The organism is Amycolatopsis sp. NBC_00438, from assembly GCF_036026695.1.
GTDB lineage: Bacteria > Actinomycetota > Actinomycetes > Mycobacteriales > Pseudonocardiaceae > Amycolatopsis.
Window position 1 is genome coordinate 8,711,156 of record NZ_CP107923.1, and the last position, 57,671, is coordinate 8,768,826.

Sequence of the window (57,671 nt, forward strand, 5' to 3'; positions counted from 1 at the left end):
GCGCTCGCGCTGGGCGTCACCCCAGCTTCGCGGACCACTTCTCCTCGATCCGCCCGAACCGCCACACCGCCAGTGCGATCACCCAGGTGAGCACGAACAACCCGACGATCCCGAACCCGACGTAGTCCAGGTCGACCGACGCGATCGCGGCCAGCGGCCCGGACGTGATGTCGAGCTTCTCGGCGAGGATCGACACCAGCTCGATCGTGCCGATCAGCAGCGCGACGGCGACCGACAGGGCCGTCACCGTGAGGTTGTAGAAGATCTTGCGCACCGGCTTCGCGAACGCCCAGCCGTAGGCGAAGTTCATGAAACAGCCGTCCACGGTGTCGAACAGGCTCATCCCGGCCGCGAACAGGATCGGCAGCACGAGGATCGCGTACCAGGGCAGGGCGAACGTCGCGGCGCCCGCGGCCAGCACCAGCAGGCCGATCTCCGTCGCGGTGTCGAAGCCCAGCCCGAACAGCAGGCCGACGGGGTAGATGTGCCACGGCTTGCGCACGGCTTTCGTCGCCCCGCGCAGCAGCCGGTTCATCAGGCCCCGGTTGTCCAGCTGGTGCTCCAGCGCGGCCTCGTCGAACTCGCCGCGGCGCATCCGCTTGAAGACCCGCAGGATGCCGACGAGCACCACGAGGTTGAGGATCGCGATCACATACAGGAACACGCCGGACACCGACGTCCCGATGAGGCCGGTGGTCTTGTGCAGCGCCGACCCGTCGTCCTCGACCTGCCCGGCCAGCGCCCGGACGCCGAGGGAGAGCAGCAGGCACAGCACGAAGACGATCGTCGAGTGCCCGAGGGAGAACCAGAAGCCGACCGACAGCGGCCGCTGGCCGTCGGCCATCAGCTTGCGGGTCGTGTTGTCGATCGCGGCGATGTGATCGGCGTCGAAGGCGTGCCGCATGCCGAGCGTGAACGCCGTGACGCCCAGCCCGATCCCGAACACGCCGGACGTCCCCAACGCGTAGTGCTGGGGTGCGACGAAAGCCGTCAGCACCACCCAGCCCACGACGTTCAGCAGCAGGATGAACCCGGCCATCCCGCCCACGGAGACCCATTCACGGCGTGAGAGCCGTGAACCGGTCGCTTCAAGCGTGCCCATCTTCGCCACCCGCCTTCTCTCATCTGAGAGGTTAGACAGGTGAACAGATGAACGGCAATCAGTCTGTGACAGCCGAGGCTTCGCCTCTGGCCGGGGGCTCCGCCACCCGGAACCCCCTAACCGCGTGCTAGCTGGCGCGCGCCCTCACCAAGTCAAGAGCCTTGCGGACGTGCCCGCCGGACGTGTGGAGCGCCTTCGCCGCGCTCGTGACGTCCACCCCGGACAGCAGGTGCACCAGCGCCACCTTGAGGTCGCCCCCGGCCTCGGTGAGCGCGTCGGAGCAGTCCGCCATCGTCATGCCGGTGGCTTCCTGCAGGATGCGGATGGTCCGGCCGCGCAGCTTCGCGTTGGTGGCCCGCATGCTGACCATCAGGTTGGAGTAGGTCCGGCCGAGCTTGATCATCGTCGCCGTCGAGAACGACGTGAGGATCATCTTCTGCGCCGTGCCCGCCTTCATCCGGGTCGAGCCGGCGATCGCCTCCGGCCCGGTGTCGACGGCGATGAGCACGTCGACGCCCGGCGGCTTGGCGGCCTTCGCGTTGCCCGACACGAGACCGGTGTGGGCGCCCTGGCGCTGGGCGGCGAGTAGCGCGCCCAAGACGTACGGCGTCCTGCCCGACGCTGTCAGCCCCAGCACGAAGTCACCCGGCTGGACCATGGCGGCCATCTCGGCCGCGCCGGCCCCGTCGTCGTCCTCCGCGTTTTCGACGGCTTGGCGCAGAGCGCGCTCGCCGCCGGCGTGATGCGCGATGAACCAGTCACCCGGCACGTTGAACGTCGGCACCAGTTCGGCCGCGTCCAGCGTGGCGAGACGACCCGACGTCCCCGCGCCGACGTAGTGCACCCGGCCACCGGCCCGCAGTGCCTCCACCGCGTAGTCGACCGCCCGTGCCACCTGCGGCAGCACAGCGGCGACCGCGCCGGCGACGGTGCGGTCCTCGGCGTTGATCGCGCCCAGGATCCCCGAGGTGGACATCAGGTCGATGTCCGTGGTGCGGGGATTGCGGGTCTCGGTCGGCGAATCGACGTGCACCGCCTGCGTGGGGACGGTCATCATGCGCCTCACATTTTCTCCGGTCATTACTTGCCGGTTTCCCGAGGACGGCGGCGACCGTCCGGCCTGACTCCCAGGCGGTGCGAGCCGACCGCGTCCCTGGTGGCGTCCAGGGCGTTGACCGACGCGTCCATGTGCCGCTGCGCGACGCCGATGAACAGGCAGTCGATGACGGTGAGCTGGGCGATGCGGCTCGCCGTGGCCCCCGAACGGAAGGTGGTTTCCCGGGCGGCCGTCGTCAAAACGTAGTCGGCGACCTCCGTGATGGGGGAGCGCGGGAAGTTCGTCACGGCGATGGTGATCGCGCCGTGCTCCCGGGCCACCCGCAGCGCCTCGACGGTGTCGGTGGTCGCGCCGGTGTGCGAGACGCCGATCGCGACGTCACCGGGGCTCAGCACCGCGGCCGAGGTGAGCATGATGTGCGTGTCCGACCACGAGAAGCACACGCGGCCGATGCGGTGCAGCTTCTGCTGCAGGTCCGCGGCGACGAACGCGCTGGCGCCCACGCCGTAGACGTCGGAGCGGCCGGCGTTGGCGACGACCTCGATGACGCGCTGCATCGTGGCGACGTCGAGCTGCTCGGCCGTCTCTTCGACGGCGCGCGCGTCGGCGAAGCTGACCTTGCTGATCACGGCGGCCAGGTCGTCGTCCGGGCCGATCTCGCCGCCGAGGTTGCGCGAGCTGCGCGCCTCGGTGCGGGCGGTGTCCGCGGCCAGCGCGATGCGCAGCTGCGGGTAGCCGCCGACGCCGACGGCCTTGCAGAACCGCGTCACCGTCGTCTCGCTCGTGTTGGCGGCCAGCGCCACCTCGGTGATGCTGCGTCTCGCGACGTGCGCGGGATCCTCCAGCACCACCTTGGCCACGCGCTGCTCGGCGCGGGCCAGTCCGGGGAGCAGCGACCGGATCCGGACCAGCGGGCTGGCGTCGGCGTCCCGTACGGCCGACTGGACCGGCACGGCTTCGGACGGTGCCGTTCCGACTACGGATTCGGTATCAGTCACCGTCGGAAAGTTACTAACCGTTGGCATTTGCGACAAGGTTACCCACACCCTTCGGTACGATCGCAACCCGTCCGTGTCTGCGGATCTCGATTTGCGATTAATCGTTGACCAGAAAGTCGCCAACAGGGTCGACCTTGTTAACGAGGTCAAGCTAACGACTTGGCAACTTAGTGTCGCGACGCAAACGGCTTGGTACCGCTCAGCGGTACCCGGATGTCGGCGTTCGGCGACCGAACGGTCACCGTGCGCTCAACTGGAAACCTTCAGCGGTGAAAGCAGACGATTCCCGCTCACCGTCGAGGAGTGATCGGCCGCGTTCGGTGACTTTCACACCGTCGACCGAAACTCCGCGGCCGGTGTAGTTCGGATCGGTGCCGTAACGCCACCTGAGGCTGACCGCGGCGGCCTGGGGCAGCGTGGCCGTCACCTTCCACCAGGCACGGTGCCCGTGTCCGGAGAGCGACGTCACATCTCCGGACGGTGCACCCGGCCCGGATACCGATAGGACGATCGGTTGCCAGTTCACCCCGTCGGTGCTGGTCTGCAGCTGTAGTGGATCGGTGCTTCCCTCGGTGTCCACGAAGGCGTAGAAGGACACGCGTGCTTGATCACTTTGCGTAGTAATGGGCCGCGTACTCAGCGTGGCGACCGCATTGTTACCCAGCGTGCTCGTCCAGGCGTCCTTCCCGGCGGCCGGCTTCACGGCCATCGCCCGTGCCAGCGACGTCGCCCACACCTGGCGGGCGGTGTTGATCGAGCCCCAGTTGCGGCTCGGGTGCACGCGGTTCGTCAGCAAGATCGCGAACGAGCGCGACTCCGGGTCGATGACCAGCGTCGTTCCGGTGAAACCGGTGTGCCCGGCGGTGACCGGCGAGGCCAGCGCGCCCATGTACCAAGGCTGGTCGAGCTCGAAGCCGAGGCCGTGCGAGTCGTCCGGGAACTGCTGGTTGTAGTTGGTGAGCATCAGACGCACGGTGTCCGGGCTCAGCACCCGGTGCCCGCGGTAACTGCCGCCGTTGAGGATCGTCTGGGCCAGCACGGCCATGTCACCCGCCGTGCTGAACACCCCGGCGTGCCCGGCGACACCGCCGAGCGACCACGCGTTCTCGTCGTGCACGCTGCCGCGCACCATCCCGCGCGGCGGGTTCGCCTCGAACTCCGTCGCGGCGATCCGGTTCAGCTTCGACGCGGGCGGGTTGTACCCGGTGTCGGTCATGCCCAGCGGCGCGGTGATGCGGTCGTGCACGACCTTGTCGAGCGTCTGCCCGGTCAGCTTCTCGACGATGAAGCCGAGGGTGAGCAGGTTGATGTCGGAGTAGAGGTACGTCGTGCCCGGCTTGTTCTTTAGCGGGCTGTCGAGCACGGCCTGCCGGCGCGACGGGATGTCCGGGTAGCCGGCCCACAGCGACGGGATCGGGTCGGCGTCGAACCCGGAGACGTGCGTGAGCAGCATCTTGATCGTGATGGCGGCCTTGTCGCCGGTCGCGAACTCCGGGAAGAAGCGGCTCACCGGGGTGTCGACGGTGAGCTGCCCGCGTTCGATGAGCTGCAGCACGGCGATCGAGGTGAACAGCTTGGAGATCGACGCCATGTCGAAGATGGTGTCGTTCCGCATCGGGACCTGCTGGTCGGCGGGCAGTTCGGTGCCCGCGGCGTCGGCGTACCGCAGCGCGCCCCCGACCGCGTACCGGTCGACGACGACGCCGTCGTGCGCGAGCAGCCCGACCGCGCCGGAGAAGTGCGGGTGCCCGGTGGCGTCCGGCTTCGTCCAGCTCGCCAGGAAGTCCTCGGCCGACTTGATCGGCGCCGGGTCGAGGTTGACGTCCTTCGGCGGCCCGTCGCGCAAGGTCGTCCACGACGGCGCGAAGCCCTGCTGCGGCCGGTCGAACCGGCCGGCGTCATCGTGGCGTCCGGCGGGGGTGGCGATGGCACTGGCTCCCGAGGTCAACGTGGTCAGCGCGACCAGCACTCCGGTGGCCGCGGCGAGGACCTTCCTAGCACGCACGACTCTTCCTCTCAGCGGTAGAGCAGGTGACGACGACGTCTGCGGTCGAACTCGGCCAGCTCGGCCCGCCAGGCGCCGGTGACCTCGTCGACGCCGGCACCGGCGTCGACCATCGTCCGGAGCCGGTCGGACCCGGAGAGCTTGTCGATGTAGTTGTCGGGACGCCAAGCGAACTTGTCCGGGTGCAGCGCCTTGGCCGTGACGAGCATGGCGACCGCCGTCCGGATCGCGTCGAACGCCCGCGGATCGCTGACGCTCACCTGGACGCCGCCGCAGGTCTCGTTGACGAACTTGCCGAACGTCGGCACGAAGTAGATCTCCCGGAACTTCGCACCGGGCAAGTGGAGCTCTTCGAGCTTCTCGCGCCAGCGCCAGTCGAGCCCGGGCGCGCCGATGATCTCGAACGGCCGGGTCGTCCCGCGGCCCTCGGAGAACACCGTGCCTTCGAACATGCCGGTGCCGGGGTAGACGAGCGCGCTGTCCGGCGTCGGCATGTTCGGGCTCGGCAGCACCCAGTTCAGCCCGGTCTGCGCGAACTGGACGTCACGCTGCCAGCCGCGTACCTGGACGACGTCGAGCTTCGCGAGCTGGACGCCTTCACCCGGCAGGAACTCCGCGGCGAAGTAGCGCGCGAGTTCGCCGACGGTCATGCCGTGCTGCTGGGCGATCGGCTTCTTCCCGATCCCGGAGGCGAACTTCGGGTCGAGCACCGGCCCGGCGAGCCGGCCGCCGATCGGGTTCGGGCGGTCCAGGACGACGACGGCGACGCCGGTCTTGGCCGCGGCCACCATCGCCGTGTAGAGCGACCAGATGTAGGTGTAGAAGCGCGCGCCGACATCCGCGATGTCGAACACGAGGGTGTCGATGGCCGCCTTGGTGAACAGCGAAGCGAGCTTCGCCGCGTCGGCGCCGTACGCGTCGTACACGGGCACGCCGGTGCGTGGGTCCGTGTAGTCGCCCTCGGAACCGCCGGCCTGCGCGCTGCCGCGGAAGCCGTGTTCGGGCCCGAAGGCCGCGACCGGCTTGACGCCGGCCGCGACCATCGAGTCGACGATGTGGTCCCCGTTCAGCAGCACGCCGGTCGGGTTCGACAGCACGCCGAGCTTGCGGCCCTTGAAGGCCTGCCAGCCCTGTGCGGCCAGTTGCTCCGCGCCGGTCAGCAGCCGGCCGTGGCTCTGCGCCTCGGCCGGCTCCGGCTGCGCCCCGGCCGCTGGGGAACCGCCCCCGAGCGCCGGGATCGCGAGGGCGCTCGCACTCGCGCCGAGGAAGTGGCGCCGGTTCAGGTTCACCAGGTGAGCCCGTGGCCGAACGGGTACTTGACGGTCTGCAGGTCGGCGCCCGCCGGGATGTCGACCGGCAGCTTCCCGACCGGCTTCGCCTCGCCGAGGATGACCTTGGTCAGCGCCTCCAGCGTCGGGTTGATGTAGCCGTAGGTCGCCAGCCAGGTCGGCACGGCGTTCGCGTAGCCCGCGTCGTACGGGATCTGGGCGGCGACGGCGACGACCGGCTTGCCGGTGGCCTGCAGGGCCTGGAGCAGCTTGGTCTGCAGGGGGAAGCCGCCGATGTTGTTGGTCAGCACGACCACGAGGTCGACGTTCTTGGCGTTCGCCGCGGCCTGCGCGATCTGGGCGTCGGTCGGGGCCTGCCCGGTCTGGTACGCGGTCGCCGCCGTGCCGTGAGCGGTGAGCTTCTGGGCGAGCGTCGCCGTCGTGGAGACGCCCCAGCCGGTCACGAGCGCCGTCGTGGGCTTCTGCTTGAGCGGCAGGACGCCGGCGTCGTTGGCGATGGCTGTGATACCGCGGTCGGCGATGTCCTGCGCGGTCTTGAGGTTGGCCGGCGTGCCGACGGTCTTCATCACCCGGTTCGCGTCGACGAACGGCGAGAACAGGATGCCGCGCTTGAACTTCAGCTTCAGCACGCGCAGCACGCTCTGGTCGATCCGCTGCATCGACAGGTCGCCGGTCTTCACGGCGTTGAGCACCGCGTTGATCGCGACGTCCAGGTGCACCGGCATGAGCAGCTGGTCGATCCCCGCCTTCAGCGCGAGCACCGGGATCTCGGCGTCGCTGTGCATTTCCCGCACACCCTGCATTTCCAGTGAGTCGGTGATGACGACGCCGTTGTAACCGAGTTCCTTGCGCAGTTTGCCGGTGATGATCGGCTGCGACAGCGTCGCCGGCTCGAGCGACGGGTCGAGGCTCGGGAACTGGATGTGCGCGCTCATGATCGAGTCGATGCCCGCCGCGATCGCGGCCTTGAACGGCGGCACGTCGATGTCACGCCACTGCTGCTCGGTCCGGTCGATCCGGGGCAGGCCGGTGTGGCTGTCGGTGGCCGCGTCACCGTGGCCGGGGAAGTGCTTGGCCGTCGCCGCGACGGTCTTCGTCGGGAAGTCCGAGTTCTGGTAGCCCTTCACCTCGGCCGTGACGAACTGGCTCGCCAGCCCGGGCTGCCCGGCGAAGGAGCGGACGCCGATGACCGGGTTCGCCGGGTTCGAGTTGACGTCCGAATCGGGCGCGAAGTCCTGGTTGATGCCGACCGCGCGCAGCTCGTGCCCGAGGATCGTCGCGGCCTTCGTCGCCCGGCTCGTGTCGCGGCCGGCCGAGATGGCCATCGAGTTCGGGAACTCCGTGGCGGGCGCGCCCATCCGGGTGACCGTGCCACCCTCCTGGTCGGCGCCGACCTGCAGCGGGATGTGCGCCCCGCTCGAGACGGCGGCCTTCTGGAGGCCGTTGGACAGCTTCGCGACCTGGACGGGGTCGTCGAAGTTGTCGCGGCTGTCGTTGTTGAAGTAGATGACGCCGCCCAGGTGGTACTTCTGGATCACTTGCGCCGGGGTGTCGACACCGAAGTCGGTCTGGTTCTTCGGGTTGACCTCGTCCGCGGACTTGCCGTTCACCCAGGTGACGAACAGCTGCCCGACCTTCTGCTCGAGCGTCAGGCCACGCAGCGCCTGCGTCGCCGCGGCGTCCGCCTGCGCGTCCGCGCTCACCGCCGGTGCGCTCGCCGCGGTCGCGACACCCACACCGGTGAGGGCGAGCAACCCCGCGACGGGCAGCGCGAGCGCATGGAACCTCCGATTTCGGGTCGTCACGACCAGCCTCCCAGAAAGTTGCGGGCGCCCGGTGCGACGTGAGAAGTCCACTCAGAGGCGCCAATATCGGGAAGCTACTCACCGAATCCTTCGATGTCCATCGACCGACCGCAGCAACGGTCGAGTTAGTACCCGGATCGGTAGGAAATTCGCCGCTCGCAAGATGCAGCTCACCCGAACGGACCGGTGGGAGGGGAGACCCGAACGGCCCAGCCTGCTCGCGGCGGCTCCGGACCGGGGTACCCACATGACGAGGCGGCGCCCGTGGCCAAAGGCCAACGGGCGCCGCCTGCAAAGCGCGAACATCTCGGGCGACCAAGCGTGCAACTCTGGTCGTACCTACATGGACTCGGCGTGTGGCGTCCCACTACGCAGTCCCTAGACGACGAGCCTCCCGCGGCGCGCTGCGCGTGGGTACCCGGAGTCCGCGCACGGAGATTCGCCGGGGTGGAACAGGCTTCTCTTCTACCTGTTCCCTGGCCGACCGAACGTCCGCACCTTCTTTCTACGCCGTGAGCCCGGTCACTTCAAGTGCGCGGATGGGTGCACCGGTACAGAGGCTGGATCGGGTGACACGGGCACCCTCAGCGACGGACAATTCGGGGCTGGGCCAAGCAAAGCGGACGCCGTACGGCCGTGTGGGTGGTGGAGGTGCGCTCAGCGGGACCGACGGCGACGGCTGAGGCCGTACCAGGTCGCCCCGGCGGCCATCGCGCCGACACCCAGGGCCACCATGCCGGCCGACCGGGTCGGGATCCGGCTGCGCAGCGACATGGGCCGGTCGAAGGCCAGGATCGGCCAGCCGCGGTCGAGCGCCTCCCGCCGCAGCAGCTTGTCCGGGTTGACCGCGTGCGGGTGCCCGACGACCTCGAGGAGCGGGATGTCGGTGCTCGAGTCGGTGTAGGCGAAACACTCGGCGAGGTCGTAGCCGTGGGTCGCGGCGAGCTGTTTCGCGGCGACGGCTTTGTTGGCGCCGTAGCAATAGAAGTCGACTTCGCCGGAATAGCGGCCGTCGACTATCTGCATCCGCGTCGCCACGCTCCGGGTCGCCCCGAGCATTTCCGCCACGGGTGCGACGACCTCTTCGCCGGTCGCCGAGAGCACGATGACGTCGTGGCCGTCTTCGCGGTGCTGCGCGATCAGCTCGGTCGCCTCCGCGTACACGAGCGGGTCGACGACGTCGTGCAGGGTTTCCCGCACGATCGCTGAAACCTGCGCGACGTCCCAGCCGGTGCACAGCGCGGAGACCTCCGCGCGCATCCGCTCGGTCTTGTTCTCGTCGGCGCCCGCGAGCGAGAACACCAGCTGCGCGTAGGCACTGCGCAACGCGGCGCGACGGTTGATCAGTCCCTCCTTCAGCAATGGTTTGCTGAACGCCAGTGCGCTCGACGAAGCGATGATCGTCTTGTCCAGGTCGAAGAACGCGGCCACCGCGTGCTCCGGGCCCGGGTTCCGGATGCGCGTCGGCGCGCTGATCGGTTCGGCCACGTGTCCAGGATAAGAGCTTGATCGCGACGCGTCCCGTTGATCCACCACACGTGCGTCGTGTCGCCGGAAAATCCATGACAGGAAGGGACTTTCGACGCGCGATGCCGTTACCGAACTGTGCGCATCGCCCGGCGGGCGATCCGGCGTCCGGCGGAGTTACAGTGAGGGAGCCCGGTGTCCAACCGGGCCGGTTCAGTCCGACCCCCCGGGGCTGAACCCTTGGCGGCCCCCGTCCCTCCCCCCTGGCGGGGGCCGCCTTCTTAACCTTCCGCTTGCCTTGCGCGAGCCCGGGTTCCGAATCGCCGGACAGTTCTGTCGCGCCTCGCGCCGGTCCGGAAATCTCCGCACGCGTGCGCCGCGATCTTGTCACGCCCCACCGACAGAATCGGCGCGCGAGCCGTTTCCCCGCGGCAGTTGTCCACATCACCCCGGTTGTCCACAGGCCGCGTCTCGCCCCGTTGTGCCCCCGCACCCTCCGCCGCGACGGTGGAACCCGGGCCATCCGAGGCCCGCACCGACGACGGGGGAGGAACACATGGCGGGGGAACGACCGCTCGTGGTCGCCACGGACGAAACCGTGCTCGACGAGATTCTGCGCGTGGCCGCGGTGGCGGGCTGCGAGCTCGACCGAGCCCCGGACCTGACCGCGGCCGGCGGGCAGTGGGCCCGGGCGCCGCTGGTGGTCCTCGACGAGGAAACGGCACTGCTGCCACCCTCGCTGCCTCGGCGCGCCGGGATCCTCCTGGTCTGCAAGGGCGCCCCGGAACCGAGGACGTGGGAGCACGCGTTCCGCGTCGGCGTCGAGCGCGTGATCTCGTTGCCGGAGGAGGAGACCGAGCTCGCGGGGGCGTTCGCGGACGTCGTCGAGACGCCGGCCGACGAAGCCGGGCTGGTGCTCGGCGTGGTCGGCGGCCGCGGCGGCGCGGGCGCGTCCGTCTTCGCCGCGACGCTCGCGCTGGCGGCCGACCGCGATCCCGGTGGCGCTCTGCTCGTGGACTGCGACCCGCTGGGCGGCGGACTGGATCTGTTGCTCGGCTTGGAGAAGACGCCCGGCCCGCGCTGGTCCGAAGTCCGGTTGAGCGGCCGGGTGTCGGTACCGGCGCTGGCCGCAGCGCTGCCCCAGCGACGTCACCGCGGCGGCAGCCTGCCGGTGCTGGCGTGCGGTCGCGAAGGCGAGGGCCCGGCGGTGGAGTCCCTGTCGGCGGTCCTCTCCGCGGGCCGCCGCGCGGGCCGCACGGTGGTCTGCGACCTCCCGCGCACCCTCGGCGACGCGGCAGCGGAAGCGGCCACGGTGGCCGACCTCGTGGTGCTCCTGGTCCCCGTGGAGTTCCGCGCGTGCATGGCGGCGAAGCAGGTGCTGCGCCGGCTGTCGGAGCTGACGGCCCGTGTCGGCGTGGTCGCGTGTGGACGGTCCCGCTCCGGGGTCTCACCCGACCGGACGGCAGGCTTGCTCGGCCCGCCCCTGCTGGCGTCGATGCCCCCGGAGCGAGGCTTGCCGGCCGCCGTGGAGCGTGGCGAGTTCCCGGCCAAACAGGCCGGGCCCTTGTCCGCCGCGGCAGCGGACGTCCTGTCGGTGGCCCGCCGCGAAGTCCGGGCGGCGACCCGGTGACGCCGCACCCGCCGACGCCCCCGATCCGGGTAGGCGAACTGCTGCTCCCCACGATCCTCACCCTGGCCGGCCGCAACACGGCGAGCGCCAGGCAGTTCCTGGAGCTGTTCCCGCCCGGGCCGCGCTCGCCGTCGAGCACCCGGCCACTCATTTCTTCCCAGCCCAAGGCGGCGAACCCATGACGACGGCCCTCGCGGACCGGCCCCGCGCTCCGTTTCCCCAACGCCGACGGTGTTCACCGACGGCAGTCCGTCTCCGAGCAAAGCGGTGAACCCATGACGACCGACTTCGTGGACCGCGTCCGCAACCGCCTCGCCGGCGATCGCCGCCAGGCCGATCCGGTCGCCGTCGCCACCGCCGTCCGAGCCGAGGCGGGCGGCGCCCTCGGCCACGACGCGGTGCTCGACGCCGCCCGCCAGGCCCGCGACGAGTTCGTCGGCGCCGGCCCGCTGGCCCCGCTCCTCGACGACCCGTCGACCACCGATGTGCTCGTCACCGGCCCCGACGAGGTCTGGACGGACGGCCCGCACGGCCTCACCCGCGCCGAAATCCGCTTCGAAGGCGAAGAATCCGTCCGCCGCCTGGCCCAGCGCCTCGCCCTGGCGGCCGGCCGGCGCCTCGACGACGCGCAGCCCTATGTGGACGGCTGGCTCCCCGGATCCGGCCCGCACGGCCGCATCCGCGTGCACGCCGTCCTCCCGCCGGTCGCCGCGAACGGCACCTGCCTGTCGCTGCGCGTCCTCCGTCCGGCAACGCACGACCTCGCAGCCCTGCAAGAGCTCGGCGCGTTCGACGCGAGCGGCGCGAAACTGCTGCAGCAGGTCGTCGCGCGGCGGATGGCCTTCCTCGTCACCGGGGGCACCGGCGCGGGCAAGACCACCCTGCTGGCCGCGCTGCTCGGCGCGGTCGACCCGGGCGAGCGGATCGTCTGCGTCGAGGACGCCGGCGAGCTGCAGCCCGCGCACCCGCAGTTCGTCGGCCTCGTCGCCCGACCGGCCAATGTGGAGGGTGTGGGTGCGGTCGGCCTGCCCGAGCTGGTGCGGGAGGCGCTGCGCATGCGTCCTGACCGGCTGGTCCTCGGCGAGGTCCGCGGCGCCGAGGTCGGCGCCCTGCTCACGGCGTTGAACACCGGCCACGACGGCGGCGCCTGCACCCTTCACGCCAACTCCCCGGCCGAAGTGCCCGCGCGCATCGAGGCGCTGGCCGCGCTCGGCGGCGTGGGCCGCGACGCCGTGCACAGCCAGCTCGTCGCGGCGATCCGCGTCGTGCTCCACATGCGACGCGAACCAGGCGGCCAACGCCGTCTCGCCGAGGTCGGCGTGCTCCGCGGCGAGCGCGGACGCGCGCGAGTGGTGCCGGTGTGGCGCGCGGGCCGCTGGACGGTCGACCGCCACCTCTTCGTGACGTCGGGAGCGCTCGGGTGCTGATTCTCTTTGCTGGACAACGTTTTCCGCGCGGCCGAAGGAGTGTGCGATGATCACCGCGTGGTTCCCGCTGTGCGTCGGTGCGGCTCTGGCGTGCTGGCCCGCGGCGCCCGACCGGCTGCAAACCGTGGTGGAACACGCTGCGACACAGTCCCGCGTCCGGCCGCCCGAGTTGTGGCGGATCGTGCGCTGGCTGCTCCCCGCCGCGCTCGCCGGGCTGCTCGCGGGAGTCGGCGGCGCCGTCGCCGCCGGTGTGCTGACGCTGGCGTGGCGCCAGGAATGGCAAGCCCACCGCCGCGCGAACCGGGACCTCGCGATGGCCTCGCACACGGCGACCGCGTTGCGGACGATGGTCGCCGAGTTGCGCGCCGGAGCCCACCCGATGACCGCGGCGGAGGCGGCCGCCGACGTCGTCCCCGCGGTTTCGGCGGACTTGCGCGCCTTGGCCGCCGCGGCCCGCCTGGACGGCGAGCTACAAGCGCCGGCGGTCCCGGAACTGGCCACGGCGTGGACCTTGGGCAGGCGCTACGGCCTGCCGATGGCCGACGTCCTGGACGCCGCCCGCCGCGACGCCGAAGCCGGCTTGGCGTACGCCCGCCGGATGCGCGCGAAACTGGCCGGGCCGCGCTCGAGTGCCGCGGTGCTCACCGGCCTCCCGGTGCTGTGCGTGCTCCTCGGGCAGACGATGGGCGCGTCACCGCTGTCGGTGTTGGTCGAAAGCACACCGGGGCAGCTTTTACTGGTCGTCGGCAGTGTCCTGCTCTGGGTGGGAACGGCTTGGTGCCGCGCCCTGACCGGCCGAGTGCGGCTCCGATGAACGCGGCGGCTCTACTGCTCTTCGCCGGCGCGGTCGTCATCTGGCCGGGCGACGCCGCCGTGGCCCGGCGGTTCGCCTGGCTGACGGCCGGCCGGACCCCCGAGCCCGCGCGCAAGTGGCCCGGCGCGGTCCCGCACATCGCGACGACGCTGGGCGGCGTCTCGCTGGCGGTGCTCATCGGCGGTCTGGCCGGGATCGTCATAGGTGCGATCGTGACCGCGGCCGGCTGGTGGGCGATCCGCCGTTCCCGGCGACCAGCCGCGCCCACGGCCGACATCGCCACCAGACTCCGGCTGGCGGGCACACTCGATCTCCTGGCCGCCTGCCTGAGGGCGGGCCTCCCGGTGCCGACGGCGCTCGACGCGGTGTCCGGCGCCGCACCCGCCGAGACAGCCGCGGCCCTGCGATCGACCGCGGCCCTGCTCGCTCTCGGCTCGGAGGCCGGCGAGGCCTGGGCGTCGGTGCAGGCGGTCCCCGGCCTCAACGAACTGGCGGTCGCGGCGATCCGCACGTCCCGTTCGGGCGCCGCGTTCGCCACGGCCGCCGGCGACCTCGCCGAGCGGTTCCGCGAGGAGCTGGCCACCGAGGCCGAGGAACGCGCCGAACGGGCCGGAGTAGCGCTCGCCCTGCCGGTGGGTCTGTGTTTCCTGCCCGCCTTCTTCTGCCTCGGCGTGCTGCCGGTCGTCCTCAGCCTGGCCGCCCGTCTCGGCCCCCTCTTCTGACCACGACCACCGAAAGGAACCCCCCTCATGAGCACACCCCATCGACGTCCTGCCGCCGACGACGGCTCCACGACGGTCGAATACGCCATCGTCACGGTCGCCGTAGCGGCTTTCGCGGCTGTCCTCTACACCCTGCTCACCGGCGACTCGGTCGTCTCCTGGCTGACGAGCCTGGTCATGAAGGCCTTGTCGGTCCCGTCATGACCCGCCGCGACGACGGCTCGGTCACGGTCGAAGCGGCGCTCGGCTTGGCCGGCCTCACGGTGGTGACGGTGTTGCTGCTGGGCGCCCTGACGCTCTTGACGGCCCAGCTGAGCTGCACAGACGCCGCCCGTGAGGCAGCGCGCCTCCTGGCCCGGGGCCAACCCGCCCAGGCCGAGGAGGCGGTCCACCAGATCGCCCCGGCAGGAGCGACCCTCGACGTCCAGCACACGGGCGAAGAGATCACGGTCAGAGTGGCAGCCCGCCCAGCCGGCGGCCTCCTCCCGGCGATCGACCTGAAGGCCACGGCCTACGCCCTGGCCGAGCCAGGCACCGATGCAGCCCGCTGACCAGCGCCGCCCCCGGACGCCAGGCAAACGAGCAGATGCGCCATCCACCGGACGAACGCTCGTCGGCAGCCAGCCGACGGCCTCCTGGATGCGGCAGACCGGTCCAGCCACGGAAGCGGACAGTGGGGTGGCCACCATCTGGACGGCCATGGCAGTCGCGGCCGTGACAGGAGTGGCCGTGCTCAGCTTCTGGCTGGGCACGGTGGTCATCGCCCGGCACCACGTGGAATCGGCCGCCGACCTGGGCGCCCTCGCCGCGGCATCACACGCGTCGGAGGGCCCGGACCGGGCCTGCGACAGCGCCCGGTGGGTCACCGACCGCATGGGAGTCACGCTCCTGACCTGCCGCTGGCAACGCCTGGACGCCCTGATAGAGGTCGAAGCCCCAAGTTCGACGTTCCCCGGCCTACCCGGCCCGTCCGCCCACGCCCGAGCAGGCCCCACCGGCCAACCACGGTGACCACCGGCGAACCGGCGGGCCCATGAGCGGAAACGAGCCGAAAGGCGGCGGATCGCGGTGGCGAGCACTTGACCGCGAGGTCTGGCCTAGCCAGCCTGCCACGAATACTGCGGCGGCTGGCAGCGATCAGGCTCGGTCGAGAGGCTTCGCCCTGTCTCTCGACCGCGATCAACTGCGGCGGCTGGCAGCGGTTGGGCTCGGTCGAGCCGCGAGGCCTTGCGGCTCTGCCACGGATATCTGCGGTGGCTGACGGTTGTCGAGCAAGATCGAGAGCCTTCGCCTTGCCTCTCCGCCGCGATTAACTGCGGCGGTTGGCGGCGGTCGGGCTCGGTAGAGAGGCCTGGCCTGGCCTTGCCTCTCTGCTGCGGGTAGCTGCGGCGGCTGGCGGTTATCGGGCTCCGTCGAGAGGCTGGGGCCTTGCCGCTCTGCCGTGGAAACCTGCAAAAACGGGCGGCGGTCGGGCTCGATCGAGAAGCCTGGCTCTGCCTCTACGGTGATTAGCTGTGGCGGCTGGCCGCGGTCTAGCTGCTCCACCGAGAGAGCCGGACAAACCCTCTGCCACGAGCTGCTGCGTGGGCCGGTCTCCGCTGGGCCTCCGAACGTGAGGCGCCCTCCGAGCTCCACCTGCCGTGAACGGTGCCTGGACACCGCCCGGGCCGCTGGATCCAGAGGCCGAGCCCAGGTCACTCGCGGTGGCCAAGAACAACGCCCGGCTACCGCTCAGTGGTCTGAGCGAATGGCCGTTCACCAAGGCGTCGACCGCCGAGGCCTGCCGTGCCCGCAACTTGCCAGCCGGAATCACAGCTCGCCGTCCAGCGGCCTGACCCGCCGGTGCGGTCGACCGGCGGACGCCGACCGGTCGGTATGCGGGGGTGACCGGCTCCTCCGCCGGGCCGCGCGATGAGCGGCGGTTGGTCACGCGCAGCGGTCATCAGCGCACGGCGAGCGGTCAAAACCCCCGTCCACCTGGGCCGATGATGGTGACTCTCGGCCCCTGCGGGCCCCCTGGCGGGCGTCGATCCTGGGGTTCTTCGCGACGAGCGGTCCTTGTTTGCCTGCCGTTCACCGTCGAACGCCTGCTTGTCCGTTCGGTCCGGCGGTAGGGACTACCGGGCGCTCATCGCCCCGTAACCACCGGTTGTCGCGTGGGGGTTCCGGGCAATGTGCAACTTGCCGTTAAGTGAGACGTGCGACACCACGGCAGGGTCTCGGGGGGTCGCGACGAACCAGACCTCACAGGCAGGAAAGACATGTTGGACGCGAATTGGCCGGACAGCTGGCGCGGCGCCTTCCGCATCGAACTGCGGGCGGAGGCGATCGGTCTCGCTTGGCGTGGCTGGCCGGTGCTGCCGGGCGCCAACCCCGCGCCGCTCACCGACGGTGACGACCTGACCTGGCGCCGTCCCGTCCCGGCCAGCGACAACTGGCGCGAGCAGATCGGCACCCACGCCCACGAGGTCGCCACCTGGTTCTCGGACCGCACCCACAGCCTGCTCGTCGCGACCGGCACCGTGCTCGACGCCATCGAGGTCGACGACGAACTCGGCAAGCGTGCCTGCCGCCTCCTCCGCGCCCTCGGCCACCCCGCGCCGATCATCGCGCTGCCGAACGGCCGCTGGCTGTTCCTCACCACCGTCGCCGACCACGTCCCAGCCGAGCTCGCCTCCCGTGCCACGATCCAGTGGCACGGCAAGGACAGCTGGATCCCGTTGCCTCCCTCGCCGTTCCAGCACGGTGTTGTGCACTGGCGCGTCAAGCCCGAGGTGTGTGGCTGGCAGCTGCCGGACGCCACCGAGGTGCACGACGTTCTCGTCCGTGCCCTGGCCGGCGCCGACGCGGCGCTGCTGGTTCAGACCACCGCGGCCTGAGTCACCCCGAACCACCGCCCCTGGCCGGTCCCAGCCCGGCCGAGGCGGAGCAGGACACAACTCCATGGACCACTGTGTGGCTGTTCTAGGCGCTGTGTTGACGCAATGCCCCGAGCACGGTTCCCAGAACCGCCACCGCCCCCGCCTTGTCCAGCGGTTCGTTGCCGTTCCCGCACTTCGGCGACTGAACGCAGGACGGGCATCCCGTCGGGCACTCGCAGGAGACGATCGCCTCCCGCGTTGCGACCAGCCACGGGACAATCGCGGCATAACCGCGCTCGGCAAATCCCGCACCCCCGGGATGGCCGTCGTGCACGAACACCGTTGCCTCCCCGGTGTCTTCGTGCCACGCGGTACTCACCCCGCCGATGTCCCATCGGTCGCACGTAGCAAAAAGCGGTAGCAGGCCGATCGCCGCGTGCTCGGCGGCATGCAGGGCACCGGGGACCCGTGCCGGAATCAATCCGGCACCCCCCGGTGTCCTGCCACCCTCGTGAACGGGCCCCCGACCGTTCGCCAGGGTCTCCTCCCCGGTCCCCACCGTCCCCGCAGATTCGGTCCCCACCCGATGGCCCCCGGTCCCCGCCTCGCCATCGGCCCCAGATCCGCGGACGCCCCCAGCCGACCCGGCCACCACCGGCCGGCCGTCGGCGACGGTCTCGCGATTGACCGAATCCCGGCCCCCCGAGCCTTGGTCGGTCACGACGCTGCCAGTCGAGTCTCGCCCGCCCGAGTCGCGATGGCTCGAATCCCGATCGGCTACGCCACGTTCGCTCGGGTCCTGCCCGGCCACGTTCCGGATGCCGGAGTCCAAGCCGCCGACGATGGTCTCGCGATTGACCGCATGGTGGTCGGCCAAGTTCCGCCCACTCGGGCTTCGAACGGCTGCCGCCCGGTCGCCCGAATCCCGAGCGATCGCGCCACTGTCAGCCGATTCCCGACCGGCCGTTGCATGGTCGCCTGAGTCCAGGTCGGCTGCGCCACCGCCAACCGAATTCCGCCCGACCGGCCCGAGGTCACCCGAGTCGCGATCGGCTGGTGCGTGGTCGCTCGAATCCCGCCCAGCCGGCCTGCGGCCACCCGAATCCCGCCCGCCCGCGCGCGGTGGCTCGGCAGGGCCGAGCAGGTGCGACGAGATCGTGTACCAGACCGCCCGCGTGTGGAGGCTCTGCTCCGGCAGGTCCAACGGCGTCGAGTCCAGCACCTCGCCCGATGGGCGTCGTCGCAGGTAGCCCACCACCTGGGATGTCACCGCCACCTCGCCCAGGCACACGCTCACTCCGCCGAAGTCCTGCTTCTCCTGGGTGCTCAGCACCGAGATGTCCACGATCTCGCGCGGGGTCGTCGTCCAGTCCGGGTTCTCCGCGTGCACCAGCGCCAGGCCTTGATCCAAGTCCAGCTCATCCACGACGTACGACGAACCCTGGTGCAGATAAACGGCGCCGGGGTGCACCGCGAAGCACGCCGAGCCCGGGTCGACCGTGCCCAGCATGCGGCCGGAGTCCGACTCGACCACCGCGATCTGCTCGCCGCCCGTGCCGCGGATGCCGACGTCGGCGTGCGGGCGATCCCGGGACGTCCAGTACCAGCCACTCGATCGGCGTCGCAGCAGTTTCTGCTCCGCCAGTTCGGCCAGCACCTCCTGGGCTGCCGCGCCGCCGAACATCTCCAGTTCGGGCACCGTCAACGGCAGTTCGGCGACCGCGCACGCCAGCTGCGGTGCCAGCACATACGGGTTCGACGGGTCGAGCACCGCCGACTCCACCGGCCTGTCGAGCAACGCCGCCGGGTGGTGCACCAGGTACGTGTCCAGCGGGTCGTCGCGCGCGACGAACACCACCAGCGCCGAGTCGCCCGAACGGCCCGCCCGGCCGGCCTGCTGCCAGAACGATGCGAGGGTGCCCGGGTAGCCGGCCAGCACCACCGCGTCCAGCCCCGCGATGTCGACGCCCAGCTCCAGCGCGTTGGTCGTCGCGACGCCCAGCAACCGGCCCGACAGCAACGCCGCCTCCAGGGCCCGGCGCTCCTCCGGCAAGTAACCAGACCTATACGCCGCAACGGTTACCGCCAAGCGCGGGTCCACTTCGGACAGTATGCGACGCGCACCCAGCGCGGCCAGTTCCGCGCCCCGGCGCGAGCGGATGAAGGCCAGCGATCGCGCGCCTTCGACGACCAGGTCGGCGAGGATCCGGGACGCCTCCGCGCCGGCCGACCGCCGGACCGGCGCGCCGTTTTCCCCGGTCAATTCCTCCAGCAGCGGTGGCTCCCACAACGCCACCGTCCTTGCGCCGCGCGGTGAAGCGTCATCGGTGACGGCGACGCACGGAACACCGGTGAGCCGCGAGGCGAACGAAGCCGGCGAAGCCGTTGTCGCGGACGCGAGTACGAACACCGGCGAAGCACCGTAGTGCTCCGCCACCCGCCGGAGCCGGCGCAGCAACAGGGCCACGTGCGAGCCGAAGACGCCGCGGTAGCTGTGGCACTCGTCGACGACCACGCAGCCGAGCCGCCGGAAGAACGGCGCCCACCGGCCGTGCGCCGAGAGGATTCCCCGGTGCAGCATGTCCGGGTTGGTGAACACCCAGTTCGCGTGCGCGCGCACCCAGTCACGCTCGACCATCGGCGTGTCCCCGTCGAACGCCGCCGCGCGGACGCCGGGCACGTCCAAAGAGGACACCGACCGCAGCTGGTCCGCGCCCAGCGCCTTGGTCGGCGACAGGTACAGCGCCGTCGTCTTCTCGCCCGCGGCGAGCCGGGACAGCACCGGCAGCTGGTAGGCGAGCGACTTGCCGGACGCCGTGCCGGTCGAAATCACGACATGACGACCTTCGTACGCGTGCGACGCCGCCTCCGCCTGGTGCGCCCACGGCGACGGGACGCCGCAGTCACGCAGCGCGTTCACGACCGCCGGAACCGCCCATGACGGCCACGCCGAGAAGCGCGCCGCCCGGCCCGGCAGGTCCGCGACGTGCGTGATCGGGTCTTCGCGCGCCGGGATGCCCGCGGTCACCCGCCCCAGCAGCCGCCGCCCACGTGATTCGTCCACTCGCCGAGCTTGGCACAGGGGTCCGACAGTTCCGGCGCATCCCAGCAGGGCCAACGGATCGGCGGCAGAGTGATCGATCAAGTGAGGAGGCTCACAAGGTAACGGATTGTACCGTCCCCGGGACGGCTTGTCGGGCCTGGTTGCAGTACCAATACACTCCCGCAATCCACACCCTCTGTGGTGAGCGTCATGTGAGACGTGCGTTGCTGCCCGGCTAGCGTGTCGCTCGGTACAGGGTCCAAGCCAGCGTCGGCCGTGTCGAACCTCGGCCTGCCGTCGACGCTGGCGCATGTCGACGTCTCCTGGAGGACGAATGGCACGGCAGTTCCTCGCGGAGGGCGGCAACATCACGCTCTCCGGAGGTGGCTACACGATCGTCGGTGTAGTCGCCGTGGTCGCGCTTGCCGCACTCGTCATCGGCTACGTCTTGCTCAAGGAGGTGCTGGCCGCGGGCCAGGGCACCGCCAAGATGCAGGACATCGCCAAGGCGGTGCAGGAAGGCGCGGCCGCTTACCTCAAGCGGCAGCGGAACACTCTCGCCATTTTCGGCGCGATCGTGTTCCTCCTGCTCTTCGCACTTCCCGCCGACGACTGGAACGAGAAGATCGGCCGCTCGCTCTTCTTCCTGGTCGGCGCCGGCTTCTCGTTCGCGATCGGTTACCTCGGCATGTGGCTGGCGACGCAGGCGAACCTGCGCGTGGCCGCCGCGTCGCGGGAGGAAGGCGGCCGCGAGACCGCTATGCGCGTGGCCTTCCGCACCGGTGGTGTGGTCGGCATGATCACCGTCGGCCTCGGCCTGTTCGGTGCCGCGGTCGTCGTGCTGGTGTACACCGGCCAGGCGCCCAAGGTCCTCGAAGGCTTCGGTTTCGGCGCCGCCCTGATCGCCATGTTCATGCGTGTCGGCGGCGGCATCTTCACCAAGGCCGCCGACGTCGGCGCGGACCTGGTCGGCAAGGTCGAGCAGGGCATCCCGGAGGACGACCCCCGCAACGCCGCGACCATCGCGGACAACGTCGGTGACAACGTGGGTGACTGCGCCGGCATGGCGGCGGACCTCTTCGAGTCCTACGCCGTCATGCTCGTCGCCGCCCTGATCCTGGGCAGCACCGCCTTCGGCGTGCACGGCCTGATCTTCCCGCTGATCGTGCCGGCCATCGGCGTGATCACCGCGGTGATCGGGGTCTACATCACGAAGGCGCGCGTCGGCGAGCCCGGTCTCGTCACGATCAACCGCTCCTTCTACATCTCCGCGGTCATTTCCGCGGTGCTGTCGGCGATCGCGGCGTTCGTGTACCTGCCGAGCAGCTTCTCCGACTTCGGTGCGGGCTTCGAAAACGCGGGCAACCCGGCGGTCATCGCGACCATCGCGGTGATCATCGGCATCGTGCTCGCCGCGGTCATCCTGAAGCTGACCGGGTACTACACCGGCACCGAGTACAAGCCGGTGAAGGACGTCGCGCAGACGTCGGAGACCGGCGGCGCGACCGTCATCCTCTCCGGCATCTCGGTCGGTTTCGAGTCCGCGGTGTACACCGCGCTGGTGATCGGCGCGGCCGTGTTCGGCGCGTACCTGCTCGGCGGCGGCGTCGCGCTGTTCGCCGTGGCGCTCGCCGGTACCGGCCTGCTGACCACCGTCGGCGTCATCGTCGCGATGGACACCTTCGGCCCGGTTTCGGACAACGCGCAGGGCATCGCCGAGATGTCGGGCGACGTCGACGAGAAGGCCGCGCAGATCCTCACGGAGCTGGACGCGGTCGGCAACACCACCAAGGCGATCACCAAGGGCATCGCGATCGCCACGGCGGTGCTCGCGGCGACGGCGCTGTTCGGCTCCTACTCGGATGCGATCGCGAAGACGCTGGCCGGCATGGGCGCCGGTGTCGCCGACGGGATCTCCGGGGCGAACTCGTTCGTCAACACGATCGTCAGCCCGAACACCCTCGTCGGCGTCATCGTCGGCGCGGCCGTGGTGTTCATGTTCTCCGGTCTCGCCGTCAACGCGGTCTCCCGCGCCGCCGGCGCGGTGGTCTACGAGGTCCGTCGCCAGTTCCGCGACATCCCCGGGATCATGGAGGGCACCACCCGTCCCGAGTACGGCCGGGTCGTCGACATCGTCACGCGCGACTCGCTGCGTGAGCTGACGACGCCGGGTCTGCTGGCGGTCTTCGCCCCGATCGCGGTCGGCTTCGGCCTGGGCACCGGCGCACTCGCCGGCTACCTGGCCGGCGCGATCGCGTGCGGCACCCTGATGGCGATCTTCCTCGCCAACTCCGGTGGCGCGTGGGACAACGCGAAGAAGCTGGTCGAGGACGGCAACCACGGCGGCAAGGGCTCGTCCGCGCACGAGGCCACCATCATCGGTGACACCGTGGGTGACCCGTTCAAGGACACCGCCGGCCCGGCGATCAACCCGCTGATCAAGGTGATGAACCTGGTCTCCGTGCTGATCGCGCCCGCCATCGTGCAGTTCTCGATCGGCCCGGACCAGAACACGGCCGTGCGCATCATCATCTCGCTGGTCGCGGTCGCCGTGATCGTCGCGGCGATCGTGGTCTCGAAGCGCCGTGGGACGGTCCTCACGGACACGCCGACGGAGATCAAGGCCTGACCCTCGCAGTACCCGTTCCCGGGCCCGGCACGCAGCGTCGCGTGCCGGGCCCGGGGCGTGTCGGGACATCCCACACCGGGCCGGCGACTTGCGAAGCGGCACCGAGTCGGTACCGTCGGGCTCTCCGGGACGTCGTCTAGCGGGAGGTGTTCAGGTGCGGCCGCGGTCAACCGTCTTCGCCGCCCTAACCACGACGATCACCATCGGCCTCGCCGGCTGCGGGCAGCAAGCCGCCACGCAGTCGCCGGCGCGGGACCAGGGTCTGTCGGTGACGACCGTGGTGCCGCAGGCCGATCCCGCGGCGAGATGGGCGGACGCCTACTGCGGCGCGGTGAGCGGCCTGGTCCGCACGCTGGCCGCGCTCCCGGCCGTCGATCCGAGCACCCCGCAGCAGGCGTCCCGGACCGCCGGTGACCTGCTGTCGTCGGTGGTCGGCGGGCTCGACCGGAGCCTCGCCGGGCTGACCGCGCTCGGCGCGCCGCCGGTGCCCGCCGCGGACGGCGGCCGTGAGGACGTCATCGGGCAGTTCACCGAGATCCGCACGCAGGCCGAGAACGCGCGCCGGCGCGTCGACGCGGTCCACGCCGACGCGTCGGCGACCAAGGAGGCCCTCGGCGAGGCCAGGGCCACGCTGGACCGCATCGACGCGCTCGACTACCTCAGGGGCCTCAAGGACGTCCCGGCCCTGGAGGCGGCCCAGGAGCGGGCACCCAGCTGCCGTCAGCTGGACCAACCGCCAGGCTGAAAGATCCCGTGACCCTCGCCACGAATCGAACTTGTGTTCTAATATGGCGCGGTGGATCGGACGATCTCGCTCTTCTCCGCGGAGGCCAGCGGGCCCGGCCTGGGCGACCTGGCCGGTCTTTTGTGCTGCCACGGCCAGATCACCGGTTTCGGGCGCACCGCCGCGCGGCTTTCGGTGGTCGTCGAGGAGCCGTGGCGGGCGCACATCCTCGCGCGTGAGCTCCGGCAGCGCGGCGCGGACGCCCAGGTCTCCAAGGCCGACTGCGGCAACCCGCAGGTCCGCACGTCGTTCCGGGTGGACCTGCTCCCGATGGCGCTCAGATGGCTGCGTGAGGGCTGCGCGGGGCCGGTGGAGGACGACTCGGGCAAGGCGGTGCCGGACGGCTTCCGGCTGAGCGGCGCGATGCTGCGGATGTGGGCGCTGGCCGGCGGGCGGCCCGGCACCCAGGGCTATCTGCTGGCCGTCGACCCGCTGGCGCCCGGGATGCACGAGCGGCTGGTCGAGGCGCTGACACCGCTGGGCGTCCTGGCGCGGCTGACCGGCCCGAAGGCCGAGGTCCCGGCCGTGAAGGTCACCGGGAAACGCCGGTTGGAGGCGTTGCTGGAGCTCATCGGCGAACCACCGCCGGGTGCTGAAGCGGCGTGGCCCGGGGCGGCGGTGCCGGAGGCGAACCCGCACCCGGAGGCCGTGACGAGCACGGCCTGACCGGGTGCGGCAGCCGCGTCAGGGCCGGGGCAGGGTGCAGCCGGCCTGGGTGAGCGCGATTTCGTTGGCCGCGGTGAGGCAGGCCGGGATGCCGTAGGTCTCTTCGCCGTAGTTCGTCAGGTGGTGCACGGTGACGTTGCCGGCCTGGTCGACCTCGCACGGGTTGTTCTCCGTGCAGCGCTGGCCGTCTTCGTTGCCGGTGTTGTTGACGCCGACGACCTTGCCGCCGGAGATGATCGGCGAGCCCGAGGTGCCGCCGATCGTCTGGCACGCGGAGGTGTAGCGGATCGAGTCCTTCCAGGTCCAGCTGCCCTCCTTGAGCCGGTAGACGAACCCGTCGATGTTGCAGGAGTAGACGCGCTTCCAGTAACCGGAGACGACGTCGATCGCCGAGCCCGCGGTGGGGTGCGCGTTCGACAGCTCGAGCGGCGAGATGCCGTAGCTCGACTTGATCTGCGCGTAGGTGGTGGTGAGCTGGTAGAGCGACACGTCGGTGTCGGTCATCGTGCCGTAGACGATCTTCTTCGCCCGGAGCGTGGCCTTGTTGCTCCCGCTGGCCGTGAGCAACGTGAACGTCCGGCTGGACGCCTGGTTGGTGATGACCTGGCCGGGGCCGGGGAAGCCGCTTTCCAGGCAGTGTCCGTTGGACATGACGAGCGCGGGCGCGGTGTCCGGCGTCGCGGCCGGCTTGACCACCGAGCCGGAGCAGTTGGACAGCGCCACGGTGCCGGCGAAGTTCGCCGCGGCCGCGTTCGCCGGAGTGACTCCCAGTAATACGGTGGCGGTCACGGCGGTGAGGACGGCGCCGAGCAGGCGTCGGGTCATGGCGGATCCTTTCGGCTGGACGGGGAAACCAGTGAAGCGTTGACCTCCCCGCGCCCACCACCGTCGAACGGAGGGTATCCGGATGGTCACGCGCTAGGCTGCGCGGGACGTGGCCGAAATCACGTGCCCGGTGTAGAGAGGAAACATCGCCGAGGTCAGCGGCGATGCGGTGGACACGGGCCCAGCGGCGTGTTGGGCCACCTCCACGCCCTCCGGGCTCGGAGGGCGTGCACACTGACAGGTCGAGACGCGGGCTCGGGCCCCCCGTCAGGGGTCCAGACGTGGTGCAGTCCCGCGGCGGCGGGACGAGATGAGCGGAGAGCAGGACAGCGTGGCAGGAGCACGGACCAAGAAGAACGGAGCCGGGGCGGACAACGGCGCCGGGCACCGGCGGCTCGTTATCGTCGAGTCACCGACCAAGGCCCGCAAGATCGCCCCCTACCTCGGCGGCGGTTACGTCGTCGAGTCCTCCGTCGGGCACATCCGCGACCTGCCCCGTGGAGCCGCTGACGTCCCCGCCCAGTACAAGGGCGAGTCGTGGGCACGGCTCGGCGTCGACGTCGACAACGGCTTCAAGGCCCTCTACGTGGTGACCCCGGACAAGAAGTCCAAGGTCACCGAACTCAAGAGCCTGCTCAAGGACGTCGACGAGCTCTACCTCGCGACGGACCCCGACCGCGAGGGCGAAGCCATCGCGTGGCACCTGCTCGAGACGCTCAAGCCGAAGGTCCCGGTCCGCCGGATGGTCTTCCACGAGGTCACCGAGCAGGCCATCCTCGCGGCCGCCGACTCCACCCGTGAGCTGGACGCCGACCTCGTCGACGCCCAGGAGACCCGCCGCATCCTCGACCGCCTGTACGGCTACGAGGTCTCGCCGGTGCTGTGGAAGAAGGTCATGCCGAAGCTTTCGGCGGGCCGCGTGCAGTCCGTGGCGACCCGGATCGTGGTCGAGCGGGAGCGCGAGCGGATGCGCTTCACCTCGGCGTCGTACTGGGACATCTCGGCGACGATGGACGCGGGCGAAGAGGCCTCGCCGCGGAACTTCGCGGCCCGCCTCGTCGCCGTGGACGGCGCGCGCCTGGCCACCGGCCGCGACTTCGGCTCGGACGGGCAGCTCAAGGCGTCGAACAACGAGATCCGCGTGCTGGCCGAGGCCGACGCGCGACGCCTGGCCGAGGCGCTGAAGCAGCGTGACTTCAAGGTCTCGAGCGTCGAGGAAAAGCCGTACACGCGGAAGCCGTACGCGCCGTTCATGACCTCGACGCTGCAGCAGGAGGCGGGCCGCAAGATGCGGTTCACCTCGGAGCGCACCATGCGGATCGCGCAGAAGCTGTACGAGAACGGTTACATCACTTATATGCGTACCGACTCGACGACCCTGTCGGAGTCGGCGATCTCGGCGGCGCGCAGCCAGGCGACGCAGCTGTACGGCAAGGAATACGTCTCGCCGTCGCCGCGCCAGTACACCCGCAAGGTCAAGAACGCGCAGGAAGCGCACGAGGCGATCCGGCCCTCGGGCGAGGTCTTCCGCACGCCGGGCCAGGTCGCGAGCGAGCTGGACACCGACGAGTACCGCCTCTACGAGATGATCTGGCAGCGCACGATCGCCTCGCAGATGGCCGACGCCAAGGGCACCACGATGTCGGTGCGCATCGTCGGCAACGCGACCTCGGGCGAGGAATGCACCTTCGCGGCTTCGGGTCGCACGATCACCTTCGCGGGCTTCCTGAAGGCGTACGTCGAAGCGGTCGACACCGAGACCGGCGGCGAAGCCGACGACAAGCAGAGCCGCCTGCCGGTGCTCGAGAAGGACCAGGACCTCACCGCGACCGAGCTGAGCCCGGACGGGCACACGACGTCGCCGCCGGCCCGCTACTCCGAGCCGAGCCTGGTCAGCAAGCTGGAAGAGCTGGGCATCGGCCGCCCGTCGACGTACGCGTCGATCATCAAGACCATCCAGGACCGCGGCTACGTCTGGAAGAAGGGCTCCGCGCTCGTTCCCTCGTGGGTCGCGTTCGCCGTGATTGGCCTGATGGAACGGCACTTCGAGCGGCTGGTCGACTACGACTTCACCGCCGGCATGGAGGACGAGCTCGACCGCATCGCCAACGGTGACGAGCAGCGCGGGCAGTGGCTGTCGAAGTTCTACTTCGGCGGCGACATGGGCGTCGACGGTTCGATCGGCCGTCTCGGCGGGCTGAAGAAGCTGGTCGAGGGCAGTGTCGAGGACATTGACGCGCGGGAGATCAACTCGATCCCGCTGTTCAACGATTCCGAAGGACACAAGGTCGTGGTCCGCGTCGGCCGCTACGGGCCGTACCTGGAGCGCGAGGTCGACGGGAACTCGCAGCGGGCGAACCTGCCCGAGGACCTGCCCCCGGACGAGCTGTCCCTGGAGCTCGCGGAGAAGCTGTTCGCGACTCCGCAGGAGGGTCGCTCACTGGGCGCCGACCCGGTGAGCGGGCACGACATCGTCGCGAAGGAAGGCCGCTTCGGGCCGTACGTGACCGAGGTGCTGCCGGAGCCCGAGCCGCTGCCCGAGACCGCGACGGCCGCGCAGAAGAAGGCCGCGAAGGCGAAGCAGCCGAAGCCGCGTACGGGCTCGTTGTTCAAGTCGATGGACATCGAGACGGTGACCCTCGAAGACGCGCTGAAGCTGCTTTCGCTGCCGCGCGTCGTCGGCAAGGACCCGGAGTCCGGCGACGAGATCACGGCGCAGAACGGACGTTACGGGCCGTACCTGAAGAAGGGCACGGACTCGCGCTCGCTCGCGACCGAGGACCAGCTGTTCTCGATCACCGTCGAGGAGGCGCTGAAGATCTACGCGGAGCCGAAGCAGCGCGGCCGGTCCGCCACGGCGAAGCCGCCGCTCAAGGAGCTCGGCGAAGACCCGGTGTCGAAGAAGCCGATGGTGGTCAAGGACGGCCGGTTCGGCCCGTACGTGACCGACGGCGAGTACAACGCGACGCTGCGCAAGGGCGACGAGATCGACGAGCTCACCGCCGAACGGGCGTCCGAGCTGCTGGCGGAGAAGCGGGCGAAGGGGCCGGCGCCGAAGCGGAAGGCGCCGGCGCGCAAGCCCGCGTCGACGACGGCGAAGACGGTCAAGGCGGGCACGAGCAAGACCGCCAAGGCCGCGGCCACGAAGTCCACCGCGACGAAGACCGCCCCGAAGCGCACCACGGCCACCAAGGCGAAGTAGCGCTCTCAGGAAGTCCGTGAAGGCCTCCTTACCGGCTCTTATGCCGGCGAGGAGGCCTTCACGGCGTTTCGGACCGCTCGCCGACCGCTCGGCGACTCGTCTCGCCTGTTCGAACGTATGTGCGAGAAATTGTCGGTGCCAGGGTGTTCAATCTAGGGGTGAACAACTCAGTCGCGGTCTTCGACGTCATCGACGAGGTCATCGCCCCGCTCTCGGCCGAGGTCCCGGAGCGGCCCTCCGTGATGGAGTTCTACGACCCCGAGTTCGAGATCCCGCCGGTGCTGGCGGACACCGAACCCCGCTTCTCGCGCCGGGAAGAGCGGCCGCGAAGCCTGGCCGACGAGGTCGAGCAGTACACCCGGTTCGTCGCCGGGATGGCCGCGATCGGCCTGGCGCCCGGCGGTGAGGTCACGGCGGAGGCGGTCGGGCTTTACCGGGCGTTGCGCGGTGGCTTCATCCGCGGCGTCGTCACCGGCGTCTTCCCGGCCCGGCGCGAGCCGTGGGAGGTCCGGTTCTTCGGCGACGAGGACTACACCACGGTGCTGCACAAGCTGGGCAACCGCGCGAGGCTGCGGTCCGGCTTCCTCAGCGAGCTGCCGGGCTGGGTGTTCGACGGCCTGCCGGACCGGCCGCCGGGGCCGGGGCCGGAGGTCCGCATCGAGACGGACGAGGGTGGCCTGATCCCGCGGCGGTGCGAGGAAGCCGTCGAGCGGATCCGCGAGTGCGCGGCGCGGCCGCGGCTGGGCACGGTGCTGGTCGACCTCGCGGTGCGGAACTCGATCCTGGCCGAGTACCCGCACGGCGCGTTCGGCCTGGTCGACAACGACCTGGGCCGTTACCAGTTCAGCGCGGCCGTGGGCCGGAACGGGCGCTGGACCGTCACCTGGGGTCCGGCGTCGCGAAGCACTGCGGAGCAGTGGATCGTCGAGGCGGTGCAGAGCCATGCCTGAGCCGGCGGCCCGGCGGGATCTCACGGTGCGCGACGCGATCCTGGCCGCGGTCGAGCAGAACAGCGGTGTGCCGGTCTGGCGAGGTGTGGCGCCCGTCGGCGAGCTGCCGGTCGAGCCCGGTTCCGGTCGGCCCTCGGTCAATCCGCCGATCGAGCGGGGCGGGGCGAGGCTCGAGGTGCCCGCGGCCGATCGGGATGCGGCGCGGCAGGGCGAGCGGAGTGCGGGGCCGGTCGCCGGCCGGAGCGAGGTGCGGCGTCATGCCTGAGCGCACCGCGGCGCGGGAGCTGCTGGAGCTGGCGGCCGGGCCGGTGCTGCTGGCGATGCCGGATCGTGAGCCGGTCGACCGGCTCTACAACCCGGACGTCAGCGACCACGACATCCTGGTCCACGGCCCGGTCTCCGACGATCCGGCGGACCTGGCCGAAGAGGTCGAGCGGCACGTGGCGTGGGCCGCCTGGATCGACGGGACGCCGTTCGGCGAGGACGGCGAGCTCAACGACGTCGGCTTCGAGGTCGTGTCGCTGATGCTGCGCGGTTCCGTCCGCGCGGCGCTGTGCGGCGTGTTCGACGAAGGGCCGGAGACCGCGGACATCCGGTGCTACGCCGACGGCGAGCGGGCCTTCATGATGGGCTCGCTGCCCGGCCGCACGGCGATCCACCTGGCCGACTTCGAAGAACTGCCAGAGATGCTGGTGGCGGAGCTGCCGGAGGTGCCGTTCGGCAGCCCGCGCCGGGCGATCTGGGTCTCGGTGGACGACGACGGCCTGGTCCACGACGGCCAGGACGACGACGTCGGCGCGATGCGCGAGGTCCTGGCCCGGCCTCGCTCGGGCACGGCGGTTCTGGACATGCTCGCGTTCGGCGGGCTGTGCGCGGAGTTCCCCGACCACGGCTTCGTCCTGGTCGACACGGACCTCGGCCGCTTCGCGCTGGCGGCGCTGGACCGCGGTGACGGTCGTCGTCAGCTGGTGCTGAGCCCGTTCAGCCGCGAAATGCTCCGCGACTGGTGCCGGAAGATGATCGACCTCGGGCAGGAGGAGATTTCCTGACCGGTGACCGGGGAGCGGCTGCTCCATCCGGGCTCGATCGCCACGCGCGAAACTGGCCATCTTGACACCCTGGGTATGACCAGCTCCCAGCGGTCGCTGTCCGTGACTGTGATGGGCTTCACTACGATCTGTCACCATTGGCGGTCGACCGAAGCCTCGGCGGACTGGACACTGCTGGGGGTTCGGGCGTGGGCTTGCGCTGCGTGACGAACCCTCCTTTGGAGACAGAGCCATTGGGCGGATGCGTTATCCGCCTTGGTCGCTACCCTGGAAAGGCGAGGACATTCAGTAGTGAGGTGGTCACCATGAGCGCGAACGGTGAGGCTCCCTTCTTCAGTGCCCCCGAGCTCACTCAGCGCGACGGCACACTGTCCGAAACACCAGGCGAGATGTTCGCGGACCCGGTCTCCGGACTGGTCACCACGGACCCCGAGCCCCGCACCGCGATGCCGAACGGCCACGAGCCCGCCGCCATCTCGGTCGCCGGGCCCGTGCAGCACGACGAGGAGGTCGTACGCCGGATGGTGGAGGAAACCCTCCGCGAAGACGGCATGACCGGGGCCCGGGCCCCGGGAGCGATCCCGCCCGCCGGCACCACGGGCACGCTCGGCGAAGACGTGACTCCGCCACTCGGGGTGCTGCCACGGCAACGCAACCGGCAACGGACCTGGCCGAAGCGGGCACCGCAGATGCTCCGGCCCGTCCGGCAGCAGCCGCCGCCCGCCGAGGACGACTTCGACGAAGATCTCGAGGTCGTGCCCGTCAAGCGGCGCAAGCTGCCGAAGATGCCGGCGATGTCGATGCCGGCGATCGGCCGGCCGTCGTCGAGCGCGTCGGGCGTGATACTCGCGGTGGTGCTGCTGATCGTGTTCGGGTTCGTCGCCATCGAGATGGTGTCGAGCCTGGTCAGCAGCGTGACGGGGTTGTTCGACTGACGTTCACCAGCTGATCCCCACCCCACTGGGACCTCGGGGTCGTCCGCGTGCCAGAGGCCGATCGGGCTACCCTGGCTACACGGTCGGGCTAACTCACGAGGGTGCCCGGCACCGCGGTGACTAGTGGGGTGGGCGTATCAGCGAGGGCGTGCGATCGGTACCCGGGTCCGGCCCGGGCGGGTCGTCGGGCGCCGAGGCGTCCACGATCAGCCGGGTCCGGCGGGTGCTGGCGATCAAACCGTTCCGGCGCCTCTGGGGCGTCACGTACTTGTGCAGTGTCGCCGATTGGCTGAACATCCTGGCCCTCACCGGCCTGGCCACGAAGCTGACGAACAACTACTTCGCGCAGAACTTCGCTTTTGTCGGCGTCGTGCTGACCGGCTTGGCCCCGGGGCTGCTGTTCGCCCCGGTCGGCGGGCTGCTCGCGGACCGGTTCGACCGCCGCAAGGTGATGGTCGTCGCCGACCTCCTGCGCTGCGGGTTCCTGCTGTCCATCGCCTTCGTCAGCGCGCCGTGGTGGCTGCTGGTCGGCAACTTCCTGGTCGGCAGCGCGGCGAGCATGTGGATCCCCTCGAAAGAGGCGGCGGTCCCGAACCTGCTTCGCCGCCCCGACCAGGTCGAGACGGCCAACCAGCTCGGCATGGTGATGACCTACGGCCTCGCCGTCATCACCGCGGCCGGCGCGAACGCCATCCTCACCGGCATCAACACGAACTTCCTCCACGTTCCCGGCGAAGACACCAGCCTCCGCATCGCGAAGCTGGTTGTCATCATCACCGCCTTGCTCTACCTGGCCAGCGCGATCCTCATCGCCACCCGGATCCCCGAACTGTCGCTGCGCAACGTCCACGCGCTGCCGGAGCAGAAGGTCAAGCAGGCCGACGAGGAAAAGCTCGGCGTCGGCCGGATGATCGCCGACGGCTTCCGCTTCGTCCGCAGCACGCCACTCGTGCGCGGGCTGCTGGTCGGCGCGTTCGGGGCCTTCGCGGCGGGCGGTGCCGTGATCGGCTCGGCCAAGCCGTACTCCTCGAGCCTGCTGGCCGGTGACTCGGCGTTCAGCCTCCTGGTGCTGGCCATCTTCCTCGGCCTCGCCTCCGGCATGGCGTTCGCGCCCAAGCTTTCCCGGCGGCTCCCGCACGACCGGCTGTTCGGCGTCTCGATCATCGCGGCCGGGCTCTCGCTCGCGCTGGTCGCGTTGTCGCCGCACCTGTCGGTCTCGCTGGTCACCGTGGTCCTGGTGGGGTTCTGGGCCGGGACGGCGTTCCTCACCGGCGTCACGATCATCGGCTCCCGCGTCGAAGACGCCATCCGCGGCCGGATCAACGCGATCTACCAGCTGATGATGAAGCTCGTGCTGTTCGGCACCACGGTCACCGTCCCGGTCCTGGTCGGTGTCGTGGCGACGCGCACCATCAACGTCTGGGGCAGCCCGGTCACGATCGACGGCACCCGGCCGATCATGCTCGTCGGCGCCGCGCTCGCCCTGATCGCCGGCTTCTTCGCCTACCGGCAGATGGACGACAAGCGCACCGAGCCGATCCTGTCCGACCTGCGCAACGCGCTGCGCCGCACTCCGCGGCGCGTCAACGGTTTCCTCATCGCCGTCGAGGGCACCACCGCGATCAACACCGCGATCCAGGCCGTCAACCTCGCCGACTGGATGCGCGGCGGGACCCGGCCGGTCGTAGTCGCCGCCGACCCGGCCCTCGACGACAAACGGCTGACGGCGCTGGTTTCCGGCGCGTCGCTGACCGGCGCGCGCGCCCAGGCGCTGGCCGCCGCCGCGGTGCGGGCCGACATCGTCGAGCGGCACGTCCAGCCGGCGCTCGACGCCGGTTCGGTGGTCGTGATGGAGCGCTTCGTCGACTCGCCGCTGGCGCACCTGTCCGCCGTCGCGGGCCTCGACAGCGACGAGCTCGAAGGCCTCGCCGACTGGGCGACCGGGCGGCTGCGCCCGGACCTGACCGTTCTGCTCGACGCCGCTCCGCCCGGGGCGCCGCGCGACAAGGCGGCCACGATGAACGACCAGTGGCGCGTCCAGCACCTGCTCGTCGAGATGGCCGCCGCGGACCCGGAGCGCTACGTCGTGATCGACGCCGACGGCACCGACACCGAGGTCGCCGAGCGGATCCGCACCGCGCTGCGCGCGGTGTTCGTCGGGCGCCTTTCGGCGCTGGCCCCGGCAGCTTCCACAGCGTCCACACCGTCCATATCGGACAAGCCGGCGACCCTGCCGCTCGACGTCGAAGACACACTGGCCGGGGAAGCCCTGACCGTGCCCGTCGAGACCGCGGAAGAGTCTCGCGTGGAGGCGAAGTGACGACGACCGAACGCATCGGCGTCTGGAACCACGTGGTCGGCCAGGAGGCCGCGGTCGAAACCCTGATGTCGGCCGCGTCCGCCGCGGCGAAGATCGTCGCCGGGGAGCCCGCGCCGCCCGGCGCGATGACGCACGCCTGGCTGATCACCGGGCCGGCCGGATCCGGCCGCTCGGTGGCCGCGCGGACGTTCGCCGCGGGCCTGCAATGCAGCACCGGCACCGGTTGTGACTCCTGCCCCGGCTGCCACACGACGATGGCGGGCACCCACGCCGACGTCCGGCTCGTGGTGCCGCAGGGCCTGTCGATCTCGGTCGCCGAGATGCGCGCGCTGGTCCAGGCCGCGGCGCGCCGCCCGACCACCGGCAGCTGGCAGGTCGTGATCATCGAGGACGCCGACCGGCTCACCGAAGGCGCGTCGAACGCGCTGCTGAAGGCGGTCGAAGAACCGCCGGACCGCACGGTGTTCCTGCTCTGCGCGCCGTCGGACCACCCGGAGGACATCTCCGTGACGATCCGGTCGCGCTGCCGCCTGGTGACGCTGCGGACGCCGCCGCCGGCGGCGATCGCCGACGTCCTGATGCGCCGGGACCACGTCGACCCGGATCAGGCGCGGTGGGCCGCCGCCGTCTGCGGCGGCCACGTCGGCCGCGCCCGGCGGCTGGCCACCGACGAGGCCGCGCGCCAGCGCCGCGCCACGGTCCTGCGGATCCCGCTCGGCCTGCGCCGCCCCGGCGACGTCTTCACCTGCGCCGACCAGCTGATCAGCGCGGCGGAGGCCGACGCCGGCGAGGCGAGCAAGGGCCGCGACGAGGACGAGCGCAACGAACTGCGCACGGCGATGGGCGGCGACGGCATCGGCAAGGGCGTCGCGGGGGCCAAGCGGGCCGCCGAAGCAGCGGTGAAGCAGCTGGAGAAGAAGCAGAAATCCCGCGCCACCCGCACCCAGCGCGACACGCTGGACCTCTCGCTGATCGACCTCGCGGGCTTCTACCGCGACGTCCTGGTGACGTCGACCCGCTCCGGCGCGACCCTCAACCACCCCGACCACGGCGACCAGATCGCCGAGGCCGCGTCGGCGTGGACCCTGGAGTCGACGCTGCGCCGCCTCGAAGCGGTGCTGGAATGCCGTGAGGCGATCGACCTGAACGTGAAGCCGCGCATCGCCGTCGAGGCGATGGTCACGACGCTTCGCCAAGGCTGAGCACGAAGAAACCCCGTCAGGAGCCGGGCTCCTGACGGGGTTTCTCCATGACCCCGGGGCGGTCTCAGGTCACTCGCGCGGCCGCGGTGACGGCTTGAACGGCTTCTCCTCGGCCGATACGGCCAGCGGACGACGACGCGAGCCCGGCATCGCGGCCACCATGACCACACCGAGCAGGAGCATCGCGGTGCCCGACCAGAACAGCGGCACCGTGTCGTACGCGCCGCCGGTGTAGGCGAGGTTCTTCACGGGGCCCTTGGGCGCCTCCCCGCCCGCGGGCGGCGGTGTCGTCGTGCTCCCGCAGATCACGCCGCCGGTCGGCGCGTAAGCCCGCGCGATCTGCTCGCCGATCGACAGCTGCGCCAGCGAAGACGGCAGGTTGCTCGCCGCGTCGCCGGGCAGCAGGCTCTTCAGCTTCGTCGTGGGCAGCAGCTGAAGGTCGAACATCCGCGCCGACGCGCCGAGCTGGAAGCCCTTGAACGGCGTCGTCATCGCCGCGCTCTTCTGGTCGAGCCCGGCGATGCTCAGCCGCAGCACACCCAGGTCGAGCACGGTGCCCGCGGTGTTGCCGATCTGCTGGAGGGGGCCGTCGAGCGGGGCCAGCAGCCCACCGACCACCGGCAGGTCCTTGAGCGTGCCGAACTGGTCGCTCAGCTGCTTCAGCGGCAGCCCGATCGGGATGTCCTTGGTCGGGTGCGCGGCGTCCAGCGTGTACAGCACCTTGCCGCCGGCCTCGATGGTCAGCACCGGCGCGGTGTACTCCACTTTGGACGTCTTGGCGTCGCCGGTGGAGGTCACCTTCAGCGTCGGCTGGCTGGCCACCTTGATGCTCAGCGCGAGCGGCGTGCCCTTGAGGATCTCGATGTCCGCGCCCTGCAGCGTCGACGTCGACTGCACGGCCTTGTTCTTCGAGCCGGGGAGGTCGACGAGCTTGACCTGCGAGCGCGACGAGAGCGTGTTCGGCAGGCTCAGCAGCGAGCCGGTACCGCCGGCCGCGGTCTGCCCGCCGCCCTGCAGCAGGCCACCGAGGCTCTGCAGGCCGTTCTTGAGGTCGAAGCCCTTCGCCAGCGTCGCGGGGTCGAGCGCCAGCTTGTCGAGCCCGAGGTTCGGCAGCGACGGGATGACGTTGAGCAGCGACAGGCTCGCGACCGACGTGCTGGCGTCGGCGATCGTGTCGACGCACGGGCCGAGCGTCGGGCTCCAGCGCGCGTGCGCGGAGCCGTTCAGCACCCCGACGTTCAGCAGCGGGTTGGACGGCGCGTTGAGCCCGCCGCTGATCGGCTGCGGGTTGTCCGGCAACGCCGTCTGCACCACGCTGCCCGGCGTCTGCGGCGCGTTCCCGCCCACCGACAGCCCGAACGGCGACGCCTGCGCGACCGCCTTCTCGTAGCTCAGGTAGGCGTCGGAGTTCGCGGACGCGCTGGACAAGCCCATCCCGGCCTCGAGCGCCGACTGCTTCGGCAGGGTGTCCCCGAACCCGGGCAGGATCGTGCTCGTCGGCACGGCGTTGGGCAGCAACCGGACGATGCCGAGCGCGGTCCCGGCATCCCCGACGGCCTGCCCCAGCGGCTGCGGCCCGATCGGCGCCGAGATGGGCGCCTGCCCGGAACTCGCCGGCTGCGGGATCGGCGTCGTCGGATAAGTCGGATCGGCGTTCGCCGGCGCCGCGCTGAGCAGGAGCAACGCCGCGGCGGCGGGCAGGGCCGCCGAACGGGGCAGTCTTCGCCGCATGTGCCAGTGCCTCCAGGTAGGTCGATCGTGGTGTGAGATCGACGTCATAGGGCCCTAACGACAGTGCCCCGGGAAAGTGACGCTGACAGCCTCCGCTACACTGGTTCCCGTCGCCAGCGCGAGCCGGTGACATGCCGCCTTAGCTCAGTCGGCCAGAGCGATTCACTCGTAATGAATAGGTCAGGGGTTCGATTCCCCTAGGCGGCTCCACAAGACCTCGAAGGCCCGTGCTCGTACAGAGCGCGGGCCTTTTGGCTTGTCTCGCGGGTTTCGCGGGTCTCCGCCCCAACGCCCCGCCCGGAGGGCTTCGCCCCCGGCCCCCTGTCGTGGTTGCCTTCGCGTGGTGGCCGTGGCTTCGAAATTTCTTCCGAGGAACCACCCTTGTGGGTCAAGTTTCGAGGTGCGTGGATGGCGAAGGCCCCCGCTTTGTGAGCGGGGGCCTTCGGGTGAGCGGGGGGCTACTTCGGCGGGGCTACCTTGATCACGCTGGCCTTGGCTTCGCCTCGGGGGGTGCGGTAGGTGATCTTGTCGCCCGCCTTGGCGCCGACCAGGGCCAGGCCCAGGGGGCTGTCCGACGTGATCGCGTCGGAGTCCTCGCCCGGGACCGTCACCACTTGGAAGGTCTCTTCGTCGCCGTCCGAGAAGCGGAGGGTGACTGTTGTGCCGTCCGGGAGCTGGGCGTTGCCGTAGCCGCCGTGTTCCATCTTCGCGGCCAGATCGGCGATCTGGCGGTCGAGCCTCGCCGCGGCCTCCGCGCGGTCGATCACGTCCGCCTGGTCCGCCGCATCGCCCGTTCGCTCCTGCTCGCCGGGTTGCGGCGCGAGGGCTTCCCGTTGCGCGCGCAGGTTCGCGATTTCCTTCTCCAGCTGGCTGCGCGCAGCCGGGCTGAGCCCCTTGTCCCCTGAGATCACCATGCCGCGCATTGTCCGCCGCGCGGACCGGGGTGGCCAATCCGGTTTTTCACCCGGCGGCCACCCGCAGGACGTCTGCCCTAGGATTTGGGGCCGCCGTCCAGGAAGAAGGTAACGAGAATCACCGTGAGCGCCGTCCCCGGTCGCAGTGACCGGCTCTCTCCCAACCAGCTGGCCAAGCAGGAACAGATCGTCGAGGCCGCACGCGTCGTGCTGGCCCGCGACGGCTTGGCGGGCTGCACCGTCCGCGCCATCGCGGACGCCGGACCGCTCACCAAGAGCGCGATCCACTACTACTTCGCCGACATCGACGTCCTCATCGATCGGGCCATGGCCGCGCACATCACCGCGTTCGCCGCGGGCCTGCGCGAAGTCGGCGCGAAGCACGACGACCCGCGCAGACGGCTCTTCGCCGTGGTCGAGGAGTACCTGAGCGTGTTCGCCGCGAACCCGAACGCCGCGTTCCTCTGGTTCGAGTACTGGATCGCGGCCGGCCGGGCGCAGCACCCGCAGGCCATCGACGTGATGCTCACGTCGCTCACCGAGCTCCTCGCCGAACTGCTGGCGCCGCTGGACGTCGACGACCCGCGCGCCCGGGCCCGGGCGCTGCTGTCGTACCTGCTGGGCACGGTCGTCCAGCAGCGGGTGCGGCCCCGGTCGTTCGCGACCCTGCGCGCCGACATCGAGGCGCTCTGCTTCGCCAACTACGGCTGACGGCAGAGGCGTAGCGCGCTCTCCAGGCACAGCGTTCCGGCCTCTTCGGCGGTGACGCGCTCGGCCACGACTTCCGCGGCGGCCGTGTGCGGGAGCCCGACCCGCTCAGTCACGTCGCGAGCGCGGCGCGGGACCTGATGAACGACGTCGGCGGCACGGGGTGGCGCGGTCGTGTGGTCCCTCGTCGCGACCGCCGTCCTCGTCGTCGTGTCCGGCCCGGTCGCGCTCCGCCTCTACAGCCGGCAGAGCTGAGGAAACCGCTCGTCTAGGGTGCGGACATGCCTCTGTTCTCGTTCGAAGGGCTCAGCCCGCAGGTCCACCCGGACGCCTGGATCGCGCCCACTGCCACCCTCATCGGCGACGTCGTCGTCGAGAAGGACGCCTCGATCTGGTACGGCGTGGTGGTCCGGGCCGACTTCGGCCGGATCGTCATCCGGGAGGGCGCCAACATCCAGGACAACTCGGTGATCCACGTCAACGACGGCGTCTGCGAGGTCGGCAAGAACGTCACCGTCGGCCACCAGTGCCTGGTGCACGACTGCACCATCGGGGAGCAGGCGCTGATCGGCAACGGCTCGACGGTGCTCGACAAGGCGAAGATCGGCGCGCGGGCGCTGGTCGCGGCCGGCGCGACGGTCACCCCGGCGACCGAGGTGCCCGACGAGGTCATCGCGATGGGCAGCCCGGCGAAGAAGTTCGTCCCGCTGACCGACTCCGCGCGGATGTGGGTCGACCACAACGCCGCGATCTACCAGGAGCTGGCCCGCCGCCACCGCGCCGGCACCAAGCCGATCGATTGAGGTTGACTCTCCAGTAACTGGAGACTTTAGCTTCGGGGCATGGCTCCGAAGAAACTCACCCACCAGGTCACCCTCGAACTCGCGGCGGGCAACGCCCCGGTCGTCGACCTCGGCAAGATGCTGGGGCAGACCGGGGTCAACCTCGTCGAGATCAAGAAGGCCTACGACGCGGCGACCGCGCACCAGCGCGGCGACATCGTGCCGGTGGTCGTCTCGGTGTTCGAGGACCGCTCCTTCGCGCTCCGCCTCAAGACCCCGCCGACGGCGTTCCTGATCAAGAAAGCGTTGGGGGACAAGGGTTCTTCGCGGCCGGGGCACGAGGTGGCGGGCAAGATCACGACACAGCAGCTGCGGGAGATCGCCGAGCGCAAGCTGCCGGACCTGAACACCGCCGACGTCGAGATGGCGATGCGCACGATCGCCGGCACGGCCCGGTCCATGGGCGTCGCGGTCGTCGACTGAGGTGCGCAAGCACGCGGTCGTGCCGCCGTTCCACGCGCTGGACCCCGAGCTCGGGGTGGCGGAACGGTTGCTGCGCCAGGGAAACCCGGAGCTGAGCGGCATCGTCGCGCGGCTCCCGGACGAACAAGCGGCCGCGCGCCGCCTCAACGCCGTGCTGGCCGGGGCGGGTGCGCGGCCGCGGCTCGTCGACACCGGCGTCGCGTGGCGCATCGTCTACGTGACCCCGCTGGCCGGGGCCGGCGAGCTGGCCGCCGGGGCGGCCGGGCTCGCGGAGCTCGTGACCGTCGGCGGGTGGCGGCGGGTCAAGCGCTGCGCGACCTGCGCCCGGCCGTTCTGCGACCGCACTTCCGGCTGCACGCGCAAGTGGTGTGCCGAACACGGCCGGGCCTCGAGCGGGGTGCACTAGGCTCTTCCCCGCAGCAGCGACTGGCGCCATCGAGGTGGAGCACCACCGGGAAGCGACGACGAGGCCGGCACCGCGCGCCTGGGTGAAGGCCACTCCAGAGCCGGAGTACGCCCATGACCCACCAGCCGAAACTGAACGCGCTCGCCACCGCCGATCCCGCCATCGCGGGGCTCGTCGAGGAAGAAGCGAAGCGCCAGCACGACAAGATCCGCTTGATCGCGTCGGAGAACTACGTCTCGCAGGCCGTGCTCGAAGCCACCGGGACCGTGCTCACCAACAAGTACTCCGAGGGCTACGCGGGCAAGCGGTACTACGAGGGCCAGCAGTTCATCGACCAGGTCGAGCTGCTCGCCATCGAGCGCGCGAAGGCCGTTTTCGGCGCAGACCACGCGAACGTCCAGCCGTACTCCGGGTCGCCGGCGAACCTGGCCGTGTACCTCGCGTTCGCGAAGCCCGGCGACACCGTGCTCGGCATGGCGCTGCCGGACGGTGGGCACCTGACCCACGGCTGGAGCGTCTCCGCGACCGGCAAGTGGTTCACGCCGGTGCGCTACGGCGTCACCAAGGAGACCGGCCGCGTCGACCTCGACCAGGTCCGCGACCTGGCCCGCGAGCACCGGCCGAAGCTGATCTTCGCCGGCGGCACGGCGATCCCGCGCACCATCGACTTCCCGGCGTTCGCCGAGATCGCCGCCGAGGTGGACGCGGTGCTCGTCGCCGACATCGCGCACATCGCCGGGCTCGTCGCCGGTGGCGCGCACCCGTCGCCGGTCGGGCACGCGCAGGTCATCACCACGACGACGCACAAGACGTTGCGCGGCCCGCGCGGCGCGATGATCCTCTCCGACGCCGAGCACGCCAAAGCCGTCGACAAGGCCGTGTTCCCCGGCCTGCAGGGCGGTCCGCACAACCACACGACGGCGGCCATCGCGGTCGCCCTCGGGGAGGCGCAGCAGCCGTCGTTCGGCGAGTACGCGCACACGATCGTCGCCAACGCCCGCGCGTTGGCCGATGCGTTGCTGGCCAAGGGGTACGACCTCGTCTCCGGCGGCACGGACAACCACCTGCTGCTGATCGACCTGACGAACAAGGCCGTCGCGGGCAAGCCGGCCGCGCAGGCGCTGGACCGCGCGGGCATCGAACTGAACTACAACACGGTGCCGTTCGACCCGCGCAAGCCGTTCGACCCGTCCGGCATCCGGCTCGGCACGTCCGCCATCACCACCCGCGGCCTGCGGCCGGAGCACCAGGTGCAGGTGGCGGACTGGATCGACCGCACGGTCACCGCGGCCGCCGCGCAGAACGAGTCCTCTTTGGACACGATCGCGGCGGAGATCCGCGAGTTCCTGGCGCCGTTCCCGATTCCGGGTTACTCCGCCTGACGCTCAAGTCCGTGAATGGCACATCGAGGGACTCGGAGTCCCTCGATGTGCCATTCACGGCTTCTGGGCCCGGGCGAGCGGGTGGGAGACCAGGGTCACAGGATATTTGATTGCACGATACAAGCTTCAGCGGAATAGTTGGCCGAGGCAAGTAGTTGACAGCTACAAGCAACTACGACGAAGGCTTCGAGGGAGACCACCATGAGCGAGACCACCACAGCGGAAGGAGCAGCCGCTACGAACGGCCGGCTATCGCACCGCCAGATCCTGACCATCCTGTCCGGGCTGATGCTCGGCATGTTCCTCGCCGCGCTCGACCAGACCATCGTGTCGTCGTCGATGCGCACCATCGCCGACGAGCTCCACGGCCTGTCGCTGCAGGCCTGGGCCACCACGGCGTACCTCATCACCGCGACCCTGTCGACGCCGCTCTACGGCAAGCTGTCCGACCTCTACGGCCGCAAGCCCATGTACCTGACGGCGATCTCGCTGTTCCTGGTCGGCTCGCTGGCCAGCGGCATGGCGACGTCGATGTACGAGCTGGCCGCGTTCCGCGCGTTCCAGGGCCTCGGCGCCGGTGGCCTGATGTCCCTGGCGCTGGCGATCATCACCGACATCACCGCGCCGCGTGAACGCAGCAAGTACCAGGGCTACTTCATGGCGGTGTTCGGCATCTCGAGCGTCGCGGGCCCGGTCGTCGGCGGCTTCTTCGCCGGCATCGACTCCTTCGCCGGCATCACCGGCTGGCGCTGGGTGTTCCTGGTCAACGTCCCGATCGCGCTCGCCGCGCTGGTCGTCGTCAGCAAGGTCCTCAACCTCCCGCACTCCCGCGTCGAGCAGAAGGTCGACTACTGGGGCGCCGTGACGCTGGCCGTCGGGCTGGTGCCGCTGCTGATCGTCGCCGAGCAGGGCCGCGAGTGGGGCTGGGGTTCGGCCGCGTCGATCGCGATGTACGCCATCGGCGGGCTGGGTGTCGCGGCCTTCATCTGGCAGGAACGCCGGATGGGCGACGCCGCGCTGCTGCCGCTGCGCCTGTTCAACCGCCCCGTCTTCCGGATGGCCACGCTGGTCACCGTCGTGCAGGGCGCCGGGATGTTCGGCGCGATGATGTCGCTGCCGCTCTACCTGCAGATCGTCAAGGGCGCGACGCCGACCCAGGCCGGCCTGCAGATGCTCCCGCTGACGCTGGGCATCATGATCGCCAGCCTGACCAGCGGCCGGCTGATCTCCAAGACCGGGCGCTACAAGATGTTCGCGGTGGCCGGCATCGGCCTGATGGCGGCGGCGCTGTTCGCGCTGTCCACGATCACCGCCGACACCTCGCTGTCCTTCGTCATGGTGATCGCCTTCGTGATCGGCCTCGGCCTCGGCGCCTCGATGCAGACGCTGGTGCTGGCCGCGACCAACGACGTCCGCCCGCAGGACATCGGCGTCGCCACCTCGGCGGCGACGTTCTTCCGGCAGATCGGCGGCACGGCGGGCACCGCGGTGTTCCTCTCGATCCTGTTCGGCACGGTCGGCGACAAGATCGCGAACGCCGTCCGCTCGGCGATCGCCACCCCGGCCTACACCGCGGCGCTGGCCCAGCACCCGGAGTTCGCGCAGCAGCTGAAGAGCGGCCTGGACGTCAACGACACGTCGTTCCTGTCCTCGCTCGACCCGGTGCTGGCCCGCCCGATCCTGCAGGGCTTCGCCGAGTCGATGAGCACGGTGTTCCTGGTCGGCGGGATCGTGCTGACGGTCGGCTTCGCCCTGGTGTGGTTCCTCAAGGAGAAGCCGCTGTCGGACAAGTCCGCGATGGAGCAGCGCGCGGAGGCCGAGGACGCTCCCGCCCTCGCCCTGGCGCACTGACCCGCTGAAACGCCGTGAGGGGCACCTTCAGGGACTTCGTATCCCTGAAGGTGCCCCTCACGGCGTTGCGGGCTTGGTGGACGGCCTCAGTGGGCGGCGTCGCCGTTGGCCTTCTCCTTGGCCAGGCGGTCGGTCTCGCGCTCGTACGAACGGCCGATCTCGGCCTCGGCCTCGGTGCGGCCGACCCAGGACGAGCCTTCGACGCTCTTGCCGGGCTCGAGGTCCTTGTACACCTCGAAGAAGTGCTGGATCTCCAGGCGGTGGAACTCGTTCATGTGGTGGATGTCGCGCAGGTGCTCGAGGCGCGGGTCGTTCGACGGGACGGCGATGACCTTGTCGTCCGGGCCCTTCTCGTCGGTCATCCGGAACATGCCGATCGCGCGGCAGCGGATCAGGCAACCCGGGAAAGTGGGCTCCTGCACGAGCACCATCACGTCCAGGGGGTCACCGTCCTGGCCGAGCGTGTCGTCGATGAAGCCGTAGTCGGCCGGGTACTGCGTGGCCGTGAACAGGGTCCGGTCCAGCTTGATGCGGCCGGTCTTGTGGTCGACCTCGTACTTGTTGCGCTCCCCTTTGGGGATTTCGATCGTGACGTCGAACTCCACGGCGTCCTCACTGCTTCTTTTAGATCCGGGCGTGCCCGCACGTCGCGGGCGGCAACCTCAGCGACTGTCTTGACGTCTCCTAGTGTGGACTACGGCCTGCCCGGCGGTCTCATCGATGTCGGCCGGCAGGCATGTGAGCTTGGCCCCTTCCGGGGCAGGTGAGAAGGAGTGGTGGGTGCCGGAAAACGACCAGCCGATGTGGCCTTCGTCGGACGAAGACCGCTCGTCGTCGGGTGCGGGCAAGACCACTCCGATGTCGCTGCCGGACACGCCACCGGCATCGTCCGAACGGGTGAGCGTGCCGAAGGTCACAGGCAGTGATGCCCCGAAGGGCTCGTGGTTCGCGCCGAACGTGGCGCCCGAGCCGGTGCCCGGGCTGAACGCCCCCGTCGAGCCGCCGGAGCCGCCCGAGCCGCCGCCAGCGGCCAAGCAGGACCTCGCCGACCGCCTCGGCGGCGCTCCGAAGCCGAAGCTGCCCCAGCCGGAGCCGAAGCCTGCCGAGCCGAAGCCGGCCGACGCCGCTGAGCCGGAACCCGCGGAGCCGAAGGCCGCCGAGCCGAAGTGGGACCCGGAGAGCACCCGGCAGATCAAGGTCGAGAAGCGGGAAAAGCCGGAGAAGGCGCCGTGGGTGCCGGTCGAGCGCAACGTCTGGCCCGGTGGGAAGCCGGAGCAGGGCGAGCCGAAGAAGCCGGACGAGCCGCAGCAGCCGTGGCGCGAGGAACTGCAGCACTGGCGCGAGACGCAGCAGCGCGGCGAGACGCACCAGCAGCAACAGCGGCCGCCGGACCAGCGCCCGGACGCCCAGCAGCAGCGCCCTCAAGATCAGCAGCGCCCTCAAGAGCAGCAGCGGCCGAACCCGGACGCCCCCTGGGCGCAGCGGATCGAGCTGCGCGAACACCGTGACCGGCCCGCCGAACCCGGCGAACGCCGTCCCGGCCTGCCGCCCGAGCCGCCGCGCGGGGTCGTCCCCTCGGCGTCGGCGGGATCGCTGGCCCGGCCGGTGCGGATCGAGCCGGACGGGCGGCGGTTCGACGCCGAGGCGACCGTCGGGATCGAACGCCCGACCCAGTTCCCCGCCGCCTTCCAGCAGCAGCCCCAGCCCCGCACCGACCAGCCCCGCGCCGACCAGCAGCCGCCGGCCGAGCCGCCCGTCCCGGAGCCGCCCGCCGCCGAGTCCGCCACCGCGGCGGAGCCGCCGAAGAAGAAGCGCAAGGGCAAGCTGATCGCGCTCGGCGCGCTCGTGCTGGTGGTGCTCATCGGCCTCGGCGTCGCCGCGGCCATGCCGGGCGTGTCCAACCGGCTGGGCCTGCCGTGGGCGCCGAACGCGCCGAAGGGCGACAGCCCCGAGCCCGCCGCGGCCGCTCGCGTGCTGCAGGGACCGAACACGTCCGGGCAGGCGCCGACCGCGAACGGCGTCAAGTCGGCGCTGGCCGCCGCGGCCGGCAACAGCGCGCTCGGCCAGCTCACCGGCAGTGTCGTCGACCCGGTCAGCGGCACCGAGCTGTGGAACCGCAACGCGACGTCGCCGGTGACACCCGCGTCGACGACGAAGGTGCTCACCTCCGCGGCCGCGCTGCTCTCGATGGACCCGAACAGCCGGCTCTCGACGAAGATCGTGCAGGGTGCCGACGCCGGCACGGTGATCGTCGTCGGCGGCGGCGACCCCACGCTCACCTCGCTGCCGCAGGGCACCGAGTCGCCGCTGTATCCGGGCTCCGCGCACGTCGACGACCTCGTCGCGCAGGTCAAGAAGGCCAACCCGGGCGTCAAGAAGGTCCAGGTCGACCTGACCCTGTTCAAGGGCGCGACGACCGCGCCGGGCTGGGCCGCGGGCGACGCGCCGTCGACGTTCGCCACCCAGATCTCGTCGGTGATGGCCGACGCCGGCCGCCTGGACCCGAAGAACAACAACTCCCAGCGCATCCCCAACGCGGGCAGCGCGCTCGCCGGGACGATCGCGTCGAAGCTCAGCGCGTCGGCCGGCGGCCAGGTGACCGCGCCGAAGGACGCCAAGGTGCTGGCCGAGGTCAAGTCGGCCCCGCTGACCGAGTTGGTCTCCGACACGATGGAGCTGTCCGACGACGTCGTCGCCGAGGCCCTCGCCCGGCAGGTCGCCCTGGCCAACGGGCAGGAAGCCTCCTTCGCCGGCGGTGCCGCCGCGACGTTGAAGGTGCTCAAGGACCACGGCTTCGACACGACCGGCGTCCAGCTGTCCGACGGCAGCGGCATCTCGGACCAGAACAAGATCCCGGCGAAGCTGCTGTCCCAGGTCCTCGCGGCCGCGGCCGGCCCGGAGGGCAAGCACCCGGACACCGCCAAGCTGCGCGCGCTCCTGGCCGGCCTGCCCGTGGCGGGTGCTTCGGGCACCCTCGCCGACAAGCGGTTCGACACGGCGGGCTCCCAGGCCGGCCGCGGCTGGGTGCGGGCCAAGACGGGCACCCTCACCGGCGTCAACACCCTCGCCGGGGTGGTGCTCGACCAGGACGGCCGGGTGCTGGTGTTCGCGTTCATGTCCAACGGCTCGGACACCGACGCCGGCCGGGACGCCCTCGACGTCCTCGCGACGGGCTTGCGCAAGTGCGGCTGCGGCTGATCGCGTACCTCTCCGTGTGCGAAGCGTGCGGAAGTCGTAGCCGGAAACCCGCTCCGGCCAGGTAGCGTCGAAAGGGTGAGTCAGGAAACCGACACCCGGCCCATGGTCGACTGGTCGCTCGCCGCGCAGACGGGGGCGCTGCTCGTGCGCGGCGGCCCGCAGGTCCCGCGCGACGAGGCCGAGGCCGCCGTCACCGACCTGCGCGAGCTGACGATGGAGGCCGAGGGGCACGTCCGGGAGCTGACGAGCCTCGGGCTCGACCTGCCGCTGCTGCCCGGCGAAGTCGTCGACCGGCCCGGCTGGGTCCGGTCCGCCGCCGCGGGCCTGGACGCGCTCACCGGCCGTGCGTTGCCGCAGCAGGGTGGCCCGTTCGGGCCGATCCTGGCCGGTGGCGCCGGCGTCCAGACCGGCTTGGTGCTCGCGTTCCTCGCCAGCCGCGTGCTCGGCCAGTACGACCCCTTCGGCGGCCCCGAGCGCGAAGGCCAGCTGCTGCTGGTCGCGCCGAACGTGGTCGCCGCGGAACGCGCGATGAAGGTGCCCGGGCACGACTTCCGGCTCTGGGTCTGCCTGCACGAATGCACCCACCGGCTCCAGTTCACCGCCGTCACCTGGCTGCGCGACTACTTCGCCGACGAGGTCGAGCGGCTCGTCTCCGGCTTGGCCGGTGGCACCAACGACAGCCTCGCCGACCTGGTCGGCCGGCTGCCCGAGGCGATCAAGCAGGGCCCGAAGCTGAACCTCGCCGAGCTGCTCCAGTCGCCGAAGGAACGCGCGGTGTTCGACCGGCTGCTCGCCCTCTCGACGCTGCTGGAAGGGCACGCCGACTACGTGATGGACGCCGTCGGCCCGCAGGTCGTGCCGAGCGTCGACACCATCCGCGCGCGGTTCACCGCCCGGCGCAAGGGCGGCGGTGTCTTCGACCGGCTGCTGCGCGCGCTGCTCGGCGTCGACGCGAAGATCCGTCAGTACGAAGAAGGCGCGAAGTTCACGAAGTACGTCGTGGACGCCGTCGGCATGGAGGGCTTCAACGCCGTCTGGCGCTCGCCGAACACCCTGCCCTCGCGCGCCGAGATCGCCGATCCGGCCGCCTGGGTCCGGCGCCTGCACGGATGACCGGGCCGGCGGTCGCGGCCGTCCGGCGGGCCGTCCGCGGGTTCCTGGAGACCGTCGAGGCGCCGGCCGAGCTGTGCGTCGCGGTCTCCGGCGGCGCCGACTCCCTCGCACTGGCCGAGGCCACGGCGTACGTCGGGCACCACCGCGGCCACCGCGTCCGCGCGCTGGTCGTCGACCACGGCCTCCAGGAGGGCTCGGCGAAGATCGCGCGCGACGCCGTCGCGGCGGCGAAGTCCCTGGGCGCCGACGAAGCCGAGGTGCGCCGGGTCGACGTCACCGGGCCGGGCGGGCCGGAGGCGGCCGCGCGCAAAGCCCGCTACGGCGCACTCGCCGGCCATGACCTCGTGCTGCTCGGCCACACCCTCGACGACCAGGCCGAAACCGTCCTGCTCGGGCTCGGCCGCGGCTCCGGCCCGCGCAGCCTCGCCGGGATGCGCCCGCACGACCCGCCGTGGGGCCGGCCGCTGCTGGCGGTGCCGCGCGCGACCACCCGGGCCGCCTGCGCCGAGCTCGGCGTCGAACCGTGGGAGGACCCGCACAACGCCGAAGCGCGCTTCACCAGGGTCCGGCTGCGGAACGAGGTCCTGCCGCTGCTGGAGGACGTCCTCAACGGCGGGGTCGCGGCCGCACTCGCCCGCACGGCCGCGCAGCTGCGTGAGGACAGCGAGGCGTTGGACACATCGGCGGACAGGATCTTCACCCGTGCGGGCGGCCTCGAAGGGCTGGATGTAGCAGTCCTCGAAGGGGAGCCGGCGGCCCTTCGGCGACGGGTTCTCCGCAGGTGGCTGCTGGCGTCGGGGGTGCGCGAGCTCACCGACGCGCACCTCCGGGCGGTCGACGCGCTCGTCGCCCGGTGGCGTGGTCAGGGCGGCGTCTGGCTGCCGGGCAACTTGGAAGCCCGGCGGTGCCGTGGCAGGCTCTGCGTCATCTCCCAACCCACCACCCGAGGGGACTGACCCGTGTACGAGGGCGAAATCGCCTCCGTGCTCGTCACCGAGCAGCAGATCCAGGACAAGATCACGGAGCTGTCGGCGCAGATCGCCGCCGACTATCCGGCCAACGGGCAGGGTGAACTCCTGCTGGTGGGTGTCCTGAAGGGCGCGGTCATGTTCATGACCGACTTCGCCCGTGCGCTGCCGCTGCCGACGCAGCTGGAATTCATGGCCGTCTCTTCCTACGGCTCGGCGACCTCGTCGTCCGGTGTCGTCCGCATCCTCAAAGACCTCGACCGCGACATCGCGGGCCGCGACGTGCTGATCGTCGAGGACATCGTCGACTCCGGCCTCACGCTCTCGTGGCTGCTGAAGAACCTGGCCAGCCGCAACCCGGCCTCGCTCGAGGTGGTTTCGCTGCTGCGCAAGCCGGACGCGATCAAGGTCGACGTCCCGGTGAAGTACATCGGCTTCGACATCCCGAACGAGTTCGTCGTCGGCTACGGCCTGGACTACGCCGAGCGCTACCGGGACCTGCCCTACATCGGGACGCTGGACCCGAAGGTCTACACCGCGTAGCGCACCGGCGGGGTTCACCGACCGTTCACCGCAATTACCGGTTTCGCGGAACCCCGGCGTCGCCGATCGCGTCATACGCTCTGATCACGTGCGTTAACCTATGCGAAGACATTGGCGTGCCCGCGGTGACCGGGTCGGGGGAACGGGAGAGAGTTCTGATGGCGAACAGCAGCGCTGCCGACGCGAACGCCTTCAAGGCGGCCGCCGCGGCGGGTCAGGTCGGGATCGACCCCGACGCCGCGCAGACCGTGCTGAACAAGATCCGCACCGGCAAGGACGCCGTCGAGGCCCTGCTCGGCGGGGCGGGCACGCTCGCCCAGCCGCCGAAGCTCGGGGACAACCCGGTCGGCAACGCGATGGCGGCGAAGTTCGTGCAGCGCGCGGACGGCGGGGGCGACTCGTACGCCGCCGCCCTGCAGAACCTGCTCGACCAGTACTCCGCCGCCGAAGAGGGCATCGTCACGGCGATGTCCCGGTACCACGAGATCGACCAGGCCGCGGCCGACCCGTTCCGCAACGCCTGAGCCCAGAGGGGGACTCGAAGTCATGGCTCCGAACCACAGCGACCAGCCGTCGACCACCGCTCCGGGCGCTACCGACCCGGGCTCGCTGGTCCCGCTCGGCGACAACGCGTCGGCGCAGAACATCGTCGCGGACGCCCGCGGCCGTTCCGACGGCTTCGACATGGGCAGCGACCGCGCGATCGCGAACCCGCCGAACTGGAACGCGCAGGCCAGCCAGGAGCTCTACAACGGCGCGGTCAACAACAACGACCCCGGCACGGCCGAGGCGACCGGGCAGGCCTGGTCGCACCACGGCAGCGAGCTGAAGCAGGCCTCCGACCACCTGTACAACGCGATCTCCGAACTGGGCAACGCCTGGGTCGGCCGCGGTGCCGCGGGTGCCCAGGGCGCGCTGGTGGCCATCGCCAACTCGGGCTCGCAGGCCTCCGAGGCCGCGCACACGATGTCGGACCGGCTCGCCCGGCAGGCCGCCGCGGCCGCCGAGGTCAAGAAGATGCCGGCTCCCAAGGACTACGACCCGAAGCAGTCGATGGCGGCCGCGCTCGCGGGCGGCCCGGCGGCGCTGGTCGCCGACCAGAAGGCCCAGGCCGACGCGGCCAACGACGTCAAGGCGCAGCAGGTCGCGTTCTTCAACGCCTACACCAAGTCGATGAGCGAGGTCGACAGCTCGACCCCGAGCTTCGGCCCGGAGTCCCTCGGCATGAAGCCGACGGGGTCGCACAACTCCATCTCGTTCAACGGGATCAGCAGCGTCGGCGCCACCGGCCCGGTCCAGGGTCTCGGCGGCGCGGGCAACGCGGTCTTCGCCTCGAGCGGCTCGGGCTTCGGCGGCCACGGCGGCGCGTTCGACGCGCAGCACGCGGCGTTCGGCCCGAACACGGCCCACGGCGGGGTCGCCGGGACCGGCGGCTTCGGCGGTCACGAAGCCGCGGCGGCGACCCTCGGCGGCGACGCGCCCGGCGGCACCGCTGCGGGAACCTCCGCCGGCACGACCACGGGCGCCGGCCAGGTCTCCGGCGCCGCGCAGTCCGGCGGCGGCAGCAACCCGCTCGGCAAGATCGGCATGGGCCTGGGGCTCGGCGGCGCCGCCGGCGGCCTCGGCGCGCTGGCCTCCCGCGCGCTGGGCAAGGGCAACCGGTCGGGCGCGAAGTCCGAGAACGAGACGTCCCTGGCGTCGGCGGACGGCCAGGCGCAGAGCGCCGCGTCGGCCCAGGCGCCGCAGCAGGGTCTCGTGTCGTCGGCGGGCACCATCGGCGGCCAGACCCCGCCGCCGCCCGGCATGGGCGGCATGGGCGGCGGGATGGCCCCGCACGGTGCGCAGGGCGAGCAGGACGAGGAGCACACGCACGCGTCGTTCCTCATCGAAGCGGACCCGGACGAGGCCTTCGGCGCCAACCAGGCGACCCCGCCGCCGGTCATCGGCGCGTGGTCCGAGGGCGACGAAGACCGCTGATCCTCATCGGGCCGGGCGCGCCACGCGCGTCCGGCCCGCTTTCTTCCCGGGTGATTCTCTTGGGGGTGGCTCGATGCCGAACGCTGAGCTGCTGACCCCGGCCGAGGTGGACTTCCTGTGGGAGTCCGCCGGGCTGGGTGAGCTGCCGTACCCGCTGCGCGTCCGCTCGCACGGCGACACCGCCGACGAGCGGTCCCTGCTGCGCCAGCGCACGCTGGAGGGGCTGGCGGCCCGGGGCCTCGCGGACGGCCGCGGCCGCCCCGAACCGCACGTCGAGGACTACTTCGGCGTGCTCGCCACCCCTGAACTGAGCTTGGACGCCGTCCAGCTGATCGCCCCGGACGCCGAGCCGCTGCTCGCGGTCGCCGGCGTGCTGGGCGGCCTGGGGCTGCTGGCCGTCCAGGACACCCGCGGCCTGCACCTGCAGCCGTGCCCGGTGGACGGCCTGGCGAGCGCGATCGTCTCCCTGCTGCCCGGCGCCCCGCGCGGCGCCGAGAAGTCCATCACCGTGCCGCTGGAGCAGCTGGTCGGCGCGCACGGCGTCGACTTCCTGCAACGCCGCGGCGACCCCGAAGACCGCACCAGCGCCGACGACGACCGCAAGGCCCTCGCCCGGCTGCACGCCCAGCCCCGCCTGCGCGGCGGCCAGATCGCGGCCAACGCCCGCACCCGCATGGGCGCGCGCAGCCGCACCCCGGTCCTGAGCTGGTTCGACACCGAGACGGGCCGCTACTTCACCCAGGCGACCCGAGGCCACGACGGCCGCGACTGGATCACGATCGCCCCGGCCGACGCGGCGACCCTGCGCCACCGGCTCGGCGAGATGCTCGCGGGCGCGACGGCGACCAGCACGGTCTGACACCGGCGGCGCCCACCACCCAGCCCCGCGGCCGGTCCGATCCGCACCCCGCACCTCGCACCCGGCGGCGGGCCGCTCGGCAGCGACGGCCGGGTCACCGAGCCCGCGCGGCGGCGGCACCGGTCCGGCTCGTGACCGTCCGCGCGCAGCCTGGCGAGCCCGCGATTGGCTGATTCCGGACACCGGTTCGGCTCGTGACCGTCCGCGCGCCGCCTCGCGAGCCGGCGATTGGCTGATTCCGGACACCGGTTCGGCTCGTGACCGTCCGCGTGCAGCCTCGCGAGCCGGCGACTGGCTGATTCCGGACTCCGGTCCCGCACCACCGCTGCCAAGCTGAGGTAGGCGCGCGAGCCATCCACCGGCCGGACCCGGGCGAGCGGCAACCAGCCGCGACCGGCGTCCAGAGCTGCGCAGCCTTCAGCGGCCGTTCGATGCCTTCGCCGGCGCTGCAGCGGCGCCGGACAGGGCGCCACGCGAGCCGCTCGCAGCCTGACCAGTCCGGCGGAGGTGGCCGGAGCGTCGGCGCCGTCGGGGTCGGCGCACGAGCCCCCGGCGCCCACCCCGCGTGCCCGCGAGTGGCTGATTCCGGACACGGTGAACACGGGTCCCACACGTTCTCTGCCAAGATCGGCTCCGGGTTCTCCGAGCGTGCCCAGCCGGCAACCGGGAACGGTCCCGTTCTGTCGGTGGTGCGGGCTACGCTGAGCGAGAATCCGATCCGGGAGAGTAGTGATGCAAGAGTTCTTCTCGCCGCTGGCGTTCGACTTCCTGTGGGAGTCGGCGCGGGTCGGTGAGCTGCCTTACCCGTTGCAGGTCCGGTCGCACGGCGCGACCGAGGACGAGCGGGTCTCGCTGCGCCACCGCACCGACGTCGAGCTGAAGGCGCGCGGCATCCGCGAGCCGCGGGGCCGGCTGGCGCCACCGATCGAAGACGCGCTGGAGCTGCTGGCCTTCGCGCCCCTGACCATCGACGCCCTGCACATCCCGCAGTTCGAGGCCCCCACGGTCGGGGTGCTGGCGGCGGCCGACGACACCAAGGGCGTGCTCGCGGTCCAAGACGCCGACGGCATCTGGCTGCGGGATATCCCGAAGGACGGGCTGGTCTCCGCCGTCATCGGCGTGCTGCCCGCCGGGCCGCGCGGGACCGAGGCCTCCGTCACGCTCCCACTGGACGACGCCCTGCGCACGGCCCCGATCCGGGTGCCCGTGTCCCTGCCGTCGGCCCCGGGTGAGGAAGAAGGCAGGGGCAAGCGGCGGACGCCGCTGAGCGAGCGGGTCGTCGCCGACCCGCGCGAAGCCTACGGCCGGCTCGCGGGGCAGCCGCGGATGCGCGGCGGTCAGCTGGCAGCGAACAGCCGGTCCCAGGTCGGGGCCAAGCAGCGGTCCCGGGTGCTGGCCTGGTTCGACACCGCCACCGGGCGCTACCTCAGCCTCTCCCGCGCAGGTACGGACGGTCGGGAGTGGGTCACGGTGGCCCCGGCGGACCCGGCGACACTGCGCACCCGGCTGGGCGAGATGGTGAGCAGTGTGTCGGACGGCACGCGCTAGCGTGACGAGGGTGTGGACCGAACGGGAACCAGGACGCGGTATCGCCCGTTGACCTGCGAGAGGCTCACAGGGGATGAACGCGGCAGCGGACGGTACCCTGTTGGGACGGGTGTCCAGGCACCATGGGTTGTCAAGATCGTGATGGCGGGTATCACAGGAGCCGCCCAACCAGGGAGGGTCGAGGCCACCAGGGCCGAGTCGTATGAACCGGAAGAGCGTGCTCAGGAACCCACTGCTGTGGATCGTCGCGGGGTTGCTGGCGTTGTTCGCGTACAACACGATCTTCGACAGCGATCGTGGGTACACCCAAGCACCCATCTCGGTGGCGAACTCCCAGATCACCACGAACAACGTCAAGGAAGCGAGCCTCGAGGACAAGGAGCAGCAGGTCAAACTCCTGCTGAACAAGCCTGTCGACGTCGATGGCCAGCAGACCACCCAGCTCATCGCGCAGTACCCGGCCAACGCGTCGCTTGAGATCTACGACAAGCTGCTGGCCGCGAAGAACGGCGATGGCGGGGTCAAGTTCACCACCAAGGTCACCCAGCAGGGTGTGCTGACCCAGATCCTCATCTTCGCCATCCCGCTGGCCCTCGTGCTGGGCCTGCTGATGTGGATGATGAACAACGCCCAGGGCGGCGGCAACCGCGTCCTCAACTTCGGCAAGTCCAAGGCCAAGCAGCTGAACAAGGACATGCCCAAGACGACCTTCGGGGACGTCGCGGGCGCCGACGAGGCCGTCGAAGAGCTGTACGAGATCAAGGACTTCCTGCAGAACCCGGCGCGATATCAAGCGCTCGGCGCGAAGATCCCGAAGGGCGTCCTGCTCTACGGGCCGCCCGGTACCGGCAAGACGCTGCTCGCGCGAGCTGTCGCGGGCGAAGCGGGCGTGCCGTTCTACACGATCTCGGGCTCGGACTTCGTCGAGATGTTCGTCGGTGTCGGCGCCTCCCGTGTGCGTGACCTGTTCGAACAGGCCAAGCAGAACGCGCCCTGCATCATCTTCGTGGACGAGATCGACGCGGTCGGCCGCCAGCGCGGCGCCGGCCTCGGCGGCGGCCACGACGAGCGCGAGCAGACGCTGAACCAGCTGCTCGTCGAGATGGACGGCTTCGACGCCCGCGGCGGCATCATCCTGATCGCGGCCACCAACCGGCCCGACATCCTCGACCCCGCGCTGCTGCGCCCGGGCCGCTTCGACCGGCAGATCCCGGTCTCCGCGCCCGACATGCGGGGCCGTCGCGCGATCCTCGAGGTGCACTCCAAGGGCAAGCCGATCGCGCAGGGCACCGACATGGGCAGCCTGGCCAAGCGGACCGTCGGCATGTCCGGCGCCGACCTGGCGAACGTGCTGAACGAGGCCGCACTGCTCACCGCCCGCAAGAACGGGCACGTGATCAGCGACGTCGAGCTCGAGGAGTCCGTCGACCGCGTCGTCGGTGGCCCAGCCCGCAAGAGCCGGATCATCTCCGAGAAGGAGAAGAAGATCACGGCTTACCACGAGGGCGGGCACGCGCTCGCCGCGTGGGCGATGCCGGACATCGAACCGGTCTACAAGCTGACCATCCTGCCGCGCGGCCGCACGGGCGGGCACGCGCTGCTCGTCCCGGAGGACGACAAGGACCTGATGACCCGCTCCGAGATGATCGGGCGGCTGGTCTTCGCGATGGGTGGCCGCACGGCGGAGGAACTCGTCTTCCACGAGCCCACCACCGGCGCGTCCTCGGACATCGAGCAGGCGACGAAGATCGCCCGCGCGATGGTCACCGAGTACGGCATGAGCGCTCGCTTGGGCGCGGTCAAGTACGGCCAGGAGCAGGGTGACCCGTTCCTGGGCCGCTCGGCCGGCCGGCAGGCGGACTACTCGCTCGAGGTGGCGCACGAGATCGACGAGGAGGTGCGCAAGCTCATCGAGACCGCGCACACCGAGGCGTGGCACGTGCTCAACACCTACCGCGACGTGCTCGACGAGCTGGTCATCGAACTCCTCGAGAAGGAGACGCTGACCCGCAAGGACCTCGAGCGGATCTTCGCCACGGTCGAGAAGCGCCCGCACATCACCGTGTTCAACGAGTTCGGTGAGCGGACGCCGTCCGACAAGCCGCCCATCAAGACCCCGGGCGAGCTGGCGATCGAGCGCGGCGAGCCGTGGCCCCCGCCGGAGAAGGAGAAGCCGGTCCTGAAGCCGGAGCCGACCCCCGTCGGCACCGCCCAGGGCGCGGGTGACCTGCCCGGTGGCCCGCCGTACCCGGCCTCGGCGCCGGACCCGAACGCCAACCCGTACGCCCCGCCGCAGCCGGGCTCCTACCCGAACGGCGGCCGGCCCAACGGCGGCCCGAACGGCACGTCGCACTGGCCGCAGAACTACGGCGCCCAGCCCGGCGGCGGCTACCAGGGCGGCCCGGCGGGCCAGAGTGGCCCGCCGAACTACGGTGCCCCTCCGGGCTGGACCCCCGCGACGTCCCCCGGCGGCCAGCCGGGCCAGTCGTGGCGTCCCGGTGGCGAAGAACGCTCTCGCGAGCACGGCTGGTTCGCCGACCAAGCGGGCGGCGGCAACCAGCAGAGCGAGGGGGAGCGTCGTGACGTGGATGGACCAGAAAAGCCCCAGTGACGCCGGCCGCCCGGTCTTCGACCAAGACCGGGCGGAGAAGGCGATCCACGAGCTTTTGCTGGCCTGCGGCGAAAACCCGGACCGGGACGGCCTGAAGGACACCCCGGCCCGGGTCGCCCGCGCGTACAAGGAGATGTTCGCCGGCCTGTACACCGAGCCCGACTCGGTGCTGGACAAGACGTTCGACGAGTCCCACGAAGAACTGGTGCTCGTCACGGACATCCCGATGTACAGCCAATGTGAACACCACCTGGTGCCCTTCCACGGCGTCGCGCACGTCGGGTACATCCCGAACGCGGGCGGCAAAGTCACCGGGCTCTCCAAACTCGCCCGGCTCGTAGACCTCTACGCCAAGCGCCCGCAGGTCCAGGAACGCCTGACCTCGCAGGTCGCCGACGCTCTGGTCCGCAAGCTCGAGCCGCGGGGCGTCATCGTCGTGATCGAGGCCGAGCACCTCTGCATGGCCATGCGCGGCATCCGGAAGCCCGGCGCCCGCACGACCACCTCGGCCGTGCGGGGGCTGCTCAAGACCTCCGCTTCGTCACGGGCGGAGGCGCTCGACCTCATCAAGGCGCGTCGGTGAGCAGGAACCTGCCCGCGCCCGGGCGGTGTGTCGTGATGGGCGTGCTGAACGTGACGCCGGATTCCTTTTCGGACGGTGGCCGCTACCTCGACGTCGATCAGGCGCTGGAGCACGCCCGGGCGATGTGGACCCGGGGTGCCGACCTGATCGACGTCGGCGGGGAGTCGACGCGGCCCGGGGCGCTGCGGGTGGACGCCGAGACCGAGCTGGCGCGGGTGCTGCCCGTGATCCGGGCGCTCGCCGGTGAGGGTGTCGCGGTTTCGGTCGACACCACGCGGGCCGCGGTTGCCGCCGCGGCGCTCGAGGCCGGGGCGCACGTCGTCAACGACGTCTCGGGTGGGCTGGCCGATCCGGACATGGCGCGGGTCGTGGCCGAGTCCGGGGCTCCGTGGGTGCTGATGCACTGGCGGGGCCACAGCGAGGACATGCAGGCCCTCGCGAAATACGAAGACGTCGTCGCCGAAGTCCGGTCCGAGCTGCTGTCCCGGGTGGACGACGCGCTCGCGGCCGGGGTGGCCGAGAGCGCTATCGTGCTGGATCCCGGGCTCGGCTTCGCGAAGAACGCCGAGCACGACTGGGCGTTGCTGCGGGGGCTGGACTCGCTGCTCTCGTTGGGTTTCCCGGTGCTCGTCGGCGCTTCGCGCAAACGGTTCCTCGGCCGGCTGCTGTCCGAAAAGGACGGTACGCCGCGGCCGCCGGACGGCCGGGAGGACGCGACCGCCGCCGTTTCGGCGCTGGCCGCGGCCGCCGGGGCCTGGGGTGTGCGGGTGCACGAGGTCGGGGCGTCGTTGGACGCGGTCACCGTGGCCGCGGCGTGGTGGAAGGGTTCTCCGGATGTCTGACCGGATCACGTTGACCGGCTTGCGCGTGTTCGGCCACCACGGTGTGTTCGAGCACGAGAAGCGGGACGGCCAGGAGTTCGTCATCGACATCACGGTGTGGCTCGACCTCGGGCCGGCCGCCGCGTCGGACGACCTGACCAAGACCCTGCACTACGGCGAGCTGGCGGAGCTGGCCGCCGGGATCGTCGCCGGGGAGCCGTACGACCTGATCGAGAAGGTCGCCGGCACGATCGCCGACGCGGTCATGCGCGACGAGCGGCCGGCCGCGGTCGAGGTGACCGTCCACAAGCCGTCGGCGCCGATCCCGCTGACCTTCGACGACGTCGCCGTCACGGTCCGGCGCGACCGATGAGCCGGGCGGTCCTCTCGCTCGGGTCCAACCTCGGCGAC

At 71.0% G+C, this 57,671-nt stretch carries 52 protein-coding genes and 1 tRNA gene (2 of these 53 running past the window's edge); 40 read left to right on the forward strand and 13 right to left on the reverse strand.

Annotated elements, in window-relative coordinates; genetic code table 11:
• Positions 1 to 90, forward strand: the 3' portion of a protein-coding gene (locus OG494_RS40015) for an MFS transporter (RefSeq protein ID WP_328447726.1). 1,059 nt of this gene lie to the left of the window's left edge; 90 of the gene's 1,149 nt are visible here — the last part of the coding sequence; its start codon lies off the left edge, out of view; its stop codon occupies positions 88 to 90.
• On the opposite strand, the gene OG494_RS40020 is transcribed toward OG494_RS40015, so the two are convergent.
• The 7 genes from OG494_RS40020 to OG494_RS40050 form a co-directional block, all read right to left on the reverse strand.
• Positions 17 to 1,102, reverse strand: coding sequence for a HoxN/HupN/NixA family nickel/cobalt transporter (locus OG494_RS40020; protein WP_328447728.1), 1,086 nt, complete (start codon positions 1,100 to 1,102; stop codon positions 17 to 19). The genes OG494_RS40015 and OG494_RS40020 overlap by 74 nt on opposite strands.
• Before the next feature lie 127 nt (positions 1,103 to 1,229).
• A complete protein-coding gene (locus OG494_RS40025) occupies positions 1,230 to 2,159 on the reverse strand; it encodes an N-acetylmuramic acid 6-phosphate etherase (RefSeq protein WP_328447730.1) in 930 nt (309 codons plus the stop codon).
• Between the two features lie 23 nt (positions 2,160 to 2,182).
• A complete protein-coding gene (locus OG494_RS40030) occupies positions 2,183 to 3,184 on the reverse strand; it encodes a MurR/RpiR family transcriptional regulator (RefSeq protein ID WP_442874341.1) in 1,002 nt (333 codons plus the stop codon).
• 211 nt (positions 3,185 to 3,395) lie between these two features.
• Entirely contained in the window at positions 3,396 to 5,126 is a 1,731-nt protein-coding gene (locus OG494_RS40035) for a serine hydrolase (protein WP_328459168.1), read from the reverse strand.
• Positions 5,127 to 5,173: 47 nt separating this feature from the next.
• Complete coding sequence (locus tag OG494_RS40040; RefSeq protein WP_328447733.1) at positions 5,174 to 6,451, reverse strand: exo-beta-N-acetylmuramidase NamZ family protein; 1,278 nt, start codon at positions 6,449 to 6,451, stop codon at positions 5,174 to 5,176.
• A complete protein-coding gene (locus OG494_RS40045; protein ID WP_328459169.1) occupies positions 6,448 to 8,205 on the reverse strand; it encodes a glycoside hydrolase family 3 protein in 1,758 nt (585 codons plus the stop codon). The genes OG494_RS40040 and OG494_RS40045 overlap by 4 nt, the downstream gene beginning before the upstream one ends.
• 708 nt (positions 8,206 to 8,913) lie before the next feature.
• Complete coding sequence (locus OG494_RS40050; protein ID WP_328447735.1) at positions 8,914 to 9,744, reverse strand: HAD family hydrolase; 831 nt, start codon at positions 9,742 to 9,744, stop codon at positions 8,914 to 8,916.
• Between the two features lie 535 nt (positions 9,745 to 10,279).
• Here OG494_RS40050 and ssd point away from each other — a divergent pair.
• The 9 genes from ssd to OG494_RS40095 all read left to right on the forward strand — a co-directional run bounded on the left by ssd (position 10,280) and on the right by OG494_RS40095 (position 17,195).
• Positions 10,280 to 11,353 (forward strand): septum site-determining protein Ssd, encoded by a 1,074-nt coding sequence (ssd, locus tag OG494_RS40055; RefSeq protein ID WP_328447737.1) that lies wholly within the window; start codon positions 10,280 to 10,282, stop codon positions 11,351 to 11,353.
• Positions 11,350 to 11,535 (forward strand): hypothetical protein, encoded by a 186-nt coding sequence (locus OG494_RS40060; protein WP_328447738.1) that lies wholly within the window; start codon positions 11,350 to 11,352, stop codon positions 11,533 to 11,535. Before ssd ends, OG494_RS40060 begins: the two co-directional genes overlap by 4 nt.
• Positions 11,536 to 11,628: 93 nt before the next feature.
• Positions 11,629 to 12,780 (forward strand): TadA family conjugal transfer-associated ATPase, encoded by a 1,152-nt coding sequence (locus OG494_RS40065; protein ID WP_328447739.1) that lies wholly within the window; start codon positions 11,629 to 11,631, stop codon positions 12,778 to 12,780.
• Between the two features lie 46 nt (positions 12,781 to 12,826).
• Positions 12,827 to 13,594 (forward strand): type II secretion system F family protein, encoded by a 768-nt coding sequence (locus OG494_RS40070; RefSeq protein ID WP_328447740.1) that lies wholly within the window; start codon positions 12,827 to 12,829, stop codon positions 13,592 to 13,594.
• Complete coding sequence (locus tag OG494_RS40075) at positions 13,591 to 14,316, forward strand: type II secretion system F family protein (RefSeq protein ID WP_328447742.1); 726 nt, start codon at positions 13,591 to 13,593, stop codon at positions 14,314 to 14,316. The genes OG494_RS40070 and OG494_RS40075 overlap by 4 nt, the downstream gene beginning before the upstream one ends.
• A gap of 27 nt (positions 14,317 to 14,343) precedes the next feature.
• Complete coding sequence (locus OG494_RS40080; protein WP_328447744.1) at positions 14,344 to 14,520, forward strand: DUF4244 domain-containing protein; 177 nt, start codon at positions 14,344 to 14,346, stop codon at positions 14,518 to 14,520.
• A complete protein-coding gene (locus tag OG494_RS40085; RefSeq protein ID WP_328447745.1) occupies positions 14,517 to 14,867 on the forward strand; it encodes a TadE family type IV pilus minor pilin in 351 nt (116 codons plus the stop codon). Before OG494_RS40080 ends, OG494_RS40085 begins: the two co-directional genes overlap by 4 nt.
• An 88-nt stretch (positions 14,868 to 14,955) precedes the next feature.
• Complete coding sequence (locus OG494_RS40090) at positions 14,956 to 15,327, forward strand: Rv3654c family TadE-like protein (protein WP_328447746.1); 372 nt, start codon at positions 14,956 to 14,958, stop codon at positions 15,325 to 15,327.
• A gap of 1,250 nt (positions 15,328 to 16,577) precedes the next feature.
• Complete coding sequence (locus tag OG494_RS40095) at positions 16,578 to 17,195, forward strand: bifunctional DNA primase/polymerase (RefSeq protein WP_328447747.1); 618 nt, start codon at positions 16,578 to 16,580, stop codon at positions 17,193 to 17,195.
• 85 nt (positions 17,196 to 17,280) lie between these two features.
• Here the strand turns inward: OG494_RS40095 and OG494_RS40100 are convergent, their stop codons facing one another.
• Complete coding sequence (locus tag OG494_RS40100) at positions 17,281 to 20,205, reverse strand: DEAD/DEAH box helicase (protein ID WP_328459170.1); 2,925 nt, start codon at positions 20,203 to 20,205, stop codon at positions 17,281 to 17,283.
• A gap of 349 nt (positions 20,206 to 20,554) precedes the next feature.
• Between OG494_RS40100 and OG494_RS40105 the strand changes: the two genes are divergently transcribed.
• The 3 genes from OG494_RS40105 to OG494_RS40115 all read left to right on the forward strand — a co-directional run bounded on the left by OG494_RS40105 (position 20,555) and on the right by OG494_RS40115 (position 24,299).
• Entirely contained in the window at positions 20,555 to 22,849 is a 2,295-nt protein-coding gene (locus OG494_RS40105) for a sodium-translocating pyrophosphatase (RefSeq protein ID WP_328447748.1), read from the forward strand.
• A 154-nt stretch (positions 22,850 to 23,003) separates the two neighbouring features.
• Entirely contained in the window at positions 23,004 to 23,594 is a 591-nt protein-coding gene (locus tag OG494_RS40110; RefSeq protein WP_328447749.1) for a hypothetical protein, read from the forward strand.
• A 51-nt stretch (positions 23,595 to 23,645) separates the two neighbouring features.
• A complete protein-coding gene (locus OG494_RS40115; RefSeq protein WP_328447751.1) occupies positions 23,646 to 24,299 on the forward strand; it encodes a hypothetical protein in 654 nt (217 codons plus the stop codon).
• A gap of 18 nt (positions 24,300 to 24,317) precedes the next feature.
• Here the strand turns inward: OG494_RS40115 and OG494_RS40120 are convergent, their stop codons facing one another.
• Positions 24,318 to 25,124, reverse strand: a complete 807-nt coding sequence (locus tag OG494_RS40120; RefSeq protein ID WP_328447752.1) for a S1 family peptidase — start codon at positions 25,122 to 25,124, stop codon at positions 24,318 to 24,320.
• 310 nt (positions 25,125 to 25,434) lie between these two features.
• On the opposite strand from OG494_RS40120, the gene topA reads away from it, so the two are divergent.
• The 7 genes from topA to OG494_RS40155 all read left to right on the forward strand — a co-directional run bounded on the left by topA (position 25,435) and on the right by OG494_RS40155 (position 34,782).
• Positions 25,435 to 28,326, forward strand: coding sequence for a type I DNA topoisomerase (gene topA, locus OG494_RS40125; protein WP_328447753.1), 2,892 nt, complete (start codon positions 25,435 to 25,437; stop codon positions 28,324 to 28,326).
• 158 nt (positions 28,327 to 28,484) lie between these two features.
• Complete coding sequence (locus tag OG494_RS40130) at positions 28,485 to 29,276, forward strand: ESX secretion-associated protein EspG (protein ID WP_328447754.1); 792 nt, start codon at positions 28,485 to 28,487, stop codon at positions 29,274 to 29,276.
• Positions 29,269 to 29,541, forward strand: a complete 273-nt coding sequence (locus OG494_RS40135) for a hypothetical protein (protein ID WP_328447755.1) — start codon at positions 29,269 to 29,271, stop codon at positions 29,539 to 29,541. Before OG494_RS40130 ends, OG494_RS40135 begins: the two co-directional genes overlap by 8 nt.
• Positions 29,534 to 30,325, forward strand: coding sequence for a hypothetical protein (locus tag OG494_RS40140; protein ID WP_328447756.1), 792 nt, complete (start codon positions 29,534 to 29,536; stop codon positions 30,323 to 30,325). Before OG494_RS40135 ends, OG494_RS40140 begins: the two co-directional genes overlap by 8 nt.
• Positions 30,326 to 30,630: 305 nt before the next feature.
• Positions 30,631 to 31,260: a hypothetical protein gene (locus OG494_RS40145; protein ID WP_328447757.1), complete on the forward strand. Its 630-nt coding sequence runs from the start codon at positions 30,631 to 30,633 to the stop codon at positions 31,258 to 31,260.
• A gap of 148 nt (positions 31,261 to 31,408) precedes the next feature.
• Entirely contained in the window at positions 31,409 to 33,580 is a 2,172-nt protein-coding gene (locus OG494_RS40150) for a bifunctional MFS transporter/dTMP kinase (RefSeq protein WP_328447758.1), read from the forward strand.
• Positions 33,577 to 34,782: a DNA polymerase III subunit delta' gene (locus tag OG494_RS40155; RefSeq protein ID WP_328447760.1), complete on the forward strand. Its 1,206-nt coding sequence runs from the start codon at positions 33,577 to 33,579 to the stop codon at positions 34,780 to 34,782. The genes OG494_RS40150 and OG494_RS40155 overlap by 4 nt, the downstream gene beginning before the upstream one ends.
• A 69-nt stretch (positions 34,783 to 34,851) precedes the next feature.
• Here OG494_RS40155 and OG494_RS40160 read toward each other — a convergent pair whose 3' ends face one another.
• The gene (locus OG494_RS40160; protein WP_328447762.1) at positions 34,852 to 36,513 is read right to left on the reverse strand and encodes a hypothetical protein; all 1,662 of its coding nucleotides are present in this window, start codon (positions 36,511 to 36,513) and stop codon (positions 34,852 to 34,854) included.
• A gap of 133 nt (positions 36,514 to 36,646) precedes the next feature.
• On the opposite strand from OG494_RS40160, the gene OG494_RS40165 reads away from it, so the two are divergent.
• A tRNA-Thr gene (locus tag OG494_RS40165) sits at positions 36,647 to 36,723 on the forward strand.
• 248 nt (positions 36,724 to 36,971) lie between these two features.
• On the opposite strand, the gene OG494_RS40170 is transcribed toward OG494_RS40165, so the two are convergent.
• Positions 36,972 to 37,427 carry a GreA/GreB family elongation factor gene (locus tag OG494_RS40170; RefSeq protein WP_328447764.1) on the reverse strand — a complete coding sequence of 152 codons (456 nt, stop codon included), beginning with the start codon at positions 37,425 to 37,427 and terminating at the stop codon, positions 36,972 to 36,974.
• Between the two features lie 123 nt (positions 37,428 to 37,550).
• On the opposite strand from OG494_RS40170, the gene OG494_RS40175 reads away from it, so the two are divergent.
• On the forward strand, positions 37,551 to 38,138 hold the full coding sequence (locus tag OG494_RS40175; protein ID WP_328447766.1) for a TetR/AcrR family transcriptional regulator: 588 nt from the start codon (positions 37,551 to 37,553) through the stop codon (positions 38,136 to 38,138).
• Here the strand turns inward: OG494_RS40175 and OG494_RS40180 are convergent.
• Positions 38,129 to 38,251, reverse strand: coding sequence for a hypothetical protein (locus tag OG494_RS40180; protein WP_328447768.1), 123 nt, complete (start codon positions 38,249 to 38,251; stop codon positions 38,129 to 38,131). The genes OG494_RS40175 and OG494_RS40180 overlap by 10 nt on opposite strands.
• A gap of 165 nt (positions 38,252 to 38,416) precedes the next feature.
• Here OG494_RS40180 and OG494_RS40185 point away from each other — a divergent pair, with 165 nt between their 5' ends.
• The 5 genes from OG494_RS40185 (at position 38,417) to OG494_RS40205 (ending at position 43,039) form a co-directional block, all read left to right on the forward strand.
• A complete protein-coding gene (locus OG494_RS40185) occupies positions 38,417 to 38,938 on the forward strand; it encodes a gamma carbonic anhydrase family protein (RefSeq protein ID WP_328447770.1) in 522 nt (173 codons plus the stop codon).
• A 39-nt stretch (positions 38,939 to 38,977) separates the two neighbouring features.
• Positions 38,978 to 39,400 carry a 50S ribosomal protein L11 gene (rplK, locus tag OG494_RS40190; protein WP_328447772.1) on the forward strand — a complete coding sequence of 141 codons (423 nt, stop codon included), beginning with the start codon at positions 38,978 to 38,980 and terminating at the stop codon, positions 39,398 to 39,400.
• Position 39,401: 1 nt separating this feature from the next.
• A complete protein-coding gene (locus tag OG494_RS40195; protein ID WP_328447774.1) occupies positions 39,402 to 39,806 on the forward strand; it encodes a hypothetical protein in 405 nt (134 codons plus the stop codon).
• 113 nt (positions 39,807 to 39,919) lie between these two features.
• Positions 39,920 to 41,188 carry a serine hydroxymethyltransferase gene (glyA, locus tag OG494_RS40200; protein WP_328447776.1) on the forward strand — a complete coding sequence of 423 codons (1,269 nt, stop codon included), beginning with the start codon at positions 39,920 to 39,922 and terminating at the stop codon, positions 41,186 to 41,188.
• 201 nt (positions 41,189 to 41,389) lie between these two features.
• Positions 41,390 to 43,039, forward strand: coding sequence for an MDR family MFS transporter (locus tag OG494_RS40205; protein WP_328447778.1), 1,650 nt, complete (start codon positions 41,390 to 41,392; stop codon positions 43,037 to 43,039).
• Between the two features lie 86 nt (positions 43,040 to 43,125).
• On the opposite strand, the gene OG494_RS40210 is transcribed toward OG494_RS40205, so the two are convergent.
• Positions 43,126 to 43,644 carry an inorganic diphosphatase gene (locus OG494_RS40210; protein ID WP_328447780.1) on the reverse strand — a complete coding sequence of 173 codons (519 nt, stop codon included), beginning with the start codon at positions 43,642 to 43,644 and terminating at the stop codon, positions 43,126 to 43,128.
• Between the two features lie 175 nt (positions 43,645 to 43,819).
• On the opposite strand from OG494_RS40210, the gene dacB reads away from it, so the two are divergent.
• The 13 genes from dacB to folK form a co-directional block, all read left to right on the forward strand.
• Positions 43,820 to 46,237 carry a D-alanyl-D-alanine carboxypeptidase/D-alanyl-D-alanine endopeptidase gene (dacB, locus tag OG494_RS40215; RefSeq protein ID WP_328447782.1) on the forward strand — a complete coding sequence of 806 codons (2,418 nt, stop codon included), beginning with the start codon at positions 43,820 to 43,822 and terminating at the stop codon, positions 46,235 to 46,237.
• A gap of 102 nt (positions 46,238 to 46,339) precedes the next feature.
• On the forward strand, positions 46,340 to 47,350 hold the full coding sequence (locus OG494_RS40220; protein ID WP_328459171.1) for a zinc-dependent metalloprotease: 1,011 nt from the start codon (positions 46,340 to 46,342) through the stop codon (positions 47,348 to 47,350).
• On the forward strand, positions 47,347 to 48,306 hold the full coding sequence (gene tilS, locus OG494_RS40225) for a tRNA lysidine(34) synthetase TilS (protein WP_328447784.1): 960 nt from the start codon (positions 47,347 to 47,349) through the stop codon (positions 48,304 to 48,306). Before OG494_RS40220 ends, tilS begins: the two co-directional genes overlap by 4 nt.
• Positions 48,307 to 48,309: 3 nt before the next feature.
• Positions 48,310 to 48,861 carry a hypoxanthine phosphoribosyltransferase gene (gene hpt, locus OG494_RS40230; protein WP_328447786.1) on the forward strand — a complete coding sequence of 184 codons (552 nt, stop codon included), beginning with the start codon at positions 48,310 to 48,312 and terminating at the stop codon, positions 48,859 to 48,861.
• Positions 48,862 to 49,019: 158 nt separating this feature from the next.
• Positions 49,020 to 49,385, forward strand: coding sequence for a hypothetical protein (locus OG494_RS40235; RefSeq protein WP_328447788.1), 366 nt, complete (start codon positions 49,020 to 49,022; stop codon positions 49,383 to 49,385).
• 22 nt (positions 49,386 to 49,407) lie between these two features.
• Positions 49,408 to 50,838 carry a hypothetical protein gene (locus OG494_RS40240; RefSeq protein WP_328447790.1) on the forward strand — a complete coding sequence of 477 codons (1,431 nt, stop codon included), beginning with the start codon at positions 49,408 to 49,410 and terminating at the stop codon, positions 50,836 to 50,838.
• Between the two features lie 73 nt (positions 50,839 to 50,911).
• The gene (locus OG494_RS40245; protein WP_328447791.1) at positions 50,912 to 51,697 is read left to right on the forward strand and encodes an ESX secretion-associated protein EspG; all 786 of its coding nucleotides are present in this window, start codon (positions 50,912 to 50,914) and stop codon (positions 51,695 to 51,697) included.
• 729 nt (positions 51,698 to 52,426) lie between these two features.
• A complete protein-coding gene (locus OG494_RS40250) occupies positions 52,427 to 53,245 on the forward strand; it encodes an ESX secretion-associated protein EspG (protein WP_328447792.1) in 819 nt (272 codons plus the stop codon).
• Positions 53,246 to 53,447: 202 nt separating this feature from the next.
• On the forward strand, positions 53,448 to 55,856 hold the full coding sequence (gene ftsH, locus OG494_RS40255; protein WP_328447793.1) for an ATP-dependent zinc metalloprotease FtsH: 2,409 nt from the start codon (positions 53,448 to 53,450) through the stop codon (positions 55,854 to 55,856).
• Complete coding sequence (folE, locus tag OG494_RS40260) at positions 55,834 to 56,439, forward strand: GTP cyclohydrolase I FolE (RefSeq protein ID WP_328447795.1); 606 nt, start codon at positions 55,834 to 55,836, stop codon at positions 56,437 to 56,439. Before ftsH ends, folE begins: the two co-directional genes overlap by 23 nt.
• Positions 56,440 to 56,474: 35 nt before the next feature.
• Entirely contained in the window at positions 56,475 to 57,281 is an 807-nt protein-coding gene (gene folP / locus OG494_RS40265) for a dihydropteroate synthase (protein WP_328459172.1), read from the forward strand.
• Entirely contained in the window at positions 57,274 to 57,633 is a 360-nt protein-coding gene (gene folB, locus OG494_RS40270) for a dihydroneopterin aldolase (protein WP_328447797.1), read from the forward strand. Before folP ends, folB begins: the two co-directional genes overlap by 8 nt.
• On the forward strand, positions 57,630 to 57,671 hold the 5' end (the start) of the coding sequence (folK, locus tag OG494_RS40275; protein ID WP_328447799.1) for a 2-amino-4-hydroxy-6-hydroxymethyldihydropteridine diphosphokinase. The gene runs 453 nt beyond the window's last position; only the first 42 of its 495 coding nucleotides appear in the window; it begins with the start codon at positions 57,630 to 57,632; the stop codon falls past the right edge of the window. The genes folB and folK overlap by 4 nt, the downstream gene beginning before the upstream one ends.

Coding starts and splice junctions, on each gene's coding strand:
- OG494_RS40020 (WP_328447728.1), bottom strand. CDS start 1,102: ATGGGCACGCTTGAAGCGACCGGTTCACGGCTCTCACGCCGTGAATGG.
- OG494_RS40025 (WP_328447730.1), bottom strand. CDS start 2,159: ATGATGACCGTCCCCACGCAGGCGGTGCACGTCGATTCGCCGACCGAG.
- OG494_RS40030 (WP_442874341.1), bottom strand. CDS start 3,184: ATGCCAACGGTTAGTAACTTTCCGACGGTGACTGATACCGAATCCGTA.
- ssd (WP_328447737.1), top strand. CDS start 10,280: ATGGCGGGGGAACGACCGCTCGTGGTCGCCACGGACGAAACCGTGCTC.
- OG494_RS40065 (WP_328447739.1), top strand. CDS start 11,629: ATGACGACCGACTTCGTGGACCGCGTCCGCAACCGCCTCGCCGGCGAT.
- OG494_RS40070 (WP_328447740.1), top strand. CDS start 12,827: ATGATCACCGCGTGGTTCCCGCTGTGCGTCGGTGCGGCTCTGGCGTGC.
- OG494_RS40075 (WP_328447742.1), top strand. CDS start 13,591: ATGAACGCGGCGGCTCTACTGCTCTTCGCCGGCGCGGTCGTCATCTGG.
- OG494_RS40080 (WP_328447744.1), top strand. CDS start 14,344: ATGAGCACACCCCATCGACGTCCTGCCGCCGACGACGGCTCCACGACG.
- OG494_RS40085 (WP_328447745.1), top strand. CDS start 14,517: ATGACCCGCCGCGACGACGGCTCGGTCACGGTCGAAGCGGCGCTCGGC.
- OG494_RS40090 (WP_328447746.1), top strand. CDS start 14,956: ATGCGGCAGACCGGTCCAGCCACGGAAGCGGACAGTGGGGTGGCCACC.
- OG494_RS40095 (WP_328447747.1), top strand. CDS start 16,578: ATGTTGGACGCGAATTGGCCGGACAGCTGGCGCGGCGCCTTCCGCATC.
- OG494_RS40105 (WP_328447748.1), top strand. CDS start 20,555: ATGGCACGGCAGTTCCTCGCGGAGGGCGGCAACATCACGCTCTCCGGA.
- OG494_RS40120 (WP_328447752.1), bottom strand. CDS start 25,124: ATGACCCGACGCCTGCTCGGCGCCGTCCTCACCGCCGTGACCGCCACC.
- topA (WP_328447753.1), top strand. CDS start 25,435: ATGAGCGGAGAGCAGGACAGCGTGGCAGGAGCACGGACCAAGAAGAAC.
- OG494_RS40135 (WP_328447755.1), top strand. CDS start 29,269: ATGCCTGAGCCGGCGGCCCGGCGGGATCTCACGGTGCGCGACGCGATC.
- OG494_RS40140 (WP_328447756.1), top strand. CDS start 29,534: ATGCCTGAGCGCACCGCGGCGCGGGAGCTGCTGGAGCTGGCGGCCGGG.
- OG494_RS40145 (WP_328447757.1), top strand. CDS start 30,631: ATGAGCGCGAACGGTGAGGCTCCCTTCTTCAGTGCCCCCGAGCTCACT.
- OG494_RS40160 (WP_328447762.1), bottom strand. CDS start 36,513: ATGCGGCGAAGACTGCCCCGTTCGGCGGCCCTGCCCGCCGCCGCGGCG.
- OG494_RS40170 (WP_328447764.1), bottom strand. CDS start 37,427: ATGGTGATCTCAGGGGACAAGGGGCTCAGCCCGGCTGCGCGCAGCCAG.
- OG494_RS40185 (WP_328447770.1), top strand. CDS start 38,417: ATGCCTCTGTTCTCGTTCGAAGGGCTCAGCCCGCAGGTCCACCCGGAC.
- rplK (WP_328447772.1), top strand. CDS start 38,978: ATGGCTCCGAAGAAACTCACCCACCAGGTCACCCTCGAACTCGCGGCG.
- glyA (WP_328447776.1), top strand. CDS start 39,920: ATGACCCACCAGCCGAAACTGAACGCGCTCGCCACCGCCGATCCCGCC.
- OG494_RS40205 (WP_328447778.1), top strand. CDS start 41,390: ATGAGCGAGACCACCACAGCGGAAGGAGCAGCCGCTACGAACGGCCGG.
- OG494_RS40220 (WP_328459171.1), top strand. CDS start 46,340: ATGGTCGACTGGTCGCTCGCCGCGCAGACGGGGGCGCTGCTCGTGCGC.
- tilS (WP_328447784.1), top strand. CDS start 47,347: ATGACCGGGCCGGCGGTCGCGGCCGTCCGGCGGGCCGTCCGCGGGTTC.
- OG494_RS40235 (WP_328447788.1), top strand. CDS start 49,020: ATGGCGAACAGCAGCGCTGCCGACGCGAACGCCTTCAAGGCGGCCGCC.
- OG494_RS40240 (WP_328447790.1), top strand. CDS start 49,408: ATGGCTCCGAACCACAGCGACCAGCCGTCGACCACCGCTCCGGGCGCT.
- OG494_RS40245 (WP_328447791.1), top strand. CDS start 50,912: ATGCCGAACGCTGAGCTGCTGACCCCGGCCGAGGTGGACTTCCTGTGG.
- ftsH (WP_328447793.1), top strand. CDS start 53,448: ATGAACCGGAAGAGCGTGCTCAGGAACCCACTGCTGTGGATCGTCGCG.
- folE (WP_328447795.1), top strand. CDS start 55,834: ATGGACCAGAAAAGCCCCAGTGACGCCGGCCGCCCGGTCTTCGACCAA.
- folP (WP_328459172.1), top strand. CDS start 56,475: ATGGGCGTGCTGAACGTGACGCCGGATTCCTTTTCGGACGGTGGCCGC.
- folB (WP_328447797.1), top strand. CDS start 57,274: ATGTCTGACCGGATCACGTTGACCGGCTTGCGCGTGTTCGGCCACCAC.